Raw genomic sequence first — 57,671 nt, forward strand, 5'->3', positions numbered from 1 at the left:
CCTGTGGGCGACCACGAACGTCACCGAGGCGGACACGGTCGTGGCGCGCGTTAAGGTCACATACACTGACGGAACCACCGTGGAAAAGCTTATCGCCTATGGTGGGGCCATCTTCGCGTTTGAAGACCTGCGCGGCGGCGCGCAGGTGGTCACCGCGTGGCGCGGCAAGACCGCCACCGGACGCGACGCCGCCGCCCGCCTGTGGACGTGGAACAACCCGCACCCCGAAAAGGCAATTGCCTCCGTCCGGGTTTCCAGCGAGGGCACGGAAGCGGCGCCGGTCCTGATGGGGCTGACGGGAGTCTCCTGAATCTGCAATAGACGGAGCAGGCGCGGATGGCGGCCGGTCTTCCCCGCCGCCATCCGCGCCTGTTCGCGGTCTCCGGGCGTCTACGAGCGTTGGCAATCAGTACTGGGGTACTGCCGGGTGTGCTGAATTACCCGATGGGAATGGTTGCAGCGGCATTTCCTTTATTCTGATAGCATTCGTAGCATCCATTTATCAGTCCACCTCTGATCCGCGCGCCGGCTGTAAGCAGTCTGGCGTCGGGATGACGGCCGCCGGATCCCACGTTGTGAAGAGCACATGGGTGGAACCCCTACAGGAGACCTGAATGAACCGACGTCTGCCGCATATCGCATATAACCTGACGAGTCTGGTCGGCGCCGTGCTGGCCCTGATCGCGTTAGGGCTCATTGCGATGCTCTACCTGCTGGAGACCTTCTCCAAGGCGAGCCACCCCTATATGGGGCTTATCACGTTCATCGTGCTGCCCGCTTTCCTCTGTCTGGGGATCGCCCTCGTGCTCTGGGGCATGTTTCGCGCGCGTCAGAGGGCCCTTGCGGGGACACCTGAACCTCCGATGCCGCGCATCGACTTCAACAACCCGAAGCATCGCAACGCCGTCGTGTTGTTCGCGTTCGGGGGTACGATGTTCCTCGTGCTATCGGCCTTCGGGAGTTACCAGGCCTATGAATACACGGACTCCGTGCAGTTCTGCGGTCTCGTCTGCCACAAGGTGATGGAACCGGAGTACACAGCGTACCAGGGATCGCCGCACGCGCGGGTTGCGTGCGTTGAGTGTCACATCGGCTCCGGCGCCTCTTCATTTGTGCGGTCAAAGATTTCCGGTTCCTATCAGGTATACTCCGTCCTTTTCCATAAGTACCCGCGCCCCATCTCCACGCCGGTCCATAGTCTGCGCCCTGCCAGAGAGACCTGCGAGCAGTGCCATTGGCCACGGCATTTTTACAGCGCCAAGCTCCTGAGCCGGAATTACTACCTGTCGAACCCCCAGAACTCGAAATCACACATCGATTTGCTGATGAAAATCGGTGGTGGCGATCCGATAGGCGGGCAGGCCGGGATCCACGCGCACATGTACCTGGATAACAAAGTCTCGTACATCGCCGTGGATCGCGGGCGAAACAACATCCCGTACGTGGAGTCCACAACTGCGGACGGCAAGACGACCGTGTACCGCACCACGGAGAACCCGCCGACGGACGCGCAGCTTGCCAAGGGCGAGCACCGGACTGTCGACTGCATCGACTGCCACAACCGGCCGACCCACGTTTTCCGCCACCCCGCGCAAAGCGTGAACCAGGCGATGGGCGCCGGCGTGATCAGCCCAACGCTTCCGGACGTCAAGCGCGTGTCGGTTGAAGCCCTCGAAGGGACATACACCTCAAGGACGAACGCTGATAGGGCCATTGCCAAGGCCATGACCGATTTCTACACGGCCAGTTACCCGAAAATCGCGGCCGACCGCCAGCCGGACATCCAGCAGGCCGTGTTACAGGTGCAGAACATCTATAACCACAACTATTTCCCGCGGATGAACGCCAACTGGAAAGGTTTTCCGGACCATATTGGCCACATGTACTCGGATGGCTGCTTCCGGTGCCACGACGGCAAGCACGTCAGTTCGGATGGCAAGGTGATCTCCAAGTCCTGCACCGCCTGCCACACGCTGCTCTCCCAGAGTGTGGGGACTGGGACACCGACGATTTCGCTGGGCGGTGTGGCGTTCAAGCACCCCGGCAACGTGGGGGATGCATGGAAGGACGCCAATTGCACCACCTGCCACGCGCAGCAGCAGTAGGAGTTCCGGGTTCCGAGTTCAGGTAGTAACGCAGCATAAACAGCGGGGGCGGCGGATCATTCGTTATTCGTCGCCCCCTTTTTGCGTCTCCGCGTGTTCGCGGTCCAGAATGCCCGTATGGAACACACGATCGCGGATGTGGTGGCGGCCATGCGCCGAATGGCCCCGGAAGAGTGGGCCGAGGAATGGGACAACGTAGGATGGCTGGTCCGTCGCGATGCGCCGATGGACGCCCCGCTGAAAGCCATCCTGTCGCTCGATCCCGTTGACCCGGATTGGGCGGCCGCCAACGGGTACCGCCTGAACGTGTGCCACCACCCCAACCCATTTCGCGGCTTGACGCGCGTGGACGACAATACCTACGCCGCGCGCGCCTGGGCGGCCGGCCTGAACGTGTACGCCGCGCACACCAACCTCGATGCCGCCCCCGGCGGCGTCAACGACGCCCTTGCATCCGCGCTCGGCCTGAGCGACACCCGGCCGATGCTCCCGTGCGACGGCGCAACGCTGGTCAAGTTCGTGACGTATGTGCCGGAGCCCCATCTGAGCGCGGTCCGGACCGTGTGCGCGGAAGCGGGGGCAGGCCACATCGGGAACTACGATGAGTGCTCGTTCGCCTGGCCCGGCACCGGCACCTTCCGCCCCCTGCCTGGCGCCGACCCGTATACGCGCACCGAAATCGGCCGCCTCGAGGAAACGGATGAGTGGCGCCTCGAGATGATCGTTCCCTCGCACCTGATTGAAGGGGTGATCGCCGCGGCGAACGCCGCGCACCCCTATGAGGAGATAGCCTACGACGTGATCCCGCTCGCGAACCCGGACCCGAGGGTCGGAATCGGCCGCATCGGCACGCTGCCCGAACCCATGGAGCTCGCGGAGTTCTGCAAGCACGTTTCCCTGAGCCTTCGAACCGATCGTGTGAGCGCAGGCGGCAGCGTCGACAGCGTGAGGACCGTGGCCGTGCTCGGCGGGGCGGGTGGTAAGTACCTCTCCGCGGCCGGCGGGGCAGACGTCTTCGTGACCGGCGAGGTGGGACACCACGACGCGCTGGAAGCCCAGGCGATGGGCATGGCGATCATCGATGCCGGGCACTTTGCGACCGAGCGGGTGGTCCTGGAACCGCTCAAGCGGTACCTGGAGGCCCAACTCCGCGGCCTGAACCTCACGATCGCGGACGAAACGGACCCGCTGCGCCGCGCGTAAGGACCATCGGAAATGGTAGCGCCGGCGTCCCCGCCGGCATCCGCCGCCGAACGGTAGCGCCGGCGTCCCCGCCGACAAGGCCGCGAAGCGGGGGGACAGCCTCGACACTGCTTCCAATTGTCGGCGGGGACGCCGACACTACCGGAAAGGACGCGCTCTGTGAAACCGCTGCACTGGATCGTTCTTGTGTCTCTGCTCGCCGTCTTCATCGCTCCGCCCACCCGGCGCGCGGCGTATGAGCAAGCCCGCCTCGTGCTGGGCCTCACGCCGCCGGAAGCGTACGCGTGGCCTGCCGTCTGGGGGGCCGAACACGTTCCGCACTCGCTCGCGAAGCGGCGCACCACAACCTACAAGCGTTTGGCCGCTGCTCACACGGACGACATCGGGTTGCAGATGGCAGTCGCCATTGAATCGGTTCCATTCAGCTTCACCGAATTCCCCAAAGCCAACGTCTATGGACTTCGCCCGCTGCTGAAGCGCTATCCGCGAAGCCCCGTACTGTACGCAGCCTTGCTCCAGTACGGTTCGCAGTGCCTCGGCGACGTTGGCAACGAATACAAGGCAGCTTCACCAAAGTACCAGCCGATGCGGGATGCGATCGACCCGCGACCGGCGCACCCCCTCCCTCGCGTGACGTTCGCGGAGTACGATGGATGGGCCGCCGCGGGCGAACGGCTCGAGCCGGACAACGCCTGGTTCACGGCTATGCGCGCTGTCGGATACTCGCAGCAACATAGAAGCGGCGCCGCCCTGGCAGCGATGGAGCGCGCGGCGAAGAAGGAAGACTGGGAGGATTATGACAGCGTCCTCACGGTCGCCGTGACAAATCTCCCGATTGAGGCGTACGGACGGACCGATCCCTTGGTGTTCCCCCGGATGATGACCCTGATGAGTGGAACGCTTCGCTCCGCGCTCTACGAGACGACGCGCGACGAGTCCCGGGCAGCGGAGAAGGCGGGGCACATTGAAGAAGGCCTTCGGATACGCCGCTCTGCCTGGCACCTCGCGCGCCTCTGGCGTCTGAACTCGAGGACAGCGATCGGCGCGATGTCGTCCGACCCGGTGACGAGCGCCGCGCTCCGTGGTTTGGGCGGACCCGAAAAGCGCGACCCCAACCTGACGAACGTTCAGCAGCGCGCGGCGCACCGGAAAGCCGTCCTATCGTGGCTGGATCGGACCGGACACAGGTCCGATGCCGATTTCCTCCGGCGAGACATGGCCCAGCGCGACGAGATGTACGCCATCATCAAGGCCGGCCTTCACAAGGCGGACTCTGTTCGCATCATGGTTTGGGCCGCGGCGACGTGGGGAGCCGCAGCGACGCTCTTCAACGCCGCGCTTTGGCTGGCACTTCTCGCCATGGCCGTATCCTGGGTTGCAGGCACGACCGGGCGGCGGGGTTTGCGCAGACTCACCGCGTGGGCCGTGGCGATAGCCCTGCTGGCATGGCAGGCGCGCGCAATGCAAGGCTTTTTCGCCGATGCGCCGGTCGCATTGTCTCCGTTCGCAATCGGGTGTCTGGCCGCCGCTGCCTTCGCCTTCTCCGTTCCGCTGGTCCTGTATTCGGTGTTCGCTCTGACGGCGCTACTCCGCCGCAAGCCGTTCCGCAAGAGCGTGGGCGATTGGCTGCGCGCTTCGATCATCCCAACGGCGTGCGTCCTGGCGATGCTGTTCGTGGGCGTGAGCATCTGGGGAGTGAAGCCGCAGCGCACGTGGCGCGAGAACCTGTATGGCCAGACCTTCGGCGAGGTAAAATACTACGCTCACCTCGTCGGCAAGACCTGGCCGGAGTGAATCCGGAGGGTCAGGGGCCCGCATGCGCGTCATAATGCCATGGGCGGCGCCGTTCCAGCGCGTGCGCGCCAGTTACCGTTGAACGTGAAGGGAGCACCTATCGATGAATCCGATTCACCTTGCCGGTCTGTTGAGTTTCGCCTGCCTCATGAGCGTCGCCGCCGTTGGGTCATCGCGCGCCGCGCGACCGGAGGGATTCGACATCTTCCCCTTCTCCCTCCCCCGCTGCCCGGACGGCGAGGTCCGCTTCGAGGAGCCTCGCGACATCGCGCGGGTGGTCGTCACGTTCGAGGGCGACGCGCCGGATCAGGTTTCGCTCTCCTATATGCACAAGGTCTGGCCGGAGACGCGCATCGAGACCGGTTACCAGGGCGTGGACAACGCCATGTCGATGGGCTGGTACCCCATCGAGGACTGGTTCAACTGCGACTGGCGCAAGGCGGAGACCAACATCGAGCGGCCCGACGCGAAGACGGTCGTCCTCACGTTCAAAGGCCTGGCGAGCGAGTTCCCGGACGTCACCGGATACGATGTGGCGTTCAGGCGGACCCAGGGCTTCCGCATCCAGGCTGACCCGCAGGCGAAGATCGAGAGCCTCCGGGTCTATACAGCTTCTCAGCCTGCAACCTCGACCATCCGTGTGGCGTTCTTGGACGGCTCCAAACACAAGGCAATCCGGGTGTCCGGTTACAACGCGGTCGTCGAACGCGTGAAGGCCGAATCCGGCGCGAAGGTGCGGCGAGGCGAGGTCATCCCCGACGAAGCCGGCAAGGGTTCTTTCACCGTACAAGTCTCCCACATGGCGCCGGCCCATCGGTTCTGCGGCGATGACGGGCACGTGACGTTCTCGTGGGACGGCGACGCGTTCACCGTCTCACTGACAGCGCTCGAACAGCAGGGACCTGTCTGGTTCGAAGATGAGGGCATCTTCATCACCCGCGCCGACGATCCGACCACCCTCGACGAGTACCGTAAGCGCTACGCCGGAGCAATGACGACCGCGCAGAAGGTGCTGAGCCTGCCGGAGCAAAGCCTGGGCGGCGCGCTCAACGGGCAGCCGAGGCCGCACCCGGATTCCTTCGTGGTCGGCTGCAAGAACGCCCGTCAGCGGTTCCGCATCGAGGCGAACGGCGACATCCACCTCGCGAAGGGCCCCATGGACTGGGTCCGGATGTCGGACTCGCCACGCTTCAAGAACACCGGCGACGCCCGGTTCTTCTTCGGACTGGAGCGTTACCGCGTCGTCTCGCGCGCGCCCGATCCCGCGCCGATCATGGCGTACAACACGCATCTGATTTCGGACGACATCGACGTCGATCAGAAGGCGTTCGCCGTGCCGCTGTTCAAAAAGATGGCGGATGACACACTCGTGGGCGATGACAGCATCGCCGGGATCGTCCAGTTCACGTTCCGCAACACGAGCGCGCACACGGCTTACGCCAGGCTTCCGATCGGCTACTCCTCCGAATCCCGCTCGTCGGGTGACAGGATGGGCGAAGGGAGCCAGTACGGTACGGAATCGGATGGCAACCGCGTCCCCAGGAGTGCGCGCGACAAGGTCGGCATCGAAACGCTGGCGGGTTCACCATCACTTCGGACGGTAACCACCCCCTGGAAGGACGAAAAGGTCGTCCGCTGTGTGCTTGACTCGGCGATGCGCGCGGAGCAATCCGGCGACTCGATCGTTCTGCGCCAGGAGTTGAAGCCGGGCGAAACGTGCACCGCGACACTGAGGATCCCTTACGTGTCGCCAAACGATGCGGAGTTGAAGGCGCTGGCCGCGCTCGGCACCGCCGCGGCCTACACCCAGGTCCGGGATTTCTGGCGGGCGGTCGGTGAGACCGGCGCGCAGATCCACACGCCGGAGCCCCGCCTGGACGCCTTGTACAAAGCCCATTTCGCCTACGTCAGCGTGGCGGACTTCGCGATGCCGAACGCGCCCGATCTCATCAACACCTCGGTCGGCACGTCCATCTACCCAAACTACACCAACGAGTCCTGCATGATCGTCGATGAGCTGGAAACGCGTGGCCTGCATGAGGAAGCGCGGCGGCGCCTGGCCACCTGGATCAGGTATCAGGGAACGGCGCCGGTCCTGGGCAATTTCAGCGACCACGACGGCGTCCTGTACGGCGCGGGCGGCTTCGAGTGCGGTAACACGTACGATCAGCATCACGGCTGGGCGCTGTGGCGGATCGCCGAGCACTTCTTACAGACGCGCGATGAAGCGTGGCTCAAAGTAAATGCGGGCGCGCTGGTGAAAGGAGCGGACTGGGTGTTCCGCCAGCGCCGCCTCACCATGAAGGACCTGCCGCATTCGCGGGGCTGGGAGTACGGCTTCCTCCCGGCGGGCAGCCTGGAGGACGTTTCCGACTACTTCTACTGGCTCTCCACCAACGCCGTCACGTGGCGTGGCGTTGACAGCGCGGCCAAAGCGCTGGAAGTGACCGGCCATCCGGATGCCGCACGCATCCGCAAGGAGGCCGACGCCTACAAGGCCGACCTGATCAAAGGATTTGAGACGTCGCGCCAGTACACACCGCTTGTGAAGCTGCCGGACGGCCGCTGGGTGCCGGACTATCCCAGCCGGCTGTACCTGCGCGGACGGGACACCGGCTGGATCCGCGAGGTGCTGGAAGGCTCCGTCTACCTGCTCATCACCGGCCTTTACCCGCCGGAGGGGAAACAGGCGCAGTGGATTCTGGACGATTACCAGGACAACCGCTACCTCGGCCATGATTTCGGCTATCCCGTGTTCAGCCCGGAGCGTCTGTGGTACGACGTGGGCGGGTTCTCGTGCCAGCCGAACCTCCTGGCGGGGCTGATGCCGTACCTGGACCGCGACGAGACGGAGATCTACATCTGGATGTTCTTCAACGCATGGGCGGCGTGCTATCGCGAGGAAGCGAACTCGATGGTCGAGCACCCCAGTCCGATCCTGGGCCACTCGAACCAGGCCATCGTGAAGACGAGCGACGAGGCCAACGCGGTCAAATGGCTCACTTATATGTTCGTCTACGCGCCGGGCGACACACTGTATCTGGGCCGTGCGATACCACGAGAGTGGCTGAGCGATGGCCGCGTCATTTCCGCGCAGCGTCTCAACACCCGGTTCGGCGAAGTCAGCGTCCGATACCTGTCAAACGCCGCGTCTGGCACGATCTCGCTGGCAGCCGATCTGGCCATGGAGAACAAGCCCGGGAGTATCATCGTGCGCATTCGCCACCCGGAGAAGAAGCCGATCAAATCGGTGACGGTCAACGGAGCGCCGCACGCCGTGCTCGACCCGGTTCGCGGCGACGTGGACATCACCGGCATGAGCGGCAAGGTGATCGTAGAGGCTGCATACTGAGGCCGAGGACGCCCGGTTCGCCGGGCTTGAGAGGAACAAATGACAGAACTACCCGGGGCGGTCCCGCAGAGCGACTACGTCCCATTCGGATACCTGGATAACCCGTGGCACTCCGCCGTCGCGAATCGCAGCGGCATCATCCGTTCTGTGCCGCCGATGGGTTTCGGCTTCTGGTGCCGCAGCATGCCATGGCCGTACGGTATGGGGGCGCGGCGGGAGATCAACTACCTCTCGTTCCTCCACCCGGCAGTGATCATCGACGGCGTCCCCTTCCATCAGGCCGAGGATTTCGAACGAGAGGGCGTCGAACTCGTCTCGCGGTACCACACGCAAAACCTGATGAGCTACGACTGGTCTTTCCGCGGCGTATCAGTTCGGCTGCTCTACCACCTCAACGGCGAGCATACGCTATGCTGCCACGTGGAACTGAAGAACGAGTCGGGCGAGGCGCGACAGGTGTCGGTGCACGCCACCCATATTTACGGGTATCCCGAACTGAGGTGGTGGGGCTCGGATGGGGTCGCCAGCCGGTACAACGTGGAGTCCGGCGCGGCTGTGGCCAAGATCTGGGCTTCCGGGGACGTCTTCGCGCTCTCGGGCGGCCCCGAGTTCACGGCGTACAAGGCAACCGCCTCTGCCGGGGAGTGGCGCGCGTGGATGGCCGGGAACGACCTGTCCTCCAACGAAGGCGCATCGTCCACCAGCCCGGAGCCGGTCTACAGTGTGCTGAGCGCATCACTCAAACTGGAGCCCGGTAGCGACTGGTTCGGCCTCGTGACCCTCACGCGCAGCACGAACGAGGTCTGGGCGGTGAAGGGCTCCGAAGAGGCTCGAAGCGCCGCCGAAGAGACGCTCAAACGCCTTCTGGCGGAGGACGGGGCGTTCTACGCGAGCGCGCCGGTACTCGCCGGCGACTGGCCGGCCGACTGGAAGCACGGCTGGATCTACGACCTGGAAACGCTCCGGATGAACGTCCGCGAGCCCGTCGGCATCTTCACCCACCACTGGGACGCGATGCAGGTGTTCACCCCGCGTTCGGTCCTCGGCGAGGCGGTCATCGACGCGACTTGCCTCAGTTATAGCGACGCGGCGCTGGCGAAGGACGTGATCCTCGGCACGTTCGCCGACGCGCCGATGCCGAACGTGCCGTGCGTGCGCGAAGACGGCAGCATGAACATGATCAGCATGGGCGGCGAGGAATGCGGCACCGCGCCGATCTGGGTCCTTCCGTTCCGCAGCATCCGGGCCGTCTTCGACCGCGATGGCGACGCCGCGTGGGTGACGGCGCTCTACCCGCATCTGGAAGCGTTCGTGCAGTGGTGGCTGGACAACCGCACCGACGCAACCGGCCGCTTCTTCTGCAACAACAGCTGGGAATCGGGGCAGGACGGCTCCAAACGCTTCCTGCTGGAGGAAGGCGAGGAAGGCAAGGAGGCCGAGTTCGTTCAGACCGTAGACGTTGAGGCCGCGATGGCCGACGCGATGGCCACGCTGGCGTACCTGGCGCCGGTCGCAGGTCGTCCGGAGCGCGCCGCGCACTGGACCACAATGGCGCAACAACGGGCCGATGCCACGCGCGCCATGTATGTGGACGGCTGGTTCCGCGATTTCGACGCGCGCACCGGTACGCCGATCATGCTGCCGGACTACGTGGACGTGATGATGCTCTTCCCGCTCGCGGTCGGCATCGCGACGCCGGAGCAGATGAAGGCCATCCGGCCGATGTTCGACTACTTCCTCGCCAATCCAAAGCACTGGCTGGAATGGCCGTCGTTCATGTTCGTGTTCACGGAAGCGGGCTGGAACGCGGGACTTCGGCAGATGATGTCGGACGTGGTCGCGAAGACGGCGGACCGGGTGTACGGCCGGACGAACTCATCGAAGACGGTGGAGATCGACCCCGCGCGTTCACGCATCCCCGAGCCGTACAACTACCGCATCCCGGGCATCGCCAACGAGTTCTGGCCGATGGAGCCGGCGACCCTCGCGCAATCCAGCGCCGAGGCTTACGGCTGGGGCGCCACGCTGCCGACGCTCGTGCTGCGCAACATCATCGGCTTCCGCGAGGATGGCTCCGGCTTCACGCTCGCGCCCACCCTGCCGGGCAGCCTTCTCACACCGGGCAGGCTTTACACCGTCACTAACCTGCGCTACCGGGAGTGCCGCTTCGACCTGACGCTGGAGACACTGCAGGAGGGCCGGTTGAAGGTGGGCATCCGCCTCCATGGCGCGTCAGCGGGACTGGCCGTAACCGGTTCCAGCGGCCCGGTTGAGGCTGCGGGGGCTTTCGAAATCGTAAACGGCGACACGCTGAGCTGCCGAATCATCCAGTAGCCATTCACGCCTTTCGGCAGTAGCAGTAGATGAACTGCTGTACCGTGCCGAACGGCGTATGGTGTTCCTCCGTGGTGTGCTCTATGAGGTCGAAGCGTTCGCCGAACTCATCGTGCAGGCTGTCGGGATCGTAGCGCATCACCGGCAGCCCGCTGCACTGGATCGGGCCGTCCGGTCCGAAGGTAGCCACGATAACGTGCCCGCCCGCCTTGACCGAGCGCTGCACGGCCTCGACGTACCTCCGCCGGTCTTCCTCCCCTGTGAGGAAGTGGAACACGGCGCGGTCGTGCCACATATCAAAGTGATCGGCCGGCAGTTTGACGGCGGTGATATCGGCCGCGATCCACGTGACGTCGGCGGCATGCGGGCCGAGGCGCTGCCGGGCGGCGTGCAGCGCCGGGGCGGAGATGTCGAGCACCGTTATATTCCGGTAGCCGGCGTTCAGCAGGTCGTCCACCAGCGTCGAGGCGCCGCCCCCGACGTCGATGATCTGCCCGGTCCTGGGCACGCCTGTGCGTTCGATGAGTTGGAGCGAGATCTCGGCGTGGTCCTGGAACCAGCTCACCTCGGTGAGAGGCTTGGTCTCGTAGATGTCCTCCCAGTGCTTTCTGGTCTCCATCCTCTCCTCCCGCAGCGCGCGCCTTTGCCCGACGCGCGCTTACCTGGCCTTGCCCACGACTACCTTTGCGATGCCGACGTCAACGCCCTGCCCCCCGGCCGTCTGGTGGCAATGGGCCGCCAGCGTGACCGTGGCGCCCGGCTTGAGCAGAGCGAGCGCGAAGCGGGATATCTCCACCGGGATGTATTCGGTTGTGAACGACGTTTCGCTCGCCGCGGGGATCCCGTTGATATAGATATCCACATCCTCGTCGTGGTAGACGAGAAACTGGAGGTCGCGCACCGGGTTTGCGGGCATGGTGACTTCGCGCCGGATCCAGATGTCCGAGGTGTTCCAGTTGGTTCGAACCGTGATACCGGGCGTGCCGGCGGTGCCGAACCCGGCCGGGCCTTCGGTCCAGGCGCTCGCGTCGAACTCCGGCTTCATCCAGTCCGCGCCCGGCTGCTCCGTCGTATAGCGCCACGTCTGCGCGGCCTTGCGCGAGGTGGGAACTATTTCCGTGATCGTCAGCCTCGGCGTCTTTGGCAGCGGCGCCCACGTGTTCACCACCGTCTTATCGCGCCTCGCCCATTTCAGCCACACAGGCCGGTCCGCCAGCATCTTGATGAACACACCGCCGATCACCGGCCGGGCGTGCATACCGACGCTGTTGACGTCATCCGTGCCATAGGAGTCCGCGAACGGCGAATGGGCGGTTGTCTCGTTCAGGTAGTCGTAGATCGGGGCGATGATCGTCTCGAAATCAGATTTCTTTTCGGCCAGCGTCGCGCTCCAGACCGACCAGTCGGCCTTCGTCAACCGCGTGCGGGAGTCGAGCGGCACTCCATACCGCTGTATCATGGTCTTGTAGTACGCGACTTCCTTGCGGGCAACGGAGGGCGGGAAGACGTTCAGTCCAAGGATCCGGTCCCACGCAAGATTGTACTTCTGGCTCCAGGTGCCCGGCTTGTCGAACGCGAGACGCGAGTGGTCGCCGTCATCGGAGGCCTTGATCCAGTGCTTTGCGTCAACCCGGGCGATTCCGGCATACCGCGCCGCGGTCACCTTGTCGCCGCGCATCTTGCAGAGGTCGCCGTAGGCGGCCAGGCCCAGGATCGCCTTGATGGAGAGGTTGGCGTTGTGCGCGAGGTGCCCCATGAAGTCGTCGGTGCACAACTGGTTTTCCGGATCGAGCCCATACCGCTCCAGGTATTTGGCCCACTGGGTCAACTGCGGCCACCATTTGGTCACGAATTTTGCGTTGCCGTCCGCCTGCGCGATGGCGTCGCAGAGGATCAGCATGTTGCCGCTTTCCTCGACCGGCATGCCTTCGCCGCCGTCATCGCGGCCGAACACCAGCGGGTAGGTGCCGAGATCGTGCGGTGCGCTCGGAAACTTCCAGTGTGAGGACGCCGAGTAGTCCAGCACCGAGACGAGCGTTGCCTTCGCGAGCGTCGGGCTGAGGAGGATCAGCATCGGGTCCATCGGGAAGAACACGTCCACGGTAGCGATATCGCCGTTGCTGGTGTTCTCCTTCGTAAAGAAAAGCGGCTTGCCCTTGCTGTCCGCCGCCAGGCCGCAAGCGGTCAGCGCCTGGCGATACGCGAGCGCGCACATCTGGGCGTATTTCGCGCCGCCGGCCTTCGTCGCGTCCGCCGTCAGTTCGCGGTCGAACGCAATTGCCCGTTTGAGCAGGGCCGGGTAATCGCGATGCGCCTTCCGAAGCATCGATTCCGGCGTCGCGCCGTTCCGCCGCCAGTACGGGCGGAGCTTCTGGCCGAAGTACTTGATGGAGTAAATCTCATCGTACGCGACGATGACCTGGCGGGTGACGTTCTGCGCGCCGACGTTTCCAAGGTCGAATGTGAACGCCATCACCGGCCGCGTATCGCTCGCCGGAGGCTGCGGTTGCGACGCATCGACCGGCTCGCCGTACTTCTTCGCGAAATTGGCCAGTAGCGCGCCATTATCGCCGGTGGCCGCTTTCGGGTAATACGCGTTGGCCGTCGCGACGTAGGCGTACCCCCAATTGATGCGGTGATCGTCCCCCGCGGACCGCAACACGGGCTGCTCGACGGTGCCCGCGCGCATAAAGGTGAGCGGGCCGGCGATGCCTTTGCCGGCCCTCACCGGCTCCTCGGGGCGATTGACTGCAAGCCGGGTATCCGTGCTGTCATATATCTGGACGTTGTGTTTCGCGCCGTCAACGGAGCGGACCTGCCAGGTGACGTAGGTCAAAGGCATCGAAAGCGCATCGAGGTCGTTCGGCAGCGCGGCGGTGAAGAAGGTCAGAGTGACGCCGACCTTTGCGTTCCGGAAATGGAATATGCTGCGGGTCGGGGTCACCTCCAGGCCGGTCTGCGGCATCGGCGGGACGCTCAGCGGGTCGGCGCCCATCAACCGGTAGGCGTCGCCATCCACTTTGATCATGCTCAACAGCGAGTGCTCGCGGCGGGTCCAGTGAACGGTGTTCGAGTCGTTGAGGTGATCCGCGGCCGACCAGATGCTGAGGAACGGATTGTGTGTCACCAGCGGCGTCGCCGGCGGCCGGAAGGGGGTTTGAGCGCCTGCGCCCGCCGCCACGGCGAGCAGTGCGACGATCGCGAAACTCATGGGTCTCTTCATCCGGTCCATTTCTCCTTGAAAGTGAAGTGCGCCACACGGAGGGTCTATGCACATTGTCGCGTCTCGACGGATGAACAGTCCAGCGATGACCGTTGCAGACCCCGCCGCCCGGGCGCACGCTTGATTCAATCGTGTTCACTGCGCCCTCCCGAAGCTTCACAAGAAGGTCATACATGCGTCATCGACCTGTCAGACCCGTATGTCAAACTGAACTTGCCGGTCGTTCAGGGCATCGATCACCGCAAAATGCGCCTGCCGCGAGAGGCGGGAGCATATCGGCCTCGGCATCGAAGCGATTTTGGACGGCGGCGTGGCCAAGGCCACAGAGGAGAACGTGATGAAACGAACCATCTTTGGCGCCGCGTTTGCGCTGGCAGCCCTCGCGGCTTCGCCGGCCCCACGCGCCGTCGCCCAGGGCGCCGCGGCGTCCCCCCCGGCCGCTTCCGGCACGGTCGCGCCGGCGAAAACGATCAGCTTGGACTTTCGCGACATGCAGTTGAGGGATGCCCTCAAGACCCTGTTTACCGGGACCGGCTATAACCACGTGGTCACGCCGGAAGCCGTTCTGGCCGCGCCCACGGTAACACTCAGCCTTCAGGACGTAACCGTGGAGAACGCCATCAGCATCCTGGTGAAGACAGCCGGGCTGAAGTACCACAAAGATCGCGACACGGGCGTGTACATGATCGAAGCCAGGTCTCCGGATGTCGCCCAGCCGACCGGTTCGACTTTGCCCACAGCCCTGGAGACGGTATCGGATCAGCCGGCCCCGGTGCAGATCGAGAAGATGACTTTGAACTATATGGACTGCGTTGATGTGTACGGCGCACTCTCCGGCCAGGGCAGCAACCGCGCGGCCTCGCAGAGCAACAGCGGCAGCAGCGGCTTCGGAAGCTCCAGCGGCTTTGGCAACTCCAGCGGGTTCGGAAGCAGCAGCGGATTCGGCAGCTCCAGCGGCTTCGGAAGCAGCAGCGGATTCGGCAGTTCCAGCGGCTTCGGAAGCAGCAGCTTTGGAAGCACGGGCTCCTCCTTCGGAAGCAGCAGCTTTGGAGGCAGTTCCTGGGGTCGTTGACCTGAGCGCCCCGCGCCAAGCGGCGGGAAGGTCTGGAACACCGACATTCCGGTCCTTCCCGCAGGCGGCGGAATGCTGTTCAGTCGCCGTACCCACGGCGCTACGATTCGCCGACTGCAAAACGCGGCGCCACGATCGGAGAGACATGAGACGTACCCAACGAAGCCGGCGCGGCGGTTTCACCCTCATCGAACTGCTGGTGGTAATCGCCATCATCGCGGTGCTTGCGGCGATGCTGTTCCCCGCCATCGCCAAGGCGCGGGAAAGCGCGAGGCGCTCACGGTCGCTCAGCAATGTCCGCCAGCTGGGCCTCGCCATGCAGGCGTACGCCGGGGATTACGATGGGCGCCTCCCCGGCTGGATGGTCGATCCGGCGCGCAACGTTCTGGTCCACAACGTCTGGGACGAGCAGATTGATTCGATGATCAAGGACAAGGGTGTCTTCTCGAACGGTGACAGGGGCATCGCATCGCCGTCGCAGCCGCGCCCCTGGGGGCGAACCCTCACCTATGTGATGAATGGCGCGCTCATCGCCCCTTGGGTCTCCGGCAACGTGGATTTCAGCCAGGTGCGCGTCTCCACTTTGAGCAATGTGCGGGAGCCTTCGCACACGATCCTGTTGGCAGAAGTCGCCACGAATGCGGGTTACGTTCCGGGCATGATTCTATCCTCCATCCCCACACACGTGAAAGGCGCGGGGGCGGCATCACCGGAGTATTTGAAGGCCATCGGCGGTGGGAGCGGCCAGGGAGGCCCCATCGACGCCGATCCCAGGATCTGGGTTGAACAGGGCAAGGGCGCGGCCTCTTACTCCGACGAAGTGGTCTGGGGATACGGAATCCCGGCGAACAAGATGGGAATCGGGCGGGACCTCTATGGCTACGGAGCCTGCTACGCGTTCCTCGACGGCCACGTCGCAACCCTGAAAATCACCCGGACGGTTACTGACGGGCAAACCATACCCGGTGGACCCTCCGCCAACTGGGCAGAGACCGGCGCGACGATCCGCAGCAACATGTGGTACCCCTGGTGAGCGGACTGCGGCTGCGGCCACCGCCGCCCCCGGGGTGGCTCCGGCGCGCCGGCGGGATTCAGCCGGCGGGGAGGCATTTGAGGACCACAATCGTCACGTCGTCCCCCAGTTCGCCCCAGAGATGCACTTCCTCCAGGAGAGCTTCGGCGATTCCGGCCGCGCTCAGCGAGGCGTTACCCGCGATGACGCCGGCGCACTGATCCAGCCCGAACTGCACCTCATCAGCGCCTCTCGCTTCGAGGTTACCGTCTGTGCAGAGAACGATCACATCGCCGTCTTCCAGCGACCACGATTCCGCCGAACCATCCCACTCCGCGAGGACACCGAGTAGAGGATTGCCGACCCTTGAACGGCTGATCCGGGCCGTGCGGGCGGACCACCGGATCGCGGCGGGGTGCCCTGCGTTCCACAGCGACACGCGGCGGGAAACCGGGTTCACCTCCGCCACAACCAATGTCGCAAACTCCTCCGTGGGGAGAAGCGCTTTCAGGTCCTTGTTGAGGTCCACCAGGGCCGCGTGCGGAGAGTGCGTGCTAAGCAGCCACGGTAAAAGGTGGGTGATGCTCGTGGAAGTCAGCGCGGCGGGCACGCCCTTCCCGGAGACATCGCCCACCACAACGTTGAGCCGCTGTTCGTCTTCCACGAAGATGCAGAAATCCCCACCCACTTCGTGGGCGAACTCATACCTGAGCGCGATATCCCAGCCGGGCAGCGACGGAGCGGCAACCGGCAGTGCCGCGCGCTGGATCGCGTGGGCGATGTCCAGGTCATGGGTCAGCGCCGCCATTGTTCTGGCCGCCCCTTGGTGGTAGGCCTGCATCTTCCGGTAGAAGTCCACGTAGGCGGCTATTTCGCGCTTCCGCTCGGTGATATCGCGCATCTGGAGGAGGAACTCCGGCGCGGGCCCCGGTATCGGAAGCGCGAGCAGTTCGACGGTGATCTCCAACCCGTCCGAGCGTACCGAGGGGACTTCCCGGACCTGCCCCACATAGTCGCTCGCGCCGGTTTTCAGATAGCGGGCGAAGTCCTCCTTGAGCACGCGTTCCGCCCCCGGGATGATCAGGCTGGCAATGCTGCAGCCCAGCGCCTTGCTGCTCCTGTACCCGAAAATCCTCTCCGCGGACGCATTCCATTCGCGCACCCGGCACCTTGCGTCCAGCACCACCACGGCGTCCGGTGATGCGTCGCGAAGACTGCTCTCGATCGCGGCCCAGCGCTCCGGAGGCCTAAGCACGTGATCAAACCCCCTGCGGGGAATGGCGCTCTTCTTGCGGGCGCGTCCCCGTGGAAATCGGGAACGTGAGGGTGGCGCGCGTGCCGTGCCCTTCGACGCTCTCCAGCGTCAGCGTACCGCCGTGCGCCTCCATCAGGCCCCGCGCGATGCGCAGCCCCAGTCCGCTGTGGTTGTCACCGGGCGTTCTGGCCACGTCCGCCCGATAGAACGGGTCGAAAACGAACGGGAGGTGCCTGGCCGCGATTCCGGCGCCCGTGTCCTCAACTACGAACCCCGGTGGCTGCGCCGTCACGATCACGCGAGCCTCGGCCCCGCGCCCGGAATACGAAATGGCATTTTCCAGAAGGTTGTCCAGTACTTGCGACAGACGGAGCCTGTCCAACTCGACCATCACCGGCTCACCGTCGGCTACCGGCTCCAGCCGGATTCCCGCGGCCTCCGCCGCCTGCATGTGGGTGCTCACCGCATCGTCCGCCAACTCCCGCAGGTCCACCGTCGAGCGCACGAGCGGCACCTCGTTCAGATCCAGCCGCGCCACTTCCAGCAGGTCATTCACGAGGCGGCGCATCCGTTCCGTTGAGCCACGCATGAAAGAGAGAGCCTCGGCGCGGCGGTCCGGCTGGTCGGCAAGTCCGTCCTGAAGCGCCGAGGTCATCGCCTCCAGTGTCGCCACGGGGCTCCTCAGTTCGTGGGCCACGTCCGCCAGAACCTGGCGCCGCCGGCGCGCATCATTTTCCAATGCCGCGATCTGGGCGCCCACTTCCTCGGCCATCTCATTCATCGTTGTGGCGACGTCGGCGAACTCGTCGGTTCCGGTGACCGGTATACGGTGAGAGAACTGCCGTCCGTGCAGAGCGCGCGCGCCCTCGGCGAGGGCCGCGAGCGGCCTGGAGAAGCGAAGGCTGACGTACCAGCCGGCCAGCAGCCCGAGGATGACGGAGATGACGCTTTGAGCCCAGACGCTCTGGTATATAGGGCGCCAGGGCCCGGCGCCGGGACCCTGCGGACCCCTCGGACCGGGAGGTCCCGGAGGCCTCGGGAAGCCATCGCGGCCGTTTGGTCCGGGCGGCGGCCCGAGGGCCCCATCCGGCGGCGGCCCGAACGACAGGCTGCCCATCGGACCCATGTGAATCCTGGCCTGCGCGTCCCGCGCTTCCATCTCACGATTGAACCTCTGGAGGTCCTGCTGCATCAGGAACCTCAGCGTGAGAAAACCCAGCGCCCAGCTCAGAGTGGTCACCAGAAGGAACGCCAGCGTGAGACGCGTGCGCACGTTTACCTTGAGATTCCTAACCTTCGGGACGAAACGCATATCCGGTACCTCGAACGGTCACGATGGGGCAGGGCGTCAGGCCGGCCGCGATAAGTCGCTTGCGCAGCCGGTAGATGTGGGCATCCACGAGACGGTCGTCGCCGTAGAAGTCCTTCCACACCAGGGAGACGAGTTGGTCGCGGGACAAAACGCGCTGCGGCCGGCTCACCAGGGCGTCCAGGAGGTCGAATTCCAGCGCGGGCAGCTCCACTTCAACGCCGTTGACGAAGACCTGCCTCTGCTCCTGCGCGATTTCCAGCGGACCGAACTGAAGGGATGGTCCCTCCAAGTACGAAGAGCGTCGCAACAGCGATTTGATTCGGGCAACCAGCTCCATGGGGCCGAACGGCTTTGTAACGTAGTCGTCCGCTCCGAGGTTCAGCGCCTGCACCTTATCCACTTCCGCGTCGCGTGCGGAGAGCATCAGGATCGGCACCCTGGAATGCTGCCGTATCGACCGGCAGAGCTGAAAGCCGTCCATCCCCGGCATCATCACGTCGATAATCACGGCATCGGCCCCTTCCTTTTCGAAAGTTTCCCACGCGGCGCGGCCGTCGTGCTTCGCGGATACCCGGTAGCCTTCAGCTTCCAGATACCAAGTGACAGCCTTGGTAAGGCCTTCGTCATCGTCCGCGATCAATATGTGTCCCGCCATTTGAGCCTCCAGAGAGGGATTGCTTCCACCTGCCCTCACGTGCCGGGGGAGCCTTCGCCAGTTCTAAGGTACACCAAGTTTATGAACTCTTAATGACCTCCGTGTGGAAGACCGATGGATTCTACGCCGATTTTCGCCGCAATGCCAACGCAAACAGGCGAGTTCACAGAGACGTCATCTTCGCGTCACGGCCTGTCCAAGCTGCTCCGGTATCCTTGGGATGTAGGCGTTCCCGGCCCGCGTGACTGGGCTTCAGGCGGGCCGGGCGCCACACGGAAGCGGATCGATTCCCCTTCCCCATTCTTGCCAAGGAGGCACGAGGATGCACGTACACAGGATTCACAGATTGTATGCAGCCGCCGCGCTTGGCGCGGTGATCGCCGGCGCAGTGTCCGCCCAGACAGTTACGTTGAAGCCGCGCGGCGCCCGGGCAGCCGGCTCGGCCACCGTCACAGTAACGATGCAGGGCAAAGACGCTGTCGCCACGGTCAAATCCACCAACAGCGATACACGCTCTCTTTTCCGTGACATCGCGACGAAATCCGGCGCGAAGATCCTGCTCGGTTCCACCGTGGCCGGAACCGTCACCTCCGCCGTGGATGCCCAGCCGCTTGAGACCGCCATCAGGACGGTGGCCGCTTCCGCCGGTCTGAGCGTCCGCAAGGTGTTGGTCGCCCCGGCCACAGCGGCCGCCCTCACCGAAGAGACGGTGGCGCCCCTGGCCGGCGCCCTGATCACCGCGGCGTCCGACGCCGTGGTGGTCGATCCCTCCACCGGGCGTTCGGTGACGCTGACCTTCGCGGATACGGCGCCCAAGGCGGATGCAGCTAAGGCCGTTGTCTACTACGTGATGAGGATTCCACCCGCGGGGCGCACGCCACAGGTGACCGGCGATGCGGCCAAAGACGCCGTCGCCAACGCCGCGGCAAGCCTGAGCGCCCTGTCAACCACCGAACGCATGCAGGCGGCCCGCGACCTTCAGCGTCAGATGTTCGAGAGCCTCACGCCTGAGGAACGCGATCAAATGCGGCAGCAGGGAGGTCCCGGCGGCTTCGGCGGCCCTCCCCCCGGCGGATTTGGCGGCGGCCCCGGCGGCCCGCCCCCGGGAGATGACGGCGGCGGCCCCCCGCCTCCGCCTCAGTAGGCCCACACGCAAACGCATGACGAAAGGAACCGCTGGGACCATGTTAACCCGAATTACAACCACAATCGCCGTCCTTCTGTCCGCCGCACTGGCCGCGAGGGCAGGGCAAACATCCGACGCATCGCCGGTTGACATGTCCCAGCCTCTCACCCTGAGCGGCGCGATCAGGATCGCACTGGAGAATCAGAACCAGATCGGCATTGCTCGAAGCCAGCAGTCGGCGGCGGAGGCGGGGCTTGTGCAGGCGCGCTCGGCGTATTTCCCGACCGTGACGCCCGGCTACCTGAACACCTACCGGAGCGCAACGCGTGGCGCCACCGACACTCAGAACAGCGCCACCGTTGATCTCACGCAAACCCTCTACGATTCCGGCAAACGCGAGCAGACCGTGGCTCGCGGCCGGAACGCCGTCCGCGCCGCCGCGTACAACGTCACCGACGTACGCCAGTCCGTGATCCTGAATGTGACGACCGACTGGTACGAACTGCTAAGGAGCAAGGAGTTGGTGCGCGTGGCCGAATCCGGTGTGGATCGGGCCAAATCGACCCTGGATGCCACACGTGCATTCGTCGAATCAGGCTCATCCGCGCGGAAGGACGTCCTGCAGGTTCAGGCCGATTACGACAATTCGCAGGTTGCCGCCATCCAGGCGCGGAACAACGTGCGGCTTGCCGAGACGACGTTGAAACAGGCGATGGGCATCGTCACGAGCCAGCCGATCCTGACGGTCGGCAACGGGGCCGCGGCGCCAGGCCCGACGACGGATGCGCTGGCCGACGATCTTGATCGGGCCTACAACAACCGTCCCGACCTCCGAAGGGCCCTTCAGGATGCCGATTCCACGCGCCGGGCGGTGACGATGGCCCGCATAGAGGCCGGACCGAAGGTCACGTCCACCGTTGGCGCCACATACAGCGCCCACCCGAACCCGGGGACGGACAGCGTGATCCTCACGAGCGTAACGTATCCGCTGTTCGATGCGGGAGCTTCCCGGGCGGCGGTCCGCGAGGCGAGGGAGTCGGCGCGCCAGTCCGCAATGCAGATCGAACTGATGCGGCAGGAGATCGCCGCCGGCGTGGAAACGGCGTTCCTGCAGCGCGAGGAAGCGCGCACAAGGATAGCGGCCTCGCAGACGGCCCTGGTCGCGGCCAGGGAAAACTACGCCGCGGCCTCCGAGTCGCACCAGGAAGGAAGCGGCACCATCCTGGACGTCATCGCGGCCCAGAACCAGTTGGTCACCGCCGAAACCAACGCTGTGCAGGCCATCTATGACTATTTCACTGCCGCGGCGCGATTGGAGCGCGCTGTCGGAGCCAATGAGCCCGGCGGAGCAGAAGGAGAAACCAGATGAGACGGACCAAACCATCATTCGCCATTGCGACCGTGGTGGTCCTGGCTGCGGCGCTGTATATGGCGCTCGGACGGCGGGATCCCAACGCGGCGCAGATGACCCAGTACAAAGTCGCCGCCGCTCAGATCGGCTCGGTGCGAAAAACAGTCTCATCGACGGGAACTCTCCAGCCGTGGACCACGGTGGACATCAAGTCCAAGGCCGGCGGGCGCATCGTTCAGATGGCTGTTGACGTCGGCAGTGAGGTGAAGAAGGGGCAGATCATCGCCCGCATCGATCCTTCGGACACTCTCTTGAGCGTGGACCAGGCCCGATCCGACATCTCCTCCTCGGACGCGAAGAAGGAACAGAGCCAGCGAACGTATCTGCTGCAGGTTCAGCAGACCGAGATCTCCATCGCCAATGCCGGGGCCGCCCTGATATCGGCACAGAAGGGGCGCACGGCGGCGGCCGTTCGGCTCGAGACCGCGAAGATCCAGGCGGGCGTGCAGCCGGCTCTCACCAAAGCGAGCATCGCCCAGGCCCGGGCCAACTTCAATCAGGCCGTCAAACAGCGGGCGCAACTGAACGCCACGAACGAACAGCAAAAGGCCAGCGCACAGTCGGCGTACGATCAGGCGATGGCGAATTCACGCAACAGCCAGTCCAATCTGAAGCGGCAGACCACCCTTCTGGCCAAGGGCTTCGTCTCCGAACAGAGCATGGAAAACGCCCGCGCCGCCAACGAGGTGTCACAGGCGCAAGTGGACACCGCGCGCGCAAAACTGCAGACGCTGGACGCCGAATTGAAAGCGGACGTGGACACAGCGGACGCGCGTGTGGAACAGGCGAAAGCGGCGCTGCAAAGCGCCGAAGCCGGCGGCGTTGAAGTGAAGACCCGTCAGGATGCCGTTCGTGAAGCGGCGGCCGCGCTGGAGCAGGCGGACGCTCAGGTAACCCAGGCGGAGCAGGCTCTGCGCCAGGCAAGGGCCGGCGTGGCCAATGACGCGATCCGCCGGCTGGATATCGCCAGCGCCGAGGCGAGCCACACGCGCAGCCAGGCGACCTTGAAGAATGCGGACGATACGCTCGCCCAGACAACGGTCCGCGCGCCGTCCGACGGCGTGATCCTTCAGAAGTACGTCGACCAGGGCACGATCATCACATCCGGCCTCTCCATGAACTCGACCGGTTCCAGCATCGTCCAGTTGGGGGATACGGCGCGGATGTTTGTGGACGTGACCGTGGACGAGACGGACATCGCCAGCGTGAACGTGGGCCAGCAGGTGGAGGTGAGCATGGACGCCTATCCCGGCGTCGCCTTCGAGGGCAAAGTGTCCCGCATCGATCCCCGCGCCGTCGCCGAACAGAACGTCACCCAGATCCACGTGCGCGTTGAGGTGGACAATTCGTCGGCCACGTTCCGCCTGTTGAAGCCGGGGATGAACGCCACGTGCGACTTTATCGTAGGCGAGAAGAGCAGCACCCTCATCGTGCCCTCCACCGCCGTTCGCTCCGACGACAACGGTTCCTACGTTCAGATCGCCGGCGGCGGTAAACCGGCCCCGGCGGACACGGGTTCCAGCCAGGCCGCCGATTCGGCCATCCTGGTCGGAGTGAAACTGGCCCGCAGATCGGTGGAAGTCGGTCTGCAGGGCGACGAGGCCACGGAGATCACTTCGGGGCTGAAGAACGGCGAGATCGTGGTCGTCCAGACCATCGAGCCCGCGACTTCAACAACGCAGAAGACGACCACGAGCGCCATCAAGAGCGGGATGCCCGGTGGCGGCGGCCCGCCCCCTGGTCCGCCCCCCGGACGGTAGGAGCGCAAAGGAGAAACGACCATGACATCACAACTTCCCAAACCAAAGCCGCTCGTGCCCGAACTGGAACCGCCTTGTCCACCCAACCGCGCGAACGGGAATGGAACGGCCACCGGGATTACCATCCCGAAGATCATCCTGGCCAAAGGCTTCAACACCGTCAGCCTCCTGATGGCCATCCGCGGCCTCGGCGCGAACAAACTGCGCGCGATCCTGACGATGCTGGGTGTGATCATCGGCGTCGGCGCGGTGATCATCGCCATCGCGATCGGGCAGGGCTCGCGTGAGGCGGTCTCACAGAGCCTGCGTCAACTGGGCACGAACACCCTGAACGTGATGGCCGGCGCCCAGCGCAGCGGTGGCATCGGCTTCGGCTTCGGGTCCCGCAGCACGATGAAGCCCGCCGACGCGGCGGCGATATTGAAGGACTGTCCCAGCGTCATCCGAGTGTCGCCGCAGGTTCAAGGCGGGGCCCAGGTCAAATACCAGGACAAGAACGACAACGTCACCGTCTATGGACAGGGCGTGGACTACCCGGACATCAACAACCACCACGTCCGAATCGGGCAGTTCTTCGACGCGCAGGACGTGAAATCACGCCGCCGCGTGGCCGTGCTCGGCTCCACCACCTTCAAAGACCTGTTTGAGGAGCAGACCGCGGTCGGCAAGTACGTGCGCGTGGCCGGACAGCGGTTCGAGGTGGTCGGCGTGTTCCAGTCCAAAGGCGGGACGGGGTTTCGGAATCCGGACAGCGGAGTCTACGTTCCCTACACCACCGCCATGCGACGCCTTTTCGGGCAAACGAGCCTGCAGGGCATCACGTGCCAGGCGAGTTCCGACAGCGTCATGAAACGGGCCCAGCAGGAAATCACGGAGACGCTGCGGCGCCAGCACGGCATCTTCACCGGGGCGGACGACGATTTCCTCGTGTTCAACCAGGCCGATCTCGCCGCGGCGCAGAACGAACAGCAGGATACCTTCTCCTCGCTCATCACCTACCTCGCCATCGTTTCGCTGGTTGTGGGCGGCGTGGGGATCATGAACATTATGCTTGTCTCCGTCACGGAACGGACCCGCGAAATCGGTGTGCGCAAGGCCATCGGCGCCAAGCGCCGCGATATACTCGTCCAATTCCTGCTGGAGGCCCTCTTCCTGTCGCTGATCGGCGGGGTGCTGGGCGTCGCCCTCGGTATCGGCGGCGCGAAACTCGTCGAGTCCGTCAACAACTGGACCGTGCTTGTGGCGCCGTCCACGGTGCTTCTCGCGTTCAGTTTCTCCGCCCTCGTGGGGGCCTTCTTCGGGTTCTATCCCGCGTGGAAAGCCTCGCGCCTGAGCCCGATCGATGCGCTCCGCTATGAGTGATACACAGAAAGGAAATCAACGATGAAACGGATCCAATGGCTGCTGGCGGCTGGCATCGCCGCTACATCTCTGGCGCCGGGCCCCCTGGCGCAGGGACCGCCCAACGGGCAGATGCCCGCAGCGATGCGGACAAAGATGAAAGCGTGGGCGTCGTGGCGCAAGACCCACAAGAACTTCACGGCGCTGGAGCAGACGATTCGCGGGCTGGAGATGATTCAGGAGGACCGAAGTACGCGGCTCTCAAAACCTCAGGCGAAGACGGTTGCCGGCGTGCTGAAGGCGTGGCGGCATAAAAAGGTGATGACCAACACTCAGGCCGGGAAGGTCAACAAGCAGATCATCGCCACCCTCAACGTTCCGCAATTGAAGAAAATCGCCGCTGGGGCGCGCCCGAACGGGGGCGGCCCCGGGGGCCCTGGCGGTCCTCCTCCGGGCGGATTCGGCGGTCCTCCTCCAGGAGCGTTCGGCGGACCACCCCCAGGAGGACCCGGCGGACCACTCCCCCGAGGCATGGGTGGACCACCCCCGGGAGGCCCAGGCGGACCGCCCCCTGGCGGACCTGGTGCTTTTCCCGGCCCGAAGGAGTACAACCCGCTGAACCCGGACACGCTGCCCTTTGCGCCGGAACGTCCGCGGATGAAGAACGTCGTCGATGGTCTGATCAAGACACTCGCGGCGCAGGGAAAGTAGCGGGTCTCCGCCCCCGGGGCGGCGTTTTCGCCGGCGCGATATGACGGCGCTGGAGGAGGTGGCAGATGGCACTGATTGAAGTAGACAGACTGACCAAAACCTATCACCTGGGCTCCCAGGAGGTTCGCGCCCTGAGAGGGGTGAGCCTGGAAGTCCAACGCGGTGAGTTCCTCGCGATCATGGGCCCTTCAGGATCCGGTAAGTCTACGTTCATGAACCTCATAGGCTGCCTGGATACACCCACCAGCGGCTCATACACGCTCGACGGTATTCAGGTATCCGGAATGAACGAAGACGAGTTGGCTGAAATCCGCGGCTCCAGGATCGGGTTTGTGTATCAGACCTTCAACCTGCTGGCGCGAACCACCGCCCTGCAAAACGTGGAGCTGCCGCTCTTCTATGTCGGGGCGGCGAACCGCCGGGAAATCGCCATGCGGTGCCTGGAAGCCGTCGGCCTGGGCGACCGCATGCACCACAAGCCGAACGAGCTCTCCGGGGGCCAGCAGCAGCGGGTGGCCATCGCGCGGGCGATGGTCAACGACCCGCCGATCATCTTCGGCGACGAGCCAACCGGTAATCTGGACACCAGCACCGGGGAAGAGATCATGTCCATCTTCGGGCAGTTCCACCGCGCCGGGAAAACGGTCGTCATCATCACCCACGAGGAGGACATCGCCGAGCACGCCCAGCGGATCATCCGGTTCAAGGACGGGGTGATCGTGGGTGACGAGCCGGTATCGCGACGCCGGGGAGACACATCGACGGTTCGTGCCGCCGGGCCGCTCACACGGGAGCCCCCGGCCCGCGTGATCGCAGGAGCGGTTTCCCCGACGACGTGAGCCCCCATCGGCTGAAGCCGACTTTGTGCCACCAGCCGTCGGTTTCAGCCCTTGGGGTCTCACGAGCCTTGCTTTGATTTGCCTCTGGATATTTGTCCGGCGGTCTGCTATCATCTTTGTAACATCAGGAGCGACCCTTCGGGGTCCGGCAACCGGGCAGGAGACGCCACGGTGCCAATGAGGACGCAAGCGTCCTCGATGAGCAAAGGGAGCGATCCCGTTTGAAGAAAAGTCTCCACGGATTGGCCATCCGCCACCGCTTGCTGATGCAACGGTGGCAATTTTGCATTTTGGCCCTCCGGATTTGGTGGTCCCTCACGGTCCTCCTGAACACTGAAGGAGATACATATCATGAGTGACCATTCAAATGCCCGAACCCCATCCAGCGAGCTCCCGCAGCGCTTCGGCGCGATCCATGCAACCGTAACGCCCGGCGGCATGGCCCGGAATGGCGCTCCCGGTGATCTTGACGAACTCGCCGCAGCGGCCGTAAGGTTCTTCGCCCGAAGGGGATTGCCGATCGCGGCGGCCCCGAACACAATGGACGGCACGGTGACCCTGGCTGGCCGGTTCGACCCCTCGCGCCACCCCCTGTTCCGCAACGTATTGAGCCTGTGGACCGCCGAATCGGGCGACGAAACGCCCGGGTGCTTCGTAACCCCCGAGCCGGGTGCAGCCGATGACGAGGGAGGATTCCGCAAAGCCTGGGCACGGGAAGAGCGCTGGCAGAACCGTCTCGACCGCATCGCATCGGACCTGGGCTTCCGCACCTGCTCCGGCGAGGGCGCCCGGTGGGCGCAGGCGGCGGGAGGTCCCGCCGAGCATATCCGGTCGCTCGAAGACGCATTCTCCTCGCTGAGGCAGGACGGACGGGTATCGCGGTTCCCCCGCAAGCAGATCACAGTCGCTCGCCAGGCCACCTGCGCGCCGTACGGATTGCCCGCCGTCATTCTGAAACTGAAGGGCACGTGCCGCGTGTTTTCCGAGAGGCTGGGGCGCGACCTGCTGGAGGCGAGCCCGCGTCTCATCTCGCTGACGGAGGTGGCGCCAAGCGTGGTCTTGGCGGAAAACACGCCGCCACTGGACAACGTGTGGGACGACAGCCGCTTCTGGGCGGCCTGGCAGTCTTTGCCGCCTTCGGCGTGGGAGGTGGTAGACGCCTGGGCGGCGGTGCGCGTCCTGCGGTACGTGGAAACCCCGGACGGCGAGTGGCGCTTCTATGCGCAGACGCATCAGGCCCGCAACGTTGTGCAGGCGCCCGAAGACCTGCCGGCGGCGCCGGACCAGCCGCCGGCCATCGCCTCCGCCGAAGCGGAGCGCTGGCGACGGCGGCGCTGCTGCGAGATCGCGCTGGCGCTGCGCCTCAACGCCGCGGATGACGGCGGGCTGTGCCGGCACGCCATCGGCAACCTCGCAGCCCCCTATCCCTTCGTCCACCGGTTGAACAGCAACGCGCCCGGCGTACGCGCCGTCGAAACGTATCTCGCGAAAGCCGCGACCGTGCTGCACTGGGAACTCCTGTGCCGCGAACAAGCCGCCGACGGGCCCGTCTTGACCGCCGAGTATGCCGGCATCGTCCGTAATGCGCGCACGGGTCTGCGGCAGGTTCAACAGCATCTGCTCTCGGCCGCGTGCGCCTACGAGGTTGTGGACGATGAGCCGGCGACCGTGGCGGCCCGCGCCCGGTAACCGGGCGGAGCCGATTCGAAACATCCGCGCCAATTTCACCCATTCCCATGGGAACGATAAACCGCCGGCGTTCGTTAGTGCCCTCTGGCCGCGGCGCGACCCGCATCGCGGTGTCGCCCGCGCCCGGGCACGGCGTCCAGCCGGTCCGAGGATGCCGGAGCCTCTCGGCGCTCCGGTCGGAAGGGAACTGGGATGAATGTAATACACCTCCGCCATGCGGGTTGCCTGGCGGTCATACTTGCTTGCAGCGTGTCCGGAGCCAGTGCCGACAGCCGCCACGCGCCACGCCACACCGCGTTTTATCTCCGTACGAATCTGGTCTCGGACATCGCCGGGGTCGCGCTTAATACCGACCCGAATCTTGTGAACCCCTGGGGCATCGCGGTGAACCCGCATGGCCCCATCTGGGTCGCCGATAACGGCACGGGGCTTTCCTCCGTATTCGATAACGGAGGCAACCCGCTCCCGTCCGAGGCGTCACCGCTGGTTGTCACGATCGCGCCGCCCGCCGGCAGCCCGCCGGATGCCACCGCGGCGCCGACAGGAGTGGTGTTCAACGCATCCAGCTCGTTCGCCATCACCGCCGGGGCAAACTCCGCGCCGGCGCGATTTATCTTCGCAACCGAGGATGGCACCGTCTCTGGCTGGAACCCGACCGTGGCCGCAACGAGTTCGGTGCTGGGCTTTGACAACTCAAACGCGCCGGCCGGCGCCGTCTACAAAGGCCTGGCGCTGGGGCACAATGCCACCGGCGACCACATCTACCTGACCAACTTCCACACGGGGATGGTGGACGTCCTGGACGCCGCATTCCACCCGGTCGTACTGCCGGGCGGCTTCACGGATCCCAACATCCCGGTGGGTTTCGCGCCGTTCGGCATCCAGAACGTGGGCGGAATGCTGTACATCACCTACGCCAAACAGAACGCGGAACAGCATGACGACGTCAGCGGCCCGGGTAACGGCTATATCGATGTGTTCGATACCGATGGCCATCTTCTGCGTCGCTTCGCCTCGCAGGGCGCGCTCAATTCACCATGGGGAATGGCCGTTGCGCCCCACAGCTTTGGCCGGCTCGGCGGCGCTCTGCTCGTCGGCAACTTCGGCGACGGACGGATCAACGCCTACAATCTCGCGACCGGCGCCTGGGTGGGCGCCTTGATGGACTCCCGAAATCGGCCCATCGCCATCGACGGACTCTGGGGCCTGGCATTCGGCGTTCCTGAAAGCGACCGGGACGACGACAACCCCGCGCCGCTCATCTTCACGGCGGGCATCGCCCACGAGGCCCACGGCCTGTTCGGCAAGATCGAGGCCGCCAGGAAATGACCGCGGCACTCGTCGCATAACCTCACCGAGGCAGGAGCCACGCGGCCCCTGCCTCTCCTCTTGGCCCGGCCGCCAAAGGGGCTACCGACATGTGGACCTGTGGACCGCATGTCGCCTCCGAAACGCAAGAGGGGGATATGACCTCGTTCGTTCGGTCATATCCCCCTCTCGCGACCCTGCCCGATCGATTCCCGCGCTCGTTACGTGCTACGGACGATGCTGATCAACGCCGCCGGGGACATACGTCTGCTCCGGTCTGCGCCACGCGGCCCGCCCGTCCGTGTATAGGTAGTTCGCTCCGCCTCCGTGCCGGCCGACGGCGAGGGCGGCATCCTGCCCCGTCGCGGTATCGCGGAACCAGAATTCCTGCGCCTCGAACGGGTGGTAGTCGTCATCATTGGACCAGCCCAACTGCGAGAGCCGCCGGGTGTCACGCTCCGCGAACAGGACCGTGTCCGACGGGTGGGCTATGGAATGCAGCCCCGTCCGCCGTCCGTCCACGGAGTCGGTAAAATAGCCGTTGATGAGGTAACTGGTGTACGGCGCTTCCCGCTCGCCAATGATGGAGTGATCGTAGCTTGGCACGCGCGGGGGGAGGCTGGCCCGTACGTCGGGGTCCGACGGGCAGCGCGCGATGTCATAGGTTGAGAGCAACGGTTTGAGCGCATCGAGCCAATAGGTTGGTTCGTCCGGCGCACCGTAGCCTACGGTAACCGTGTGTCCGAACGGCATATACCCGTCGTTGTCGTCCGCGTAAGTCTGCGCGGCGTCACCGAGCTGCCGAAGGTTGCTGAGGCATGTAGCCCGTTTGCCCCCCTCTCGCGCGCGGGCAAACACTGGAAGCAAGATCGCCGCCAGAAGGGCGATGATCGCGATGACAACAAGCAATTCCAGAAGCGTGAACCCGCTATCCGTACGGTCTTGATCGCTCATGGAGACCCCCCTAATAGCCCCGCCAGTCGATCGGGCGGCAATTGTGCAACCAGCGCAAACGTCCGATCCTGTCGCGTCCATATAACTACGTTATACCCTCCATAAGTTCCGCTAACCACTTTTCCATCGGTGGAGGCCGGCGGCCAGCCGGGCGGGCGCTGCCGCGCGAGCACCTCTATCAACGTCACCGGCTGTGCGGCGCGGTACATCCAGATTGCCGCGGGCGTATCGCCCACGTGGCACGCGCCGATTCCGGCCAGCGGCAAGGGAAGCCTCGGGGCGGCCGAGCGCGCCGAGAGCGTCTGCTGCAGCCACGCGCGCGCCGCCGGGTCGCTCCCGGTGAGGAACGTCTTGCCGGCCGGCGGCTGGAACGCGTGGCGATGAACCGACACCAGCGCGGCGACATCCACGGGCTGCGGGCGCGTGCGGGCGAACCATAGCCCGGAGGAAACCACGATCGCGACGATGGAGATCGACAGAGGGCCTTTCCAGGCGCTCATGCGGCGCGCCACCGACGGCGCGGGAGGCGGCACGGTATCGAGTGTGGACGCGACTCGAGCGGCGAGCCCGGCGGGCGCCATGACGCCCATGGCGCTTGCCGCCAGCAGTCGCTTCACCGATTCCTGCTGGAAGACCGTGCGCCCGCAGTCCGGGCATTCGCCGACGTGGGCTTTGACCCGGGCGGCCTCCGAGTTTGTGCAGACGCCATCAACGTAGGCGATCAACTCGTCTGGAGTGCAGTGTTTCATAGACCTTCCTCCAGCAGCCCGCGACGGCGCGCGAAGCCGTCGAGGGACGCGCGCATCTGCGTCCGCCCGCGAAACAGGCGGCTGCGCACGGTCCCGATGGGGATCGCCAGGGCATGCGCGATCTCGTCGTACGGCATACCCTCCATGTCACTGAGCAGCACCACCGCGCGAAAACTGTCCGGCAGCGCGGCGAGGGCGTGCTGCAGTTCCTCATCCATTACGGTCTGTAGCAGATCCTCCTCCGGCGATGCCGATTTCGGGGTATTTGGGTCCTCGTTCACGTCGTAATCCATCAGGGGAAGCATCATCGGGGCTCTCTGGCGGCTGCGGTACGTGTCCACGTACTGGTTCACACAGATCCGGAAGAGCCATGCTTTGAAATTCGTGCCGTTCCGGAATGAACTGAACGCGCGGTAAGCGTGCACCACCGCGTCCTGAACCAGATCCTCCGCATCCTCGGCGTTGTGGGTCATTCCGCGGGCAAACCGGTACAGGGGGAGCAGGAGCGGCGAGAGGAGGGCGTCGAACCGGGCCCGGACGTCTTCCGCCGGCCTGATCCATGTTGTCGCCCTATGTAGACTGGGTAGTGCCATTTCCATAATTCCGTCGCCGCCGTCCCCCGCTGATGGGGCTCGCTGAGTGCAACGAATGGTCGGTCGCAATAGTTCCGTGTCCTCTTCAATGCGCGAAAATCGTTGCTTCGAGCACTGGTCACGGCCTATCCTATGGGTAACGGAATGTTGTGTTTGTTTATAGTATTAGTCAGGTATAGCGATCGGAGCCTGGAGGCGGGAACCAATGAACAAGGTTGAGCAGATCAAACAGGAGAAGGACGGTCTGGACGTCTGGGAAGACATCTTCCGGTATGCGGAACAGGGGTTCGACGCGATCACGGAAGACGATTTGACGCGTTTGCGCTGGTACGGGATCTACCAGCAGCGTCCGAACAACGGGCATTTCATGCTGCGCGTGAGGATTCCCGGCGGCGTGCTCACCTCGGCGCAGGCGGCGGAATTGGCGGCGCTGGCACGGGACAGGGGCCGCGGGTTCTGCGACATCACCACGCGCCAGGATATCCAGTTCCATTGGCTCACCATCGCGGACATGGCCGAAGTTCTCCCCCGCCTCGCCGGTGTGGGGCTCACCACCAAGGAAGCCTGCGGCGACGTGACCCGGAACATCACCGGCTGCCCGCTTCACGGCGTGAACGCCGATGAGATTATCGACCCGACGCCGCTCATCGAGCGGATCGGCGCCCGAATCCTCAACGACGACGCATTCTCCAACCTCCCACGCAAATTCAAGATATGCATCTCGGGATGCCCCGCTCAATGCGCCAAGCCGGAGATCAACGACCTCGGCCTCCTGGCGGTGAAGCACCCGGAGACGGGCGTTGTCGGCTACAACGTGACCGTGGGCGGCGGCCTTTCCACACAACCGCGCTTTGCCCGGAACCTCGACGCGTGGGTGACGGAAGACCAGGCGGTTGATCTGGCGGTCGCCGTCACGGAGATCTTCCGCGACGACGGGTATCGCGTCTCGCGTCATCGCGCGCGGCTAAAATACCTTGTTGACGATTGGGGCCCGGAGGAATTCCGCGCGCGCCTGCAGGTGAAGCTGCCTTTCACGCTGTCCGCCGGCGTTCCGATGGAGTGGGAAGACACCTATGAGGACCACATAGGCATCCGCCCGCAGTCCCAGCGCGGCCTGTTCAGCCTCGGCATCACGGTGCTTGTCGGGCGCATCTCCGCCGAACAACTGGCGGCGGCCTCGGATGTGGCCGGCCGGTTCGGCCAGGGGCGGCTGCGGACCACGCTGGGGCAGAATTTGATCGTGCTGGACGTCGCCGGCGAGGACGTCGCCGAGGCCTCCCGCGTGCTGGCTGACGCCGGGCTGACCGTCGGCGCCGGTCCCGTTGAACGCGGCGCCGTCACCTGCACGGGCATCGAGTTCTGCAACCTGGCGGTTGTGGAGACGAAGGAACGCATGAGGGAGATCGTGTCGTTCGTCGGCGCGAACGCGGCGGTTGACAGCCCGTTCCGCATGCAGATGAACGGCTGCCCCAACTCCTGCGGGCAGCACCACATCGCCGACATCGGCTTCCAGGGTGGGCGCGTCAAGATCGACGGGCAGGTTCACGAGTGCTTCGACATCTCCGTAGGCGGCGGACTGGGTAACGACCGCGCCTTCACGCACACGATCCGGCGCAAGGTGCTGGCGGAAGACGCAAAGACGGTCGTTGCCAACCTGATGAACGCGTATACGGAGCGCCGGGAGACCGGTGAGTCGTTCAAAGCCTTCATCCGCCGCAACACGGACGAAGACCTGGCGGCGTACCTGGGCGGCACCGAGATCCCCGCGGACGCGGAGGTGATGGAGGGCTGAGAAGTGAGGGCCTAGGGCTGAGGGTCCAGATGTGTCCCGGCGAATGAATTCGCGGCTGAGAAATGCACAAAGGCCGCCTTCGTGGCCTTGTCTTGGGCCGGGAGTGCCTCCAGGACAGCACGGTTGCTATGATTGCAGTGGAGGCACGACGATGAAAACCGATCTGGCGACAAAGGCCCTGTTGGTATTTATGGGAAGCGGTATGTGGGCGCTGGCGCTGACACACTGGCAGGCGCCGGTGGTCACGGCACAGGCGGCGGCGCAGTCGGCGGTGCAAGACGTGGTGCGGACTCAGAGGTTGGAAGTCGTGGACGCGAACGGAAAAGTAAGAGTCTCGATCTCTCCTCAGACGTACGGGTATCTCCTTTCCATGGACGATGAGAAAGGAAAGAAGAGAGTCGGGCTTTTCGCGGGCAACGACGGCTCACTCCTGAGCCTGATGGACGAGACCGGAAAGACCAGAGCCGTGCTCGGTACCGCCGACAGCACCCCCACTACGCTTCGCCTGACGAATGAGAAGGGCAAGACGGTCTTCGAACAGCCGCGCCCGGCCTGGATGGATGCGAAACCGAATCCGTACCGCGAGTACCGATAGCCATACATCCCTGCGAATAAATCCACGGCTATGACCAGCACGAAGCCCGCCTTCGCGGGCTGAGTCCGCAGTCGCCGCAGAGCGACCCTCAGCGGCACGCAGATCCCCGCGGACGCCGAGCTTGTGGACCAGGTGTTCGTCAGGACGGCGTGGGGATAGGCATCCGTGGCATTTTACGCGGTTTCGGCTTCAGAGGGGGATAGTGTATCTCGGCGTTGAGCCCTGCGCGCTCCGGAGACAGGTTCTCCGCGACCACGGGATTGGGTGTCGTAAAGACTACGAATCCCTTCCCATCCTTGCGGTAGCCAACGGGTTTTCCGGTTCGCGGATCGAGCGGGGCCGGTGAGCCTGTTTGGCCAAGCGATACAGGCCACCGTCCGTGGCGTGCACGGTAAGCCATCACATCCGCCATCGCGACGACGGCTGCCCTGCGGGCGGCCAGGTCGACTTCCCGCTCATCTGCTCCGGAGAAGATGGGTAGCATCATCTTGGCCAGCTTGTATGTCGGCATTTTGTCGGGCGTTTTCTCGAATTCGCGACCGAGCCGGGCAAGGTCCCGCAGCCGATCCGGGATCGGCTCCTGGCTCACCTTGATTCTCTCCGTCATCCAGTGCAAGTAGATCGCTTCGGCCGGGTCCATGAAGTACCACTTGAACAGGCCGGAGGGTTTGCGTCCCGAAGGCTTGAACGTTTCATCGGGCGATACCACAACGTTGTAGTCGTGCAACGAACTCACTTGATGGACTTCCGTGAGCCCCAACAGGATCTCGCCCTTCAAGCACCGCGCCAGGTCGTAACGGGGGTGGTACGTCGCTATTTCACGCCGCACGGCGTCTGCAACAACGGCGTTCGGCCCAGCTTCGGAGAGTATGTTCTCCAGGCCTTTCAACGTCATGTCTTCACTCGCGAGGCCAACGAGGCACGCAATCAGATTCGGGACCTCGGACGCCTGGTTCGCGACCCGGAATCCCAGCGCCTGGTGCCTGACGGCCTCGACCGGCTGTCCCTCGCGGGAAAGCATAAGGCTCTCCCGCCGTATCCAAACTGCCGCCTCACGCATCGGCGCAAGATATCGGTATAGCTCAACGCTGTCCCCATCGTGCCTCACGAATACGTGCGGCTTCGCAACCGCTGCGTGGACGACGCGGCTAATGTCCGAGCGTGAGGCGACGAGATGCTTCAGAGCTTCTGTATTCGCTTTCGGGACAACGCCGGTTCCATCGGACGGTGAAGTCCAGATCTTCGTTTCGTCCGCCCTGTGTGCGTCCAGCAGTTTCCCCAACTCCAGGTAGGTCGAGACAGCGTTCTGGTTGGCTGGCGGCTCCACTTGTGAAAACTCCGCCGGGGTCAGCGGGATCCCAGCCGCCCGCGCCGCCGCCTGTTCGGTCCTGAGGTTGTATGGCCGAATCCAACCGGTGAACGCTATGAAAACGATGAAGAGTGCTGTAAGGACAACCAACGACACATAGTGGCGGAATTTCACGACGACCTCCTGACAAGCAGATTTGCTTTCAGGATATGTCGCTCGCTGGGCAGCGCGGCGAGAGGAATGCCACGTTGAGCACTGCGCCGTTCGAGGGCGCGATTCCTCGCCGCGCTCCACTCTAAACCTCAGCCCTCAGCCCTCATCCCTCAGCCCCTCTAGATGCTATATGTCGGCGGCAATTCGGCGGTGGGGATGATACCGCCGCCGGCGACGTCGTAACCATCCACGATCACGAAACGGCCGGTTTCCACGATGTTCGACGTCTCGTCGAACGCGACCGGCTTCTTGAGGTCGAACGCCACCGTAGCGACCTCGTTCTTGGCCACGTCGCCGGTCCCGACCGGCGCGTTCACCAGCGTGGCGGTGTTCAGCACACCGCTGACGGCGCTCACGGTGGCTTCGATTTCCTGCGTCGCGAGCTTCATCGTGTAACGTTTGCCGGTTGACAGCGGGCGCTGGCCGAGCCAGAAGAGGTTCGTCTGTATGCTGTCCGTCACAAGCGGCGCGTCGTGTACGTGCGAAACAATGGCGCCGCGCTCCACGAAGATCTGCTCGTCCAGCGTGATCCCGATCGACTCGCCCGCCTCGGCAGGGCCTTCGCGGGGGCTGCTCCAGCGCTCAACGGATTGTACAACGGCCGTGTGACCGGACGGCGAGAACAACACCGTGTCGCCCGCGGCGATCGTGCCCGATTCCACGCGCCCCGCTACGATGCGGCGCTTGTCGAATTTGTACACATCCTGGACCGGCAGGCGCAGCGGGGCGCCTTCCTTCGAAACGCGCGCGTCGAATCCGTCCAGCGCTTCCAAAACAGTGGGGCCGTCGTACCACGCCATGCGGTCGGAGCGGTTGGCGATGTTGTCGCCGTCCCGCGCGGAAACCGGTATCACGTGGCGCGCGACCACGCCAAGGTCGTTCAGAAACGCCACGTAGTCCTTGCGCACGCGCACATATTCCGTCTCGGAGAAGCCAACGAGGTCCATCTTGTTGATGACGACCGCCACCTGCCGGATCCCCAGCAACTGAAGCAGATAGCCGTGCCGGCGCGACTGCTCCTGCACGCCTTCCTCGGCGTCGATGAGCAGCAGGGCGGCCTCGGCAGAGGCGGCGCCCGTGATCATGTTCTTCAGGAACTCCTTGTGGCCGGGGGCATCGATAATCACGTAACCGCGCTTCTCCGTCTCGAACCGAATCTGCGCGTTGTCGATGGTGATCCCCTGGTCGCGCTCCTCTTCCAGCGCGTCGAGCAGGAACGCGAATTCGAAAGCCTTGCCGGTGTCCTCGCAGACTCGGGCCACGGCGTCGTATCTTCCCTCGGGGAGGCTCCCCGTATCGTGCAGCAACCGCCCGACGAGCGTGGACTTGCCGTGGTCCACGTGCCCGACGATCACGATGTTCACTTTCTGTTTCAAGGACTTACTCCAACCTCTCGAATCACGGGCGACCCGGGGGATGAATCCCCCGGCTTCTTTCGTTCCGTCGCTACGCGACGAGGTCAGGTTGCCTCGCCGCGTAGCGGCAGAATGACAGGAGCCCGGCAGTTCACTGCCGGGTGAACCGGTGTCGGGCACGGAGGCCCGACCTACCATAACGGGCGGCGTCGGGCACAGAGGCCCGACCTACCTCGCGAATACGGGCGAGGCGCCCGCGCTACATTGCGGGCGAGGCGCCCGCACTACATATATCCCTTGGCCCGCAGCTTCTGCATAGCGTACGTGTCTTCCTGGTCCTGCGCTCGTGTCGACCGTTCGTTGATCGTGGTGTGCTTCAACTCCTCGATGATCTCCGGGACCGTGGTGGCGTTCGATTTGATGCGTGCCGTGCAGGGCGCGCAGCCCAGCGAGCGGTACCGCTCGCCGTCTCGGGCGAAGTAGAGGTCCACGATGGGGATCTGTTCGCGCAGGATGTACTCCCAGACGTCGATCTCGGTCCACTGGAGCAGGGGATGGACGCGGATATGGGTGTCCTTGTCGAAATCGGTCTTGAACTGGTCCCACAGCTCGGGCGGCTGGTCCTTGTAGTTCCACTCGAAATTGCGGTCGCGCGGCGAGAAGAATCGTTCTTTGGCCCGTGTGCCTTCCTCGTCCCGGCGGATGCCCAGGATTAGGCCCGTGAAGTTGTGTTCAGCCATCACCTGCTGAAGCGCTTCCGTCTTCAGCGAGCCGCAGCACGTGATACGCCCTTTGTCCGGCCCCATCCCGTTGGCAAGCGCCTCGGTATTCGTGCCGACGATGAGCCGCAGGTTCCACTCGGCAGCAAAGCGGTCACGGAACTCGATCATCTCAGGGATCTTCTTGGTTGTGTCGATGTGAACGAGCGGGATCGGGCAGTGCCCCAGGAACGCCTTGCGCGCCAGCCAAAGGAGGACCGTGGAGTCCTTGCCGATGCTCCAGAGCATCGCGAGCTTCTTGAATTTGCGGTAAGCCTCCCGCAATATGTAAATGCTCTGGCTTTCCAAAGCATCGAGATGATCCATCTGTTACCTGCTTCCCAATCTCATTCAGTGGGGCCGGCCTCCGTGCCGGCCATTAGCCCCAAGGCCGGCACGGAGGCCGGCTCCACGTTGTGTCCCCCGTTACGCCGTCAAGTGCAGCCCGCATTCCTTACCTTCCGGGTTCTCCCACCACCAGCGACCGGATCGCAAGTCCTGACCCGGCAGTACCGGCCGCGTACACGGCTCGCATCCGATCGACGGGTAGCCCTGGTCGTGAAGCCGGTGGTATGGGACGTTGTTCGCCCGGATATACTCCCAGACCCGCTCTTCCGGCCATTCGGCCAGCGGGTTGATCTTGACGATCCCGCCGTGCGCCTCATCGGACTCGACGATATCCAGCGCGGTCCGGGTGACCGATTGCGCGCGCCGCAATCCGGTCATCCAGGCATCGAGCCCCGCCAAGGCGCGTCCGAGCGGTTCCACTTTGCGGATATGGCAGCACTCTTTGCGATTGTCCACCGACTCGTAGAAGCTGTTGGGCCCCTTCACGCGGATCAGCTCTTCCACGCTTGCCGTCCGCGGGAAATACGTGCGAAATTCGAGCGGATACCGCTCGCGGGCGCGCTGCATCAGGTCGTACGTTGCTTGGTGCAGCCGGCCGGTGTCCAGCACAAACACATGGGCGGCCGGAGCCACGCGCGCGAGGATATCCACGAGCACCATATCCTCGGCGCCGAAGCTGCACGCAAGCGCGAGGCGCTCCCCAAAGCGCCCGGCGGCCCAAGCTACAATCTCGTCCGCCGACGCGCCTTCAAAGGAGGCGACGACCGGCTCCCGAGCAACAACTCCCAACTCGGAACTCCCAACTCCCACTATCCGGCGGGCTCCGTATTGAACACGGGCGTGCTCAGGTAGCGCTCGCCGCTGTCCGGCAGCACCACGACGATCTGCTTCCCGGCGTTTTCCGGACGTTTGGCTATCTGAACCGCCGCGTGAACGGCCGCTCCGCTGGAAATCCCCGCCAGGATCGCCTCTTCCTTGCCGAGGCGCCGCGCCATCGTGAACGATTCCTCGTTCGTCACCTGGAAAACCTCGTCGATGACGCTCATGTCGAGCACCTCCGGCACGAAACCCGCCCCGATGCCCTGGATCTTGTGCGGGCCCGGCTGGCCGCCGGACAGCACCGGCGAATCGGTCGGCTCAACGGCCACGATCTTGAACCCCGGCTTCAGCGGCTTGATGATCTGCCCGACTCCGGTGATGGTGCCGCCCGTGCCGACGCCGCCGACCAGGATGTCCACCCGCCCGTCCGTGTCTTCCCAGATCTCCAGCGCCGTCGTCTCGCGGTGCGCCTTGGGGTTCGCCAGGTTCTTGAACTGCTGCGGTACAAATGAGTTCGTGTGCTGCGACGCGAGTTCCTCGGCCTTGGCGATGGCGCCTTTCATGCCCAGCGGGCCCGGCGTGAGGACCAGTTCGGCGCCGAGCGCCCTCAGGAGGTTGCGGCGCTCCACGCTCATCGTTTCCGGCATCGCCAGGATCAGGCGATACCCCTTCGCGGCGGCCGCTCCGGCCAACGCGATGCCCGTGTTGCCGCTGGTGGGCTCAATGATGACGGTCCCGGCGTTGATCAGGCCGAGGCGCTCCGCCTCGCTCAGCAGATAGACGCCGATCCGGCACTTGACGCTGCCCCACGGATTGGATTTCTCCAATTTCGCCAGCACCTCGGCGCCGGCGCCATCCGTGACGCGATGCAGCCGGACCAGCGGCGTGTTGCCGATCAGCTCCGACATCGAATCCGCAATCTTCGGCTGGTGATGCCGAACCAGCGCCTGTCCCTCAAATTCCACGGTACTCATCGTACGGTTCTCCTTGATTACTTGAGTAATACAACCTGTTTACTCAACTATACCGGATACCCATGCATTCTGTCAATGGTTCACGGGGATTCAAATGAACATCGGCGCCATCAATCCGCGTGGGGACGCCGGCCGACATGCGCGGGTTACGCCAGTCAGAATCGGATCTGTAAGGTTCACTCTTTCGGGCGAAGCGTTTCACAGTTCAAGTGATGCTGATACATCACGGCCCCAGCCAGACCGTTTCATCCGTTGTGTCCGCTTTTCCGGAACGCTGAGGATGTCGATCACTGTGAAAAACAGTACGCTGAACGAAATCGCCAACCCGCTTCGCTACCGAGCCATGAAGGGCTATCAGTGCGTGTACGACATCCCCGGCACGTCAACCAACGGCCAGCATACCTTCTACACCGCCGGCGCCAGAACCTACGATGCGGGAACCGGTCGCTGGCTGCAGGAAGACCCGATTGTGGGGATCACCGGCGATCCCATGTCCTTCAACCGGTACCTCTACTGCGACGCCAACCCGGTGATGAACGACGATCCGACGGGGCTGGCGCTTATGCGGCACGGCCGACCGTGCCATGCACCCAAATGGTACGCAATCGATGGGGTGCTGTACGACTACGTCTTTTGGATTGGAGTCACGGGGCCAGACTCCGGTGGGTTTCTCGCTTTCGTTGGGGGCGGATTGGCTTCAGCGGAAGCTACGAGTTGGCTGTACCCTGACGAGGAAGGTCAGACTGATGCAGACCGTGATTGGTGCCGCCTTTTGGACAAAAAGGACCGGATACTGAAGTGGTTCGACGATGCCAATGCTGGCGTGGGGCACGCCATTGATGACATACTGAAGTCCGGCGGAACCTATTCGGGTTACGGGACGGCATAACTAGCCCGACGCCTACGCCTTGTTGGCAAGGCGCAGACGTCGCCCAAACCAGTGGCGAGGATCGGCTGTCGGCCGGGAGCCACGATTATCGCTAGGTTGCTGATGTGCGCCTCGCCGACCAGATATGCGGCAATCGGGGGGGGGCAATATGCCCGCGTCCTATCAGAAATGCCGCTGACCGACCATTCGTACCTGCTCCGAGGGGCAATGGGAGCCCTGATTGCAGTTACCCGGATGGCGAATGGTACCGGAACATATAAGAGACCCTATATCCTATAAGTAGAGGTGTTTATCTATGGAACCCATACAGAAGGTCGTCCTCGTTTTGAGAGAGCTCTGCGCTGGATCCATCGCCATTATCGGGTTTGGCGTTTATTGGCTAATCCTGTGTCGGGTATATGGCGTCCGATCCAAAGGTCTTCGCGCAACAGCTGAGTTGCACCTCGCGAAAGGTCGTGCCGGATTTCTCCGTCTCTTTTGTGGAAGCTTCGCGGCATGGTGCGCCGCACTGACGGTATTCTTCGGATGGTATCCATCTCCTTCGTTTTCTACCCTCGCTGAGCGCGTTCAGTTGAGTATCCCGCCGTCTATCGTGGAGGGGTTGGTAATCGCCTTTTGGCTTTCTCGAGTGGCCGCCGCGCGATTGGACAGTGACGGCCCCAACGTATCGGATTCCAGTTGCTGATTAGGTTGCCCCCGGCGCAAGAACCTACGACGCCGGTACGGGCCGCTGGCTGCAGGAAGACCCGATTGCGGCTCGCCTGGCGTCCTCTCGGGCGGAGCGAACACGTTAGGACAACGCGGCCCGGAATGTACTCCGTGTTCTGTACAGACAGGCACGAGATCGATAGTCCTGCATTAACACAAAGGTCTCAAACAATGAACTTCATTTGGGAATGGATCATCCTTCCACTGGTCATGGTGGTTACGTTATTCGTTATCCATGGTGGAGGCTACATCTTGTCCGGACGTTCGGGGTCTCGCACAATGCAGGGATACCTGCGTTCCCGCGTAGCACTCGTCGCATGGTGCCTGTACGTTGCGATCGCGTTCGCGTCTGCTTCAACGCCCGTGTCGCGTTCACAAGGTGGGCTTGAAGTGTGTTTGCTCGTCTCCGCGGCAGTCGGCCTCACGATGGGCTTTATTGCGTGGCGGATCGTCCCGAAGCTGATACGGAGAAGCCCGGGTGCGGGCTAGAGGTCTACACGAGCGTGGCCGTCATCTCCGGCACGTCAACCAACATCCAGCACCCTATCTACTCCGCCGGCGCAAGAACCTACGGCGCAGGTACCGGCCGTCGACAGCCTGCAAACAAGCCGCCATCGGGGTCTGAGAGCCCGGAGACGGGCTCTCAGATCACGTAATCCTCGATGTACACCTGCACCCTGCGCGGGGTGACGTACACCGTCGCGCCGGTCCGGACGCCCAGTTCCTCATAGCGCTCGCGGCCGATCTCGACCTCCAGGGCGCCCGCCGTGTCCGTCCGGGCGAGTTCGAGGCGCACCACCGGGCCGACGGCGTGGATGTGCCGGACGACGGCCTCAACCGCCGCCGTCCCGTTGCGGCTGAGCGCGATGTCCAGGTCGTGGGGGCGGGCGTAACCCACCGCCGCCGTGTCCTGAACCCCGGCGTACTGCGGCGCGGCGATATCGACATCGCCCAGGCTGGCCTGCCCCTCGTGCACGCGGCCGTGGAAGAGGTTCACGTTGCCCAGGAACTGGTAGACGAACGGGTTGGCCGGATGCGCATACACGTCCTCCGGCGTGCCGATCTGCTCGACGCGCCCCTTGTTCATCACCACGATCCGGTCGGCCACCTCCATGGCCTCCTCCTGGTCGTGCGTTACGAAGACGCTCGTGATGTGGAGTTCGTCGTGAAGGCGTCGCAGCCAGCGGCGGAGGTCCTGGCGCACCCGCGCGTCCAAGGCGCCGAACGGCTCATCCAGCAGAAGCACCTTGGGCTCGACGGCCAATGCGCGCGCGAGGGCGACGCGCTGGCGCTGCCCGCCGGAGAGTTCCGCCGGATGCCGGTCCGAGAGGCCCTCCAACTGCACGAGCGAAAGGAGTTCGGTCACCTTCTCGCGGATTTCCGCGCGCGACGGGCGGGTCTTCCGCGGGCGCACCCGCAGCCCGAACGCCACGTTCTCGAACACCGTCATGTGGCGGAACAGGGCATAGTGCTGGAACACGAAGCCCACTCCGCGCTCGCGAACGCTCCGGGATGAGGCGTCTTCGCCGGCGAGGCTGATGGCGCCCGACGTCGGGGTCTCGAGGCCCGCGATCGTGCGCAACAGCGTCGTCTTGCCGGATCCCGACGGGCCCAGAAGCGCGACCAGTTCGCCCGTGCCGACTTCCAGAGAGACGTCGCGAAGGGCCTCAAACGCCCCGAACGACTTGCGGATATTTCTAATGTGGATGCTCAATGGTTTGTCCCTCCCGCCTTCCGCCTGATGCCGAACCGCCACTCCACGAGGCTCTTGAGGGCCAGAGTCACAAGCGCCAGGATGGTCAACAGCGATGCCACCGCGAAGGCAGCGGAAAACTGGTATTCGTTGTACAGGATTTCCACGTGCAGCGGCAGCGTGTTCGTGAGGCCGCGGATGTGGCCTGAAACCACCGACACCGCACCGAATTCCCCCATCGCCCGGGCGTTGCAGAGGATGATCCCATACAGCAGGCCCCAGCGGATGTTGGGAAGAGTCACGCGGCGAAACATCTGCCATCCGCTGGCGCCGAGGACGATGGCCGCCTCCTCGTCGTCACTGCCCTGGCTCTGCATCAGCGGAATCAGCTCCCTGGCGACGAACGGAAACGTGACGAACACGGTGGCCAGAACGATTCCGGGCGTGGCGAACACGATCTGCCAGTCGTGCCTGTCCAGCCACGGGCCGAAGGTACCCTGGGCTCCGAACAGCAGCACGAACATCAGGCCCGCGACGACCGGCGACACGGCGAACGGCAGATCGATCAGCGTCACGAGCACGCTCTTCCCCGGGAACTCGAACCGCGCAATCGCCCACGCCGCGGCAACGCCGAACACGGCGTTCAGCGGGACCGAAATGAGCGCCACCAGTACGGTCAGCCGGACGGCGGACATCGCTTCCGGCTCGCGGATGGCGGCCAGATAGACCCTCCACCCCTTGGCGAAGGCCTCCGTGAACACCGCCGCCAGCGGAACCACGAGGAACAACCCCAGGAACACCAGTGCGATGCTGATAAGGACGAACCGCGCCAGGAAAGGTTCCCGGGCGGCCTTCGCGCGGACCGCGGGACGTGACGCGGAAATCGTGGTTGAGGATTCCATATCTGCGTTCGACTCCTTCACGCCATCCCGTAGCGCTTGCGGCTCCAGCGCTGGAGCAGGTTCACCAGCAGGAGCAGCGCGAACGACACGACGAGCATCACCGAGGCGATCGCCGTCGCGCCGGCGTAGTCGTACTGCTCGAGTTTCGTCATGATCAGCAGCGGCGCGATCTCCGTGCGCATCGGCATGTTCCCCGAGATGAAGACAACCGATCCGTACTCGCCGATGGCGCGCGCGAACGCCAGCGTGAATCCGGTCAGCAGCGACGGGACGACGGCCGGCGCGATAACGCGGCGGAATGTCTGCCATGCCGATGCGCCGAGGCTGGCGGCCGCTTCCTCGATATCGGATTCCAGGTCCTCCAGGACCGGCTGAACCGTGCGCACGACGAACGGCAGCCCGGTGAAGATGAGCGCGATCACGATTCCCAACGGAGCGAACGCCACCTTGATGCCGTGCGGCTCGAGGTAGCGCCCGATCCACCCGTTGCCGGCGTAAATGGCGGTGAGGCTGATCCCGGCGACCGCGGTCGGAAGCGCGAACGGAAGGTCAACGAGGCCGTCGACGATCTTCTTTCCGGGAAACGTGTAGCGGGCCAGCACCCAGGCGACGATGAACCCGAACACAGCGTTGGCGCCGGCGGCGAGGAGCGATGCTCCGAAAGTCAGCCGGTACGCCGCGCGTACGCGTTCGTCGGTCGCGGCCGACCAGAAGTGGGCCCAGCCCATCGAGCCCGCCTTGAAGAAGACCGCCGTGATGGGCACCAGCACGATCAGGCTCAGGTAGAGCACCGTGTACCCCAGACTCAGCCCGAATCCCGGAAGGACCCGCTTGTTTCGGTTTGTTCTTAACATCGGCATTCGGGAGGCCCGGGGCTGGGGGCTGTGATACGATCTCAGCCCCCAGCCCTCGGCCCTCAGGCCACTAACGCGGGCGGTAGACCTGATCGAACACCCCGCCATCGGCGAAGTGGGTCTTCTGCGCGTTCCTCCAGCCTCCGAAGAAGCCGATGTTGAGCAGGCGCAGTTTGGGGAAGCGCGACGCGTAGCCCCCCGCCGCCTTCACGTTCCGCGGCCGGTAGTAGTGCTTCGCGGCGATCTTCTGTCCCTCGTTGGAGTAGAGGTATTTCAGATACGCGGTGGCGATCGCGGTTGTCTTGTGGCGCGCGGCGTACTTGTCCACAACGGCCACCGGCGGCTCGGCGAGGATGCTGATGGAGGGTACCACGATCTGGAACTTGTCCTTTCCGAGCTCGTTGACCGCCAGGAAGGCTTCGTTCTCCCACGCGAGGAGGACGTCGCCGATCCCGCGCTCAACGAAGGTTGTGGTGGAGCCCCTGGCGCCGGAATCGAGCACCGGCACGTTGTGGTAAAGGCGCGTCACGAAATCGCGCGCCTTCGCCTGGCTGCCCAGTTTCTTGTATGCGTACCCCCACGCGGCGAGGTAGTTCCAGCGGGCGCCGCCGGAGGTCTTGGGGTTGGGCGTAATCACGGAGATGCCGGGTCGCACCAGGTCGTTCCAGTCCTTGATGTGCTTCGGGTTGCCCTTGCGTACGAGGAACACGATGGTGGATGTGTAGGGCGTGCTGTTGTATGGGAGGCGCTTCTCCCAGTTGGGGGCGATGACGCCCCTGTCGGCAATGGCGTCCACGTCGTAGGCCAGGGCGAGCGTCACCACGTCGCCTTGCAGGCCGTCGATGACCGCGCGCGCCTGCTTGCCTGAACCTCCGTGCGACTGGTTGATCCGCAGGTTCTGCCCCGTCTTCCCTTTCCAGTAGCGGGCGAACGCCTGATTGAAGTCCTGGTACAGTTCGCGCGTCGGGTCGTAAGAGACGTTAAGCAGCGTCTGCGCCCGCGCCGGCAACGCCGAGATTCCGATGGCCGCTAAGCTGGCGGCAAGTATAATCCGTTTGATGATTGGATTCATGGTTATTTCCAAGGAGACAGGACCAGCCTACCTACTGCACTAGCCCCTAGACCCCAGACCCTAGACCCTTCCTAGAACGCTCCCTGGTACTGCGCGAGGAACTGGTCTTCCTTCACGGTCGGACCCTGATCGCTGTGCCGTTCATAGTTGAGCTGCAAGCGGTTCAGCGTGTCTTTGCTCAAGAAGTGGTTGAGGCCGACAGTCGTGGTCTTTCCGGTGTTGCCGGCAACGGACGTATCGAGGTCGAGTTGCTCGTATCGCAGCACGGCCTGGGTTTCATGCGCGACGCCCAACAGCCCCGTCACGTAGTAGCCGCGCTTCTTGACGGCCGCATCTTTGCCCTGGATGTACTCGGCTTTGACGCCGTACCGGGGACGCACGAACGACGCCTCGAGTCCGGTTCTGTCGCGCTTGACGTACGGGGAGCCCTTTCGGCCCCAATACTGGGAGGCGCCGAGGGAAAGGCCCGCGACGGCCGGTTTCCACACGATGCGCGCGGCTACATCCTTGCTGCGGTTGTCGTCCACAATGTTGATACCGGACCCGTTGAACGCTCCGAGGGCGTACTCGAAGCGTCCGGAATCGGTAGCGGGTAGCATCTGGCCGCTCACCTGAATCCCAACGTCACGCCCGGACGATCCGTTGTCCCGCCCGGGCACGAGTTTATCCACAACCTGTGCCCGGTTGATGGTGTCCAGCAACGCGTCGCTGGCCAGGCTTTCCTGGCTGAACGGGACCTTGAACTGCCCCGCCGTGAGCTTTATCAGAGGCGCCGCCGTGTATCCAACCGCGGCATCGAGGAGCGTCGCCTTGCCCACGTTGCCCGTCTTGACCGTCGTTCCGCTCACGCTCGTAACCGCCGTCGATGACCCGGCCAGGTCGACCTGCAGGGCATAGTCCACCTTCGGCGCGGGGTTCCCGGCGAGGCTGAGCCGCAGCCTGCGAATCTCAAACGTGTCGCCCGTGGACGGTCCCGTGCTGCTGGTGTACCGCGCCTGGGCATAGCCGCTCAGTTTCACGGCGGTTTTCACGGTCACGGGCACAACGGTCGGAGCCGCCTTCGCCTTCTCGGCTTCGTCCTTCTGTATCTGGGCGATCTCCGACCGGATGCTGTTGCCGTCCGCTTCTGTAATCACGCTGCGTTCCACCAGTTTCTGGATCAGGATGTCCACGGGGTCTTTCGCCGCGTGGGCGCCGCCCGCCACCCCGATCAGTGCCGCCGCCACCGCCACGAGGGATTTCGGTGTTCTCATTGTCTTTGTTCCTTTCAGATCTCAGCTCGTCAGTCTCCGCAATGCGCCTTCCGGCGCGTTGCCTCAACAACGCGGCGATCCTCCGGAACCAAGACCTCGCTGAACGATCCCCATGGCTGCACCCCTTTCCCGCGAAAACCGAACGATGCCGCTTCGAAGCGGCATACTTGAGTATCTAAATCAAGTTACTAAGATACTATCGTGAAGCCACACCCGAGGTCAAGGGTTCCGCAAAAATCGTCTACGGGGCGGCAACCGGATGGGAAATCGCGGGCGGAACGTTCGCCGACGTTTGCTTGTCTAGAGTGAAGACGTCGGCGCCCACCGTGGCTCCGGCAAACTCTTCACTCGATAGGGGGAATCGGATGGCGGATCAAGAGAGCAAAATCCAGGGTTATGACCGGTACATTGACGGGCTATTCGCTCCGGAGGACGAGGCGCTCCGTCTGGCCCGGGAGGATATGCAGCGGGAAGGGCTGCCCGCGATCAACGTGTCCGCCAGCGAAGGCAAACTGCTGCATGTCATCGCCCTCATCGCGGCGCCGCGCCGGATACTGGAGATCGGCACGCTGGGAGGCTACAGCGCCATCTGGCTGGCGCGGGCGCTTCCGGCCGACGGCCGGCTCATCTCCCTGGAGATCGACCAGCACCACGCCGACGTTGCCCGCCGCAACGTAGAGCGCGCCGGACTGGCCGGGAGGGTGGAGATTCGCGTCGGCCCCGCCGCGGAGTCGCTGGCGCGGATGGCGGCATCGGGCGAGGCGCCGTTTGATCTGGTGTTCATCGACGCGGACAAGGACGCGTACGTCACCTATATGGAGATGGCGCTGCCCATGCTCCGCGAGGGGGGGATCCTGCTGGGCGACAACACACTGCCGGATGCGGTGCTGCACCACGACGGTGACAGTGGGACGAAGCGCTACAACGCCGCAGTGGCCGCGCACCCCGGGCTTGTTTCCATCAACATCCCCGTGCTCCGCGGCGAGCACATCGACGGCCTGTTGGTGTCCGTGAAGAGGGCGTCTTCAGCTGGCTGATCGACCGGCAGTAGAACGGGCGTCCCGCCCGTTGTCGTCTGAAACGGGCGGGACGCCCGTTCTACTCTCCTGCTATGGGGACTCGATGCTTCACTAGTCGAGGAAGAAGCCGTACGCGGGGTTGTCGCCCTCGGCCACCCAGTGATAGCTCAGGCCGTCCAGGAACCGCCGGAATGCCGGGAGTTCGGGGGCGGGAACCTCGATGCCCGCGAGGACGCGGCCGAAATCGGCGCCGTGATTGCGATAGTGGAACAGGCTGATGTTCCACCGGCTGCCAAGGGTCTCCAGGAACAGCGGCAGCGCGCCGGGACGCTCCGGAAACTCGAACCGGTACAACCGCTCGTCGCGCGTTTCCGGCCCGCGTCCGCCGACCATATGGCGCACGTGGAGCTTGGCCATTTCGTTGTCGGACAGATCCAGGACCTGATGCCCCAGCGAGCGCAGACGGGCGGCCAGGCCATCCGCGTCCGCCTTGCCGGAGGTGGTAACGCCGACCAGAACGTGGGCGTGCTCACGGCCGTGCATGCGATAGTTGAATTCGGTGATGACGCGGCGCCCGAGCGCCGCGCAGAAGGAACGGAAGGCTCCTGGCCTCTCGTCGAGCGCCACCGCGAACATCGCCTCGCGGTCTTCGCCCAGCTCAGCCCGTTCAACGACGAAGCCGAGGCGCTCGAAGTTCATGTTCGCGCCCGATACGATGGCCGCGTACCGTTTGCCGGTCCCGTCGTCGCGGGCGGCGTATTCCTTGAGGCCCGCCACCGACAGCGCGCCCGCGGGTTCGCAGATCGCGCGGGCGTCCTCGTAGACGTCCTTGATCGCCGCGCAGATGGCGTCGTTGCTCACCCGCACGATCTCGTCCACGCACTCGCGCACGATCGGGAAGGTCAGCCGGCCAACTTCGCGGACCGCCACGCCGTCCGCGAAGATGCCGACGTCGCGCAGTCGGACGCGCTTGCCCGCCGCCAGCGACTGGTACATCGCGTCCGCCTCCAGCGGCTCGACGCCGATGATGCGGATCTCCGGCGCGACCGCCTTCAGGTAGCCGGCGATGCCAGCGATGAGGCCGCCGCCTCCCACCGGCACGAAAACCGCGTCCAGGCCGCCATGGCTCTGGCGCAGGATCTCGTCACCGATGGTCCCCTGCCCCGCGATCACGAGCGGATCGTCGAAGGGGTGTACCGGCGTAACACCGCGCTCCGCGACGATCTCGTCGCATCGCGCCTGGGCGTCCGAATAGCTCTCGCCGGCCAGGACGATCTCGGCGCCATAGCCCCGGACCGCCGCGACCTTAATCTCCGGCGTCGTGACCGGCATGACGATGATGGCCGGGATGCCCAGTTCGCGCGCCGAAAAGGCCACGCCCTGCGCGTGATTCCCGGCGCTGGCCGCGATGACCCCCCGGCCGCGCTGCTCGTCGGAGAGGTTGGCGATCAGGTTGTAAGCGCCGCGCAGCTTGAAGCTGAAGACGGGCTGAAGGTCCTCCCGCTTGAGGAAGACCCGGTGGCCGAGACGGGCTGAGAGTTTGGGGGCCGGTTCGAGCGGCGTCTCACGGGCCACATCGTAGACCCGGCTGCGCAGCACATCGCGAAGGAGCTTGTTATTCATATCCCAGTCAGGATAGCAGGGCGCGGGCGGGAGGCGGGGACGCAGTGAGAGGTCGGGGCGGCGAGCGCGTATCCCGACGAAACCTATGGGTTCGCCGGGTTTTGAGCAGGTCCCCGGAGGAACGCACCTACCCGCCGGCCGGCGCCAGGTGAACCCATAGCAGTTTGAACAGTTCGTCCTTCACCAGGCCGACTGGATGGACGGTGATCGTGTAGGGGCCGGGCTTCGGGAAATCTATGGCGCCGACGTGCATGGGCCGGAACTCGCTCCAGTTGAGCTGCGTGGTTTCGGTTTGTGCTTTCAGTTCCAGACCGGGGCCCGCGCTCACGGTGAAGCCCTGTCCGGCGACTGCCGCGGTGCAGGCGTACGAAACCGTGACGTCTCTCCGGCCGGCTTCCGGCACAAAGACCGTCCACGAGGCCGACGCATCCGGCGCCGTCCAGCCGCCCAGCTGCGATTCCAATTTCGTGCTGCCGTCGAGCGGCTTCTCGGCCTCGACGCCGGCCATCCTGGCCTGCATCGCATTCATGGCGATGCCTCCGCCGTTGATCTCCCCCAACGTCTCGTTGTCCACTTCCAGCGGGCCGGCGAGTTCCACGCGGATAACCGTGTCGTAGACGACCGGCTGCGAGCGATCGGCCTCGATGTGCACCGAAGTGCCCTGCTGCGTGAACTTCAGCGCCTTCCTGCCGCTGCACAGCGTGGCGGAGGTGACCGGTGTTTTGAGGCCGTTAACCCGGATGACGCCGTCCACCGGCCAGTCGAAAACGTGCAGATAGAGACGGTTGTGGCGCTCATCCATCGTTGTGAGGCCCCAGTCCTGCGTGCGTTCTTCCAACGGAGTGTAGCCGCATCCGTAGAAGCCCTCGCCGTTCGCGCGGAGGCATCGGCCGATGGCGCGCATGCGGTCCAACGCCTCTTCCGGCGGGCGGCCGTCGGCCTGGGGGCCGAAATTGATTACCAGGTTGCCGCCCAGCGAGATGTTGCGGACGAGGTTGCGGATGAAATACGTGGTGGGGCGCCACTCCTGGTCGTCGCGGCTGTAGCCCCATGAGAGGCCGAACGTGACGGCGCTTTCCCAGGGGTGCGTGATGCGGTGGCGCGGGAAAGAGTTATCGCCCAGCGTCTCGTAATCGGTGCCGTCGGGCTGACCGACCTTTCCGATGCCCAATCGCGTGTTTACCAGCGTGTCCGGGCTTTCCCTGCGGATGAGCGAGAGCATGTCGTTCACCTGGAGCGGCGTCATGTTCGTGTCGCTTAGGCGGCGCCAGTTGTCGAACCACATGATGGCCGGGTGGTAGTTTTTCACCAGTTCCGCCACCTGCGGCATGGACTTTTCGCGCCAGTACCGGTCGAACTGCTCCGGCGTCAGATTGTCGCGATACCCTTCGCCGCCGTAGAAGAAGAAGTCCGGATGGCCTTCAAACTGCTTCGGGTCCTTGCTGTTGTAGTCCCAGAAGTTCCCCCAGCCGCCGGGGTGCTCCCAGTCCTGCCAGTGGGAGTAGTAGAAGCCGAGCTTGATACCGCGCGCATCGCATGCCTTCTTGAGGGTTCCGATGACGTCGAAGTTCACGCCCGCCACCCGGTTGAGCGTGTAATCCGACACCTTGGAGGGCCAGTACGCGAGGCCGTCGTGGTGCTTGGCGACGAAAATGATGTACTTCATGCCCGCGTCTTTCGCGGCTTCCGCCCATCCTTCGACCACCTCCGGCGTGACGTGCATCCGTTTCAATGCGGCGTCCCAATCGGCGCGGGGCACGCGGTTGCGGGCGCGCAGCCATTCGCCGTACTCGGTCTGACGCACAGGTTCGCCATCGAACCTGCCTTCCAGCGCGGCGGAGCCGTTCCAGTGGATAAACAGGCCGAACCGGGCGTCCTCGAACCAGGCGGTCCGGCGACCGGACGTTGACTGGTCGGCGGCTTCGGCCGCACGCGGAAGAACGGCGATAACAGCGGCAGCGGCAGCGAGCGCAAGAACAGGGGAAGCGAACATTGGTGGTCCTCAGATGTGCGTAAGATTTTCTACGCATCATTGTTGGTCCGAGGCTGGGCATCGGGTCCACCCTGCAAATCGCATTTCGTGGCGCCGGCCCTCCGTTCCGGCTGGCTCGCACCCACGAAGCGCGCTCGTCATGCTGCGTTTATCGCCGCACCTCAGATGATCCCGGCGTCCGCGGCCTCTCCGGCCAGGCTTCCGTCACCGTGACATTGAAGTGGTTTCCAGCCAGGGCAAGGTGATTGTCGTCGATCCACCAGTGCCATAGATGGCCCCGTTCGGGGCTACGTAGGTACCGAACTCTGTGCCGCTCAAGGTCGATTACCGCGATCCGATATGGACCCGCTGTTGAGTGTTCGACCCGGTAGTCGTACATCTCCGCGGCCGCCCGCCGGCCGCCCGGCGAGAAATCAAGGCCACTCGAAATAAAGTAGTCTTCCAGCGTGCGCCGAACACCCTGTTCCTCCGGTCCCAGCGTACAGGCTGTCTCGGGATTCCAGCCGCCGGACTCCGAAATGCTCCTCAGTTCCACCCGTCCGCGAACCACGGCCGTGTAGTAGTAGGTTCGCCCGTACGGCGTCCAGCCGATAGCCTCGGTCTCGTCGGCGCGATCAACCTGCCTCCTGCCGTGCCTGGAGTCATCAATCCAAACCTCTCCTGGCGTGGTGTTGCCGACCAGCACGTTCACCTGCCGGTCAGGCGACTGGAATCTGTCCAGGCGCCTGGAGATCTGAGGGTCCCAGCCCATGTCCCGCAGGGTGTATGCCGATGCGAACATGGCGGCCATTCCCAAAGCGAAGCAGCGAGCCCACAGCCAGGCGCGGCGGCGCGGAGCGAGCGCGAGCGGCGGTCGAACGGCCAGAACCGCGGCGATCAGCAGAAAGACGATGGCCACCGCGGCGATCCACGGTTCGGAATGTACGCGGGATGCCCGGTCAGACAAATCCACCCAGACGGTGAGACCTACCAGAACCACGGCAACCGTTAAAATAACGCCCGGCACGATGCTGGAGAGCAGAAGGCCGATCAGGTAAGCAGCACACAGCGCCATCCACAAGACAGTCATGCCCTCCGCAAGGCCGCTCGCGTTCAGAAACGGTCGGTAAACGGATGGCGCCCGGAGCAAGTAGACAGGTAACGAGATGATCGACACGCCGGCAAGAGCCATCGCCCCAGCGACGGCCTTTGCGAGGAGCAGCCACCACCACCGAATCGGGCGGCTGAAGATGAAGTCCATCGTGCCGCCTGAGGTCTCCCGCGAATACCCCGAAAGACCCATCAGGAACGTGGCGGCCATCGGTAGGAGGAACCACGAGGATGCAAAGCCCCCGGTCTGATACGCGACAGGGTCGCCCAGCAGGAGGATTGTGAGGACAATGGCAAGGATGCCCGCCGTATACCAGCGCGTCTCCAGGAGTTCCTTCGTAATCAGGCGTCTCATCGGGAGTCCTCCTTGTCCGGCGACGGAAGCAGCGTTTCATCGCGCAAAGGACCGCCTGAGGGCGAGATGGATTTCAGACCGCTACCGGCGATGAAGATGCGGCCGCCCCGCCAGTAAACGGCGTCCGCGCTCACCGAGGGAGCGAGTAGCCTCGCCTTGCTGGTGGCCGCATCCACGAGCCAAAGGTCGTATCGGTCGCTCTGCAGGCGAGATTGTGGCTTGCGGAACAAGGCGAACCGCGTCCCGTGCGGCTCGGTGGCGTACCAACTCGATCCGAGGCCCCGGTACAAGGAGAGCCAGGGCGGCCTGACGGTATCGTTCATTGGAGCTGACAGAACGAACCGCGAGCGTCCCGAACGCGGATTCCAGGCCATAAATCGATCCACCTGCGTCGCCGGCTTCCGTACCGCATAGAGCAGTTCACCTGTTCCCAGCCAGAGGACCGGCGCCGCCGATTCGTCGTTGATGAGGCGGCGGTTGCTGCCATCCAGGTGCATCACCCACAATCCGAGCGCGTAGGAACCGGGCTGTGGTGTCCGGGGATGGGGCAAGAAATCGGTATAAGCAATCCATCCGGTGTTACGAGACGCCAACAACGGATCGCCGGGGAATGGTGAGAATGACCGGGGATAGCAAAGGTAGGCACACATCGCTCCCGGGACAGTTACCAGCAGCGTAGCGAGCGCCACCGGCCAGCGCGCCTTTCGGGGCGACAGTAGACCTCCGCGCCACGCGACGGCGGCCAGCGCCGCCAGCAGCAGCACCGCTGTCTCGGCCCAGATCAGGCGCTCCCATCGAAGGGCGTCTACGCCCCGGAATCCCGTCCACGGCAGGCTCCTCGACGCCAGATTCACGGCGTACATGCCCAGAGTTACCACGCCGCCGGCGAGAACGGCGGCCAATGGAGCGGACACCGCGGCGCCCATCAGAAACCCCGCGCTGAAACAGAAGGTGAATCCCGTAGCCATCACGCCTGGTTTGAAGACGTTGGTGGAATCGTAGAAGTGGATTTGCCCAATCTGCCAGGCAAGAGAAGCTGTCGCGAATGCAATCAGCACGGCTGGGAGTGTCTTCGCGACCCACACCTGCCAGCGGGGCACCGGGATCGTCGCGAGGGTCATGCGCGCCTGATCGCGTTCGCCGGGGAATGACCGCGCGCCCCATATCAGGAAGACCGCGTAGATCAACAGCACCTCCGAATGCTCGGTGGGCCACCTCTGGGTGTTGGAGAAGTAGCTCATGTACGCGAGGGTGATGACCGGCGACGCAATGGCGGCGAGCGCAAACCAGAATTGTTCGTTGGCTTCCTTCCAGAAGAGGCGTATCATCGCCCGCCTCCTTCACCCAGCAGCGCCACCAGCACATCCTCCAGCGGCAGGTCTTCCACGTCCACCTGCGGCGCGATGCGGTGCGCGGACTGGAGCACGGCCTCGGAATGGTTGCGGACCACGATGGTCGCCTGGCGACCGGAGATCCGGGTCGAAAGCGCGCCGTCGAGGCTCAGGCTTTGTGGAACGGAATCGGGGAAGGTAAGGACCAGTCGTTTGACGGATCGCTTCAAGTCGTCGAGGGGGCCGGACCAGATGAGCCGACCTTCATCCAACACGCCCACCCAGTCCGCCACGCGCTCGACCTCATGGACGATGTGCGATGAGAAGAAGACCGTTCTGCCCTCCTGCTGGATCATATCGATGACGCCTTCGAGGAACTCACGGCGAACGACCACATCCAGACCGGCGGTCGGCTCATCGAGGATCAGCAACTCCGGCCGGTGCGCCATCGCCAGCAGCAAGGCAACTTTCGCCTGTGTGCCGCGTGAGAGGTTCCGCAGCTTCTGTTTCGCCGGCAGTTCCATCTGCCGCGTCAGATCGGCGGCCAACGCGTCGTCCCACGTGGGGTAGAAACCCTTGCAGAACCAGACGATCTGGGCGACCGACATCCAATCGTACATCCGCTGGCCTTCCGCGACGTAGCCGATGCGCTTCTTCAATTCGAAGTCCCTGCGCTGGGGGTCCAGCCCGAGCACGCTGACGCCCCCGGAGGACCGGTCCAGCAGGTTGAGGAGCATGCGGATCGTGGTTGTCTTTCCGGCACCGTTGCGGCCGAGGAAGGCGTATACGCTGCCAGTTGGTACCTGCAGGTTCAAGTGGTCCACGGCGAGATGCTTTCGGTATCGCTTGGTGAGTTCCAGGGTTTGGATGGCATAGGTCGGTTCATTCATGGGGTGTCTCCTGGCCGGCATCGCGGCTCTCGAACTGCGGCTTCAGGGCGCTGAGGGCGGATTGCAGGGCGGCGGCGATTTGGGCGGGGCTGGCGCCGAGGTGGTAGCCTTCCACGGCGAGCTGCCCGGCCAGCCGGGCCAGCTCGGCGGTGCGATAGGCTGTGGTCGCGTCGGAGCCATTGTCCGTGATGACGCTTCCGCGGCCGTGGTCGGTCCGGATGACACCGTGGGTTTCCAGCTCGCGGTAGGCCTTAGCGACGGTGTTTGGGTTCACGCGCAGCACCAGCGACGCGTCGCGCAACGACGGCAGGTAGTCTCCGGGCCGCAACAGCCCGGCGGCCACGGCGTGCTTCACCTGCGACACAATCTGCGCGTACACCGGCACCGAGCTTGCGGGGTCCACTTTGATGAGCATCGGCTTGCCTCCTCTGTACTACACATGTAGCACAGTGATACAGTTCTGTCAAGCCCTTCTTGAAAAACGTGGACGCGAAATCTCGGGGTGGTGCGTCTGAGCGTCTCGCCCGCCGGTTGAACCCGACCGCTAAGCGCCAAGCCTGCAGCACAGGCAGGAACGCTTGCCCGGAGGGCAGGTTTCGTGTTCAGCCGTATGATTCATCCGGCGGGAAAGACGACGGGAAGTGCATGACAGGCTAGTGGCTGCCTCGCTGCACCATCAGTTCGAGGTCCTCTTTCAGGTTTTGAAGGTCCTCCTCGTGCTCGACCTCCTGTTCCAGGATGGTGAGAGCCATGTTGTACGTCACCATATCCTTGTCCTTGGTCGCATCCATGAGCGACTTGTAGGAGGAGATGGCGCACTGTTCGCCGGCGATGTTCTGGTCCAGCAGCACGGCGACATAGGGGTCTTCCGGCGCATCGTAGGCGCACGGGCTGAGGTCAAACCAGGCCCGGGGGCTGGTGACCGGCGTGCCGCCCAACTGGATGATGCGGTTGGCCACTAGAACGGCGTGATTGAGTTCCTCGGTGGCGTGAAGCGTCAGTTCGGCGACCACGGCGTCCTTCATCGGGCCTTTGATGACCTTCGCGCCCAGCCAGTACTGATAGTAAGCGAGCCATTCGCTCGCGTATGCGGCGTTGAGCAACCGAATCAGCTCATCGACGTCCATACCGACAATCTCGCGACCTCTGGTTCCCATAGTGTCCTCCCTTGGTGTGCTCTCTTGCACACTGGTGATCCGCCAACGGCATAGGGGGTCTTGAAACGCTCGAAGGCCTGCATAGTCTGGCGGACGGTGATAGGCGGATCGTCTGACATCAAAACCCCATTATCTCCGGGTCCCAGCTGAACGCCTTGCGCATCAGGTCTGCGGGGATGGTGCGAGAGGCCACCCTGAGGGCGACCTCGCGTTCGTCGGCACCCGGGTGCATCTTCCGTACACTGCTTGCAGCCAATTCCCATACAGTGAAATTCAGTTGCTGCACGCAGCGCATCTTCTCCGCCGCGGACATGCGCCGGTAGCCTTCGATGAGAAGCCTCTCGATTTCTGGATGCGTATCGCGCGATTGTGTTCTCATGCTTTCGATCCCGGAGTTTCCCGATTTACCCCTTGCAGAATTGTAACACGGTCACACCCGCGAGGCCCGCACACTTCGCTCCCGCGCTCCCCCGCCACCAGCCGCTTCCTCGCGTACGGGATCAGCCCGCCGGCGCCGATTATGGCTTGGCGCGCGGGAGCGCTGTCACGCGTGCGGCGGTTGAGGGTCCTCTAACTCATGCCGTATGGACCGGCTTTCCGCGTACCGAGTCCGCCACCGAGGTGTCAGGAGGGCCGTGCATCCGCTATCTTGCGCTCCTGTGTTTCTCGCATTCAGAGACCATACGGTTGAAGGCCCACTCAGGTATGCATGTAGTCGCGTTGGGATCAGGCGCTATGCCATCCGAATGCTCGGTCTCTCGAAGGGAAGGGTCGGCAGCCCACGGAGCAATCGTTCCGATGCCTTGTCGGCTAGGGGTGCGTACATAGCCGGGGGGAGGTGCGGAATCGGGCTCTATCGGAAGGCCGAATGCAGCGTCAATC

At 64.3% G+C, this 57,671-nt stretch carries 46 protein-coding genes and 1 riboswitch; of the genes, 20 read left to right on the forward strand and 26 right to left on the reverse strand.

All coding sequences use genetic code 11. The features are described from left to right. The 6 genes from VGM51_15170 to VGM51_15195 form a co-directional block, all read left to right on the forward strand. Positions 1-310: hypothetical protein (locus VGM51_15170; GenBank protein ID HEY3414377.1), on the forward strand; the 310-nt coding region annotated here is incomplete at its 5' end. A 304-nt stretch (positions 311-614) separates the two neighbouring features. Then, positions 615-2,105: a NapC/NirT family cytochrome c gene (locus VGM51_15175; protein HEY3414378.1), complete on the forward strand. Its 1,491-nt coding sequence runs from the start codon at positions 615-617 to the stop codon at positions 2,103-2,105. A gap of 117 nt (positions 2,106-2,222) precedes the next feature. Then, positions 2,223-3,308: a Nif3-like dinuclear metal center hexameric protein gene (locus VGM51_15180; protein HEY3414379.1), complete on the forward strand. Its 1,086-nt coding sequence runs from the start codon at positions 2,223-2,225 to the stop codon at positions 3,306-3,308. 159 nt (positions 3,309-3,467) lie between these two features. Beyond that, the gene (locus tag VGM51_15185; protein ID HEY3414380.1) at positions 3,468-5,102 is read left to right on the forward strand and encodes a hypothetical protein; all 1,635 of its coding nucleotides are present in this window, start codon (positions 3,468-3,470) and stop codon (positions 5,100-5,102) included. A gap of 103 nt (positions 5,103-5,205) precedes the next feature. Continuing rightward, a complete protein-coding gene (locus VGM51_15190; GenBank protein ID HEY3414381.1) occupies positions 5,206-8,454 on the forward strand; it encodes a hypothetical protein in 3,249 nt (1,082 codons plus the stop codon). 39 nt (positions 8,455-8,493) lie between these two features. Continuing rightward, positions 8,494-10,788 (forward strand): trehalase family glycosidase, encoded by a 2,295-nt coding sequence (locus tag VGM51_15195; GenBank protein HEY3414382.1) that lies wholly within the window; start codon positions 8,494-8,496, stop codon positions 10,786-10,788. A 4-nt stretch (positions 10,789-10,792) separates the two neighbouring features. Here VGM51_15195 and VGM51_15200 read toward each other — a convergent pair whose 3' ends face one another. After that, positions 10,793-11,407, reverse strand: a complete 615-nt coding sequence (locus VGM51_15200) for a class I SAM-dependent methyltransferase (GenBank protein ID HEY3414383.1) — start codon at positions 11,405-11,407, stop codon at positions 10,793-10,795. 39 nt (positions 11,408-11,446) lie between these two features. Next, complete coding sequence (locus VGM51_15205; protein HEY3414384.1) at positions 11,447-14,011, reverse strand: DUF4965 domain-containing protein; 2,565 nt, start codon at positions 14,009-14,011, stop codon at positions 11,447-11,449. A 337-nt stretch (positions 14,012-14,348) separates the two neighbouring features. Between VGM51_15205 and VGM51_15210 the strand changes: the two genes are divergently transcribed. Both VGM51_15210 and VGM51_15215 read left to right on the forward strand, forming a co-directional pair. Then, complete coding sequence (locus tag VGM51_15210; protein HEY3414385.1) at positions 14,349-15,083, forward strand: hypothetical protein; 735 nt, start codon at positions 14,349-14,351, stop codon at positions 15,081-15,083. Positions 15,084-15,228: 145 nt separating this feature from the next. Beyond that, complete coding sequence (locus tag VGM51_15215) at positions 15,229-16,116, forward strand: type II secretion system protein (protein HEY3414386.1); 888 nt, start codon at positions 15,229-15,231, stop codon at positions 16,114-16,116. A 58-nt stretch (positions 16,117-16,174) separates the two neighbouring features. On the opposite strand, the gene VGM51_15220 is transcribed toward VGM51_15215, so the two are convergent. From VGM51_15220 to VGM51_15230, 3 genes are read right to left on the reverse strand one after another with little or no spacing between them, the layout of a single operon-like run. Beyond that, positions 16,175-17,350: a SpoIIE family protein phosphatase gene (locus tag VGM51_15220; protein ID HEY3414387.1), complete on the reverse strand. Its 1,176-nt coding sequence runs from the start codon at positions 17,348-17,350 to the stop codon at positions 16,175-16,177. 4 nt (positions 17,351-17,354) lie between these two features. Beyond that, complete coding sequence (locus VGM51_15225) at positions 17,355-18,662, reverse strand: HAMP domain-containing sensor histidine kinase (GenBank protein ID HEY3414388.1); 1,308 nt, start codon at positions 18,660-18,662, stop codon at positions 17,355-17,357. Beyond that, positions 18,640-19,317, reverse strand: a complete 678-nt coding sequence (locus tag VGM51_15230) for a response regulator transcription factor (protein HEY3414389.1) — start codon at positions 19,315-19,317, stop codon at positions 18,640-18,642. Before VGM51_15230 ends, VGM51_15225 begins: the two co-directional genes overlap by 23 nt. Before the next feature lie 322 nt (positions 19,318-19,639). Here VGM51_15230 and VGM51_15235 point away from each other — a divergent pair, with 322 nt between their 5' ends. The 8 genes from VGM51_15235 (at position 19,640) to VGM51_15270 (ending at position 29,523) form a co-directional block, all read left to right on the forward strand. Beyond that, positions 19,640-20,461, forward strand: coding sequence for a hypothetical protein (locus VGM51_15235; GenBank protein ID HEY3414390.1), 822 nt, complete (start codon positions 19,640-19,642; stop codon positions 20,459-20,461). A gap of 40 nt (positions 20,462-20,501) precedes the next feature. After that, the gene (locus tag VGM51_15240) at positions 20,502-21,812 is read left to right on the forward strand and encodes a TolC family protein (protein ID HEY3414391.1); all 1,311 of its coding nucleotides are present in this window, start codon (positions 20,502-20,504) and stop codon (positions 21,810-21,812) included. Then, positions 21,809-23,614: an efflux RND transporter periplasmic adaptor subunit gene (locus VGM51_15245; protein HEY3414392.1), complete on the forward strand. Its 1,806-nt coding sequence runs from the start codon at positions 21,809-21,811 to the stop codon at positions 23,612-23,614. Before VGM51_15240 ends, VGM51_15245 begins: the two co-directional genes overlap by 4 nt. A gap of 21 nt (positions 23,615-23,635) precedes the next feature. Continuing rightward, positions 23,636-24,976: an ABC transporter permease gene (locus tag VGM51_15250; GenBank protein ID HEY3414393.1), complete on the forward strand. Its 1,341-nt coding sequence runs from the start codon at positions 23,636-23,638 to the stop codon at positions 24,974-24,976. Between the two features lie 21 nt (positions 24,977-24,997). Then, positions 24,998-25,666: a hypothetical protein gene (locus tag VGM51_15255; GenBank protein HEY3414394.1), complete on the forward strand. Its 669-nt coding sequence runs from the start codon at positions 24,998-25,000 to the stop codon at positions 25,664-25,666. A 65-nt stretch (positions 25,667-25,731) separates the two neighbouring features. After that, a complete protein-coding gene (locus tag VGM51_15260) occupies positions 25,732-26,505 on the forward strand; it encodes an ABC transporter ATP-binding protein (protein ID HEY3414395.1) in 774 nt (257 codons plus the stop codon). Between the two features lie 116 nt (positions 26,506-26,621). Beyond that, a riboswitch (SAM-I-IV-variant riboswitch) is annotated at positions 26,622-26,745 on the forward strand. Between the two features lie 111 nt (positions 26,746-26,856). Next, positions 26,857-28,194, forward strand: coding sequence for a hypothetical protein (locus VGM51_15265; GenBank protein ID HEY3414396.1), 1,338 nt, complete (start codon positions 26,857-26,859; stop codon positions 28,192-28,194). Between the two features lie 192 nt (positions 28,195-28,386). Then, positions 28,387-29,523, forward strand: coding sequence for a TIGR03118 family protein (locus VGM51_15270; protein HEY3414397.1), 1,137 nt, complete (start codon positions 28,387-28,389; stop codon positions 29,521-29,523). Positions 29,524-29,730: 207 nt separating this feature from the next. Here VGM51_15270 and VGM51_15275 read toward each other — a convergent pair whose 3' ends face one another. Genes VGM51_15275 through VGM51_15285 form a run of 3 tightly spaced genes read right to left on the reverse strand, consistent with a single transcriptional unit; the run spans position 29,731 to position 31,798 of the window. After that, positions 29,731-30,456 (reverse strand): prepilin-type N-terminal cleavage/methylation domain-containing protein, encoded by a 726-nt coding sequence (locus tag VGM51_15275; protein ID HEY3414398.1) that lies wholly within the window; start codon positions 30,454-30,456, stop codon positions 29,731-29,733. Beyond that, the gene (locus VGM51_15280) at positions 30,453-31,205 is read right to left on the reverse strand and encodes a zf-HC2 domain-containing protein (protein HEY3414399.1); all 753 of its coding nucleotides are present in this window, start codon (positions 31,203-31,205) and stop codon (positions 30,453-30,455) included. Before VGM51_15280 ends, VGM51_15275 begins: the two co-directional genes overlap by 4 nt. Beyond that, positions 31,202-31,798 carry a sigma-70 family RNA polymerase sigma factor gene (locus VGM51_15285; GenBank protein ID HEY3414400.1) on the reverse strand — a complete coding sequence of 199 codons (597 nt, stop codon included), beginning with the start codon at positions 31,796-31,798 and terminating at the stop codon, positions 31,202-31,204. Before VGM51_15285 ends, VGM51_15280 begins: the two co-directional genes overlap by 4 nt. Positions 31,799-32,003: 205 nt before the next feature. Between VGM51_15285 and VGM51_15290 the strand changes: the two genes are divergently transcribed. Then, on the forward strand, positions 32,004-33,590 hold the full coding sequence (locus VGM51_15290) for a nitrite/sulfite reductase (protein ID HEY3414401.1): 1,587 nt from the start codon (positions 32,004-32,006) through the stop codon (positions 33,588-33,590). Between the two features lie 151 nt (positions 33,591-33,741). Continuing rightward, positions 33,742-34,185 (forward strand): hypothetical protein, encoded by a 444-nt coding sequence (locus VGM51_15295; protein ID HEY3414402.1) that lies wholly within the window; start codon positions 33,742-33,744, stop codon positions 34,183-34,185. 139 nt (positions 34,186-34,324) lie between these two features. Here the strand turns inward: VGM51_15295 and VGM51_15300 are convergent, their stop codons facing one another. From VGM51_15300 to cysK, 5 genes are all read right to left on the reverse strand, one after another. Continuing rightward, positions 34,325-35,668, reverse strand: coding sequence for a hypothetical protein (locus tag VGM51_15300; protein ID HEY3414403.1), 1,344 nt, complete (start codon positions 35,666-35,668; stop codon positions 34,325-34,327). Between the two features lie 158 nt (positions 35,669-35,826). Next, positions 35,827-37,083, reverse strand: a complete 1,257-nt coding sequence (locus tag VGM51_15305; protein ID HEY3414404.1) for a GTP-binding protein — start codon at positions 37,081-37,083, stop codon at positions 35,827-35,829. Positions 37,084-37,346: 263 nt separating this feature from the next. Then, entirely contained in the window at positions 37,347-38,147 is an 801-nt protein-coding gene (cysD, locus tag VGM51_15310; protein ID HEY3414405.1) for a sulfate adenylyltransferase subunit CysD, read from the reverse strand. Between the two features lie 99 nt (positions 38,148-38,246). Beyond that, positions 38,247-38,957, reverse strand: a complete 711-nt coding sequence (locus tag VGM51_15315; GenBank protein HEY3414406.1) for a phosphoadenylyl-sulfate reductase — start codon at positions 38,955-38,957, stop codon at positions 38,247-38,249. 20 nt (positions 38,958-38,977) lie between these two features. Continuing rightward, complete coding sequence (cysK, locus tag VGM51_15320; protein ID HEY3414407.1) at positions 38,978-39,961, reverse strand: cysteine synthase A; 984 nt, start codon at positions 39,959-39,961, stop codon at positions 38,978-38,980. A 292-nt stretch (positions 39,962-40,253) separates the two neighbouring features. On the opposite strand from cysK, the gene VGM51_15325 reads away from it, so the two are divergent. Continuing rightward, positions 40,254-40,850, forward strand: a complete 597-nt coding sequence (locus tag VGM51_15325; GenBank protein ID HEY3414408.1) for an RHS repeat-associated core domain-containing protein — start codon at positions 40,254-40,256, stop codon at positions 40,848-40,850. A gap of 1,351 nt (positions 40,851-42,201) precedes the next feature. Here VGM51_15325 and VGM51_15330 read toward each other — a convergent pair. From VGM51_15330 to VGM51_15350, 5 genes are all read right to left on the reverse strand, one after another. After that, positions 42,202-43,272 (reverse strand): sulfate ABC transporter ATP-binding protein, encoded by a 1,071-nt coding sequence (locus VGM51_15330; GenBank protein HEY3414409.1) that lies wholly within the window; start codon positions 43,270-43,272, stop codon positions 42,202-42,204. Beyond that, positions 43,269-44,153: a sulfate ABC transporter permease subunit CysW gene (gene cysW / locus VGM51_15335; GenBank protein HEY3414410.1), complete on the reverse strand. Its 885-nt coding sequence runs from the start codon at positions 44,151-44,153 to the stop codon at positions 43,269-43,271. The genes VGM51_15330 and cysW overlap by 4 nt, the downstream gene beginning before the upstream one ends. A gap of 17 nt (positions 44,154-44,170) precedes the next feature. Beyond that, positions 44,171-45,007: a sulfate ABC transporter permease subunit CysT gene (cysT, locus tag VGM51_15340; protein HEY3414411.1), complete on the reverse strand. Its 837-nt coding sequence runs from the start codon at positions 45,005-45,007 to the stop codon at positions 44,171-44,173. A gap of 70 nt (positions 45,008-45,077) precedes the next feature. After that, on the reverse strand, positions 45,078-46,079 hold the full coding sequence (locus tag VGM51_15345; protein HEY3414412.1) for a sulfate ABC transporter substrate-binding protein: 1,002 nt from the start codon (positions 46,077-46,079) through the stop codon (positions 45,078-45,080). A gap of 71 nt (positions 46,080-46,150) precedes the next feature. Further along, the gene (locus VGM51_15350) at positions 46,151-47,332 is read right to left on the reverse strand and encodes a porin (GenBank protein ID HEY3414413.1); all 1,182 of its coding nucleotides are present in this window, start codon (positions 47,330-47,332) and stop codon (positions 46,151-46,153) included. 365 nt (positions 47,333-47,697) lie between these two features. Between VGM51_15350 and VGM51_15355 the strand changes: the two genes are divergently transcribed. Beyond that, positions 47,698-48,369 (forward strand): O-methyltransferase, encoded by a 672-nt coding sequence (locus tag VGM51_15355; protein HEY3414414.1) that lies wholly within the window; start codon positions 47,698-47,700, stop codon positions 48,367-48,369. A gap of 93 nt (positions 48,370-48,462) precedes the next feature. On the opposite strand, the gene ilvA is transcribed toward VGM51_15355, so the two are convergent. The 8 genes from ilvA to VGM51_15395 all read right to left on the reverse strand — a co-directional run bounded on the left by ilvA (position 48,463) and on the right by VGM51_15395 (position 57,168). Then, the gene (ilvA, locus tag VGM51_15360) at positions 48,463-49,974 is read right to left on the reverse strand and encodes a threonine ammonia-lyase, biosynthetic (protein ID HEY3414415.1); all 1,512 of its coding nucleotides are present in this window, start codon (positions 49,972-49,974) and stop codon (positions 48,463-48,465) included. Positions 49,975-50,101: 127 nt separating this feature from the next. Next, positions 50,102-51,967 (reverse strand): alpha-L-fucosidase, encoded by a 1,866-nt coding sequence (locus VGM51_15365; GenBank protein HEY3414416.1) that lies wholly within the window; start codon positions 51,965-51,967, stop codon positions 50,102-50,104. 148 nt (positions 51,968-52,115) lie between these two features. Then, a complete protein-coding gene (locus VGM51_15370) occupies positions 52,116-53,411 on the reverse strand; it encodes an ABC transporter permease (GenBank protein ID HEY3414417.1) in 1,296 nt (431 codons plus the stop codon). Beyond that, the gene (locus tag VGM51_15375; protein ID HEY3414418.1) at positions 53,408-54,739 is read right to left on the reverse strand and encodes a hypothetical protein; all 1,332 of its coding nucleotides are present in this window, start codon (positions 54,737-54,739) and stop codon (positions 53,408-53,410) included. The genes VGM51_15370 and VGM51_15375 overlap by 4 nt, the downstream gene beginning before the upstream one ends. After that, the gene (locus tag VGM51_15380) at positions 54,736-55,632 is read right to left on the reverse strand and encodes an ABC transporter ATP-binding protein (protein ID HEY3414419.1); all 897 of its coding nucleotides are present in this window, start codon (positions 55,630-55,632) and stop codon (positions 54,736-54,738) included. Before VGM51_15380 ends, VGM51_15375 begins: the two co-directional genes overlap by 4 nt. Next, the gene (locus tag VGM51_15385) at positions 55,625-56,047 is read right to left on the reverse strand and encodes a GntR family transcriptional regulator (protein ID HEY3414420.1); all 423 of its coding nucleotides are present in this window, start codon (positions 56,045-56,047) and stop codon (positions 55,625-55,627) included. The genes VGM51_15380 and VGM51_15385 overlap by 8 nt, the downstream gene beginning before the upstream one ends. 238 nt (positions 56,048-56,285) lie before the next feature. Continuing rightward, entirely contained in the window at positions 56,286-56,789 is a 504-nt protein-coding gene (locus VGM51_15390) for a ferritin-like domain-containing protein (protein HEY3414421.1), read from the reverse strand. 118 nt (positions 56,790-56,907) lie between these two features. Then, positions 56,908-57,168 (reverse strand): hypothetical protein, encoded by a 261-nt coding sequence (locus tag VGM51_15395; protein HEY3414422.1) that lies wholly within the window; start codon positions 57,166-57,168, stop codon positions 56,908-56,910. Positions 57,169-57,671: the final 503 nt, after the last annotated feature.

The sequence above is a fragment of the Armatimonadota bacterium genome, assembly GCA_036504095.1.
Classification (GTDB): Bacteria; Armatimonadota; DTGP01; order JAKQQT01; family JAKQQT01; genus DASXUL01.

What these genes read in the sequence shown, in the direction of transcription:
- VGM51_15235 (HEY3414390.1), top strand. Translation starts at nt 19,640, where the DNA reads ATGCACGTACACAGGATTCACAGATTGTATGCAGCCGCCGCGCTTGGC.
- VGM51_15370 (HEY3414417.1), bottom strand. Translation starts at nt 53,411, where the DNA reads ATGAGACGCCTGATTACGAAGGAACTCCTGGAGACGCGCTGGTATACG.
- VGM51_15290 (HEY3414401.1), top strand. Translation starts at nt 32,004, where the DNA reads ATGAACAAGGTTGAGCAGATCAAACAGGAGAAGGACGGTCTGGACGTC.
- VGM51_15225 (HEY3414388.1), bottom strand. Translation starts at nt 18,662, where the DNA reads ATGCGTTTCGTCCCGAAGGTTAGGAATCTCAAGGTAAACGTGCGCACG.
- VGM51_15240 (HEY3414391.1), top strand. Translation starts at nt 20,502, where the DNA reads ATGTTAACCCGAATTACAACCACAATCGCCGTCCTTCTGTCCGCCGCA.
- VGM51_15285 (HEY3414400.1), bottom strand. Translation starts at nt 31,798, where the DNA reads ATGGCACTACCCAGTCTACATAGGGCGACAACATGGATCAGGCCGGCG.
- VGM51_15210 (HEY3414385.1), top strand. Translation starts at nt 14,349, where the DNA reads ATGAAACGAACCATCTTTGGCGCCGCGTTTGCGCTGGCAGCCCTCGCG.
- VGM51_15355 (HEY3414414.1), top strand. Translation starts at nt 47,698, where the DNA reads ATGGCGGATCAAGAGAGCAAAATCCAGGGTTATGACCGGTACATTGAC.
- cysK (HEY3414407.1), bottom strand. Translation starts at nt 39,961, where the DNA reads ATGAGTACCGTGGAATTTGAGGGACAGGCGCTGGTTCGGCATCACCAG.
- VGM51_15365 (HEY3414416.1), bottom strand. Translation starts at nt 51,967, where the DNA reads ATGTTCGCTTCCCCTGTTCTTGCGCTCGCTGCCGCTGCCGCTGTTATC.
- VGM51_15295 (HEY3414402.1), top strand. Translation starts at nt 33,742, where the DNA reads ATGAAAACCGATCTGGCGACAAAGGCCCTGTTGGTATTTATGGGAAGC.
- VGM51_15380 (HEY3414419.1), bottom strand. Translation starts at nt 55,632, where the DNA reads ATGAATGAACCGACCTATGCCATCCAAACCCTGGAACTCACCAAGCGA.
- VGM51_15200 (HEY3414383.1), bottom strand. Translation starts at nt 11,407, where the DNA reads ATGGAGACCAGAAAGCACTGGGAGGACATCTACGAGACCAAGCCTCTC.
- cysW (HEY3414410.1), bottom strand. Translation starts at nt 44,153, where the DNA reads ATGGAATCCTCAACCACGATTTCCGCGTCACGTCCCGCGGTCCGCGCG.
- VGM51_15270 (HEY3414397.1), top strand. Translation starts at nt 28,387, where the DNA reads ATGAATGTAATACACCTCCGCCATGCGGGTTGCCTGGCGGTCATACTT.
- VGM51_15215 (HEY3414386.1), top strand. Translation starts at nt 15,229, where the DNA reads ATGAGACGTACCCAACGAAGCCGGCGCGGCGGTTTCACCCTCATCGAA.
- VGM51_15275 (HEY3414398.1), bottom strand. Translation starts at nt 30,456, where the DNA reads ATGAGCGATCAAGACCGTACGGATAGCGGGTTCACGCTTCTGGAATTG.
- VGM51_15280 (HEY3414399.1), bottom strand. Translation starts at nt 31,205, where the DNA reads ATGAAACACTGCACTCCAGACGAGTTGATCGCCTACGTTGATGGCGTC.
- VGM51_15245 (HEY3414392.1), top strand. Translation starts at nt 21,809, where the DNA reads ATGAGACGGACCAAACCATCATTCGCCATTGCGACCGTGGTGGTCCTG.
- ilvA (HEY3414415.1), bottom strand. Translation starts at nt 49,974, where the DNA reads ATGAATAACAAGCTCCTTCGCGATGTGCTGCGCAGCCGGGTCTACGAT.
- VGM51_15385 (HEY3414420.1), bottom strand. Translation starts at nt 56,047, where the DNA reads ATGCTCATCAAAGTGGACCCCGCAAGCTCGGTGCCGGTGTACGCGCAG.
- VGM51_15195 (HEY3414382.1), top strand. Translation starts at nt 8,494, where the DNA reads ATGACAGAACTACCCGGGGCGGTCCCGCAGAGCGACTACGTCCCATTC.
- cysT (HEY3414411.1), bottom strand. Translation starts at nt 45,007, where the DNA reads ATGTTAAGAACAAACCGAAACAAGCGGGTCCTTCCGGGATTCGGGCTG.
- VGM51_15180 (HEY3414379.1), top strand. Translation starts at nt 2,223, where the DNA reads ATGGAACACACGATCGCGGATGTGGTGGCGGCCATGCGCCGAATGGCC.
- VGM51_15350 (HEY3414413.1), bottom strand. Translation starts at nt 47,332, where the DNA reads ATGAGAACACCGAAATCCCTCGTGGCGGTGGCGGCGGCACTGATCGGG.
- VGM51_15395 (HEY3414422.1), bottom strand. Translation starts at nt 57,168, where the DNA reads ATGAGAACACAATCGCGCGATACGCATCCAGAAATCGAGAGGCTTCTC.
- cysD (HEY3414405.1), bottom strand. Translation starts at nt 38,147, where the DNA reads ATGGATCATCTCGATGCTTTGGAAAGCCAGAGCATTTACATATTGCGG.
- VGM51_15390 (HEY3414421.1), bottom strand. Translation starts at nt 56,789, where the DNA reads ATGGGAACCAGAGGTCGCGAGATTGTCGGTATGGACGTCGATGAGCTG.
- VGM51_15265 (HEY3414396.1), top strand. Translation starts at nt 26,857, where the DNA reads ATGAGTGACCATTCAAATGCCCGAACCCCATCCAGCGAGCTCCCGCAG.
- VGM51_15205 (HEY3414384.1), bottom strand. Translation starts at nt 14,011, where the DNA reads ATGAAGAGACCCATGAGTTTCGCGATCGTCGCACTGCTCGCCGTGGCG.
- VGM51_15190 (HEY3414381.1), top strand. Translation starts at nt 5,206, where the DNA reads ATGAATCCGATTCACCTTGCCGGTCTGTTGAGTTTCGCCTGCCTCATG.
- VGM51_15375 (HEY3414418.1), bottom strand. Translation starts at nt 54,739, where the DNA reads ATGATACGCCTCTTCTGGAAGGAAGCCAACGAACAATTCTGGTTTGCG.
- VGM51_15345 (HEY3414412.1), bottom strand. Translation starts at nt 46,079, where the DNA reads ATGAATCCAATCATCAAACGGATTATACTTGCCGCCAGCTTAGCGGCC.
- VGM51_15260 (HEY3414395.1), top strand. Translation starts at nt 25,732, where the DNA reads ATGGCACTGATTGAAGTAGACAGACTGACCAAAACCTATCACCTGGGC.
- VGM51_15255 (HEY3414394.1), top strand. Translation starts at nt 24,998, where the DNA reads ATGAAACGGATCCAATGGCTGCTGGCGGCTGGCATCGCCGCTACATCT.
- VGM51_15250 (HEY3414393.1), top strand. Translation starts at nt 23,636, where the DNA reads ATGACATCACAACTTCCCAAACCAAAGCCGCTCGTGCCCGAACTGGAA.
- VGM51_15230 (HEY3414389.1), bottom strand. Translation starts at nt 19,317, where the DNA reads ATGGCGGGACACATATTGATCGCGGACGATGACGAAGGCCTTACCAAG.
- VGM51_15175 (HEY3414378.1), top strand. Translation starts at nt 615, where the DNA reads ATGAACCGACGTCTGCCGCATATCGCATATAACCTGACGAGTCTGGTC.